The 54,603-nt window shown below is 68.2% G+C and carries 57 protein-coding genes (1 of these 57 running past the window's edge); 27 read left to right on the forward strand and 30 right to left on the reverse strand.

The genetic code is table 11. The features are described from left to right. Window positions 1-208: the end of a hypothetical protein gene (locus tag ACP7AU_RS05015; RefSeq protein WP_426050709.1), read on the forward strand. Its footprint begins 524 nt before the window's first position; 208 of the gene's 732 nt are visible here — the last part of the coding sequence; its start codon lies beyond the left edge, outside the window; its stop codon occupies window positions 206-208. Window positions 209-256: 48 nt separating this feature from the next. On the opposite strand, the gene ACP7AU_RS05020 is transcribed toward ACP7AU_RS05015, so the two are convergent. The 3 genes from ACP7AU_RS05020 to lspA form a co-directional block, all read right to left on the reverse strand. Then, window positions 257-706 carry a PaaI family thioesterase gene (locus tag ACP7AU_RS05020; protein ID WP_426050710.1) on the reverse strand — a complete coding sequence of 150 codons (450 nt, stop codon included), beginning with the start codon at window positions 704-706 and terminating at the stop codon, window positions 257-259. Window positions 707-934: 228 nt separating this feature from the next. Continuing rightward, window positions 935-1,501, reverse strand: a complete 567-nt coding sequence (locus ACP7AU_RS05025) for a DUF3035 domain-containing protein (RefSeq protein ID WP_426039241.1) — start codon at window positions 1,499-1,501, stop codon at window positions 935-937. Between the two features lie 58 nt (window positions 1,502-1,559). After that, complete coding sequence (lspA, locus tag ACP7AU_RS05030; protein ID WP_426039240.1) at window positions 1,560-2,087, reverse strand: signal peptidase II; 528 nt, start codon at window positions 2,085-2,087, stop codon at window positions 1,560-1,562. A gap of 79 nt (window positions 2,088-2,166) precedes the next feature. Here lspA and ACP7AU_RS05035 point away from each other — a divergent pair, with 79 nt between their 5' ends. The 3 genes from ACP7AU_RS05035 to ribF are packed head-to-tail and all read left to right on the forward strand — an operon-like array spanning window position 2,167 to window position 4,524. Continuing rightward, the gene (locus ACP7AU_RS05035; protein WP_426050711.1) at window positions 2,167-3,036 is read left to right on the forward strand and encodes a TIGR01459 family HAD-type hydrolase; all 870 of its coding nucleotides are present in this window, start codon (window positions 2,167-2,169) and stop codon (window positions 3,034-3,036) included. 41 nt (window positions 3,037-3,077) lie between these two features. After that, window positions 3,078-3,530: a MaoC family dehydratase gene (locus tag ACP7AU_RS05040; RefSeq protein WP_426050793.1), complete on the forward strand. Its 453-nt coding sequence runs from the start codon at window positions 3,078-3,080 to the stop codon at window positions 3,528-3,530. A 13-nt stretch (window positions 3,531-3,543) separates the two neighbouring features. Continuing rightward, entirely contained in the window at window positions 3,544-4,524 is a 981-nt protein-coding gene (gene ribF, locus ACP7AU_RS05045) for a riboflavin biosynthesis protein RibF (RefSeq protein ID WP_426039238.1), read from the forward strand. On the opposite strand, the gene ACP7AU_RS05050 is transcribed toward ribF, so the two are convergent. The 3 genes from ACP7AU_RS05050 to ACP7AU_RS05060 are packed head-to-tail and all read right to left on the reverse strand — an operon-like array spanning window position 4,521 to window position 6,117. Beyond that, window positions 4,521-4,994 carry a hypothetical protein gene (locus ACP7AU_RS05050; protein WP_426050712.1) on the reverse strand — a complete coding sequence of 158 codons (474 nt, stop codon included), beginning with the start codon at window positions 4,992-4,994 and terminating at the stop codon, window positions 4,521-4,523. The two genes, ribF and ACP7AU_RS05050, sit on opposite strands and share 4 nt — an antisense overlap. Window positions 4,995-4,996: 2 nt before the next feature. After that, window positions 4,997-5,560 (reverse strand): DUF3828 domain-containing protein, encoded by a 564-nt coding sequence (locus ACP7AU_RS05055; RefSeq protein WP_426039236.1) that lies wholly within the window; start codon window positions 5,558-5,560, stop codon window positions 4,997-4,999. Between the two features lie 14 nt (window positions 5,561-5,574). Continuing rightward, the gene (locus ACP7AU_RS05060) at window positions 5,575-6,117 is read right to left on the reverse strand and encodes a DUF3828 domain-containing protein (RefSeq protein WP_426050713.1); all 543 of its coding nucleotides are present in this window, start codon (window positions 6,115-6,117) and stop codon (window positions 5,575-5,577) included. 238 nt (window positions 6,118-6,355) lie between these two features. Between ACP7AU_RS05060 and ileS the strand changes: the two genes are divergently transcribed. Beyond that, complete coding sequence (gene ileS, locus ACP7AU_RS05065) at window positions 6,356-9,283, forward strand: isoleucine--tRNA ligase (protein WP_426050714.1); 2,928 nt, start codon at window positions 6,356-6,358, stop codon at window positions 9,281-9,283. 366 nt (window positions 9,284-9,649) lie between these two features. On the opposite strand, the gene ACP7AU_RS05070 is transcribed toward ileS, so the two are convergent. After that, complete coding sequence (locus ACP7AU_RS05070; protein ID WP_426050715.1) at window positions 9,650-10,576, reverse strand: hypothetical protein; 927 nt, start codon at window positions 10,574-10,576, stop codon at window positions 9,650-9,652. A gap of 99 nt (window positions 10,577-10,675) precedes the next feature. On the opposite strand from ACP7AU_RS05070, the gene ACP7AU_RS05075 reads away from it, so the two are divergent. From ACP7AU_RS05075 to ACP7AU_RS05085, 3 genes are read left to right on the forward strand one after another with little or no spacing between them, the layout of a single operon-like run. Further along, window positions 10,676-11,134, forward strand: a complete 459-nt coding sequence (locus ACP7AU_RS05075) for a RidA family protein (RefSeq protein ID WP_426039232.1) — start codon at window positions 10,676-10,678, stop codon at window positions 11,132-11,134. After that, window positions 11,131-12,288: a GNAT family N-acetyltransferase gene (locus ACP7AU_RS05080; RefSeq protein WP_426039231.1), complete on the forward strand. Its 1,158-nt coding sequence runs from the start codon at window positions 11,131-11,133 to the stop codon at window positions 12,286-12,288. Before ACP7AU_RS05075 ends, ACP7AU_RS05080 begins: the two co-directional genes overlap by 4 nt. Before the next feature lie 60 nt (window positions 12,289-12,348). Then, window positions 12,349-13,968, forward strand: a complete 1,620-nt coding sequence (locus tag ACP7AU_RS05085; protein WP_426050716.1) for a M20/M25/M40 family metallo-hydrolase — start codon at window positions 12,349-12,351, stop codon at window positions 13,966-13,968. 32 nt (window positions 13,969-14,000) lie between these two features. Here the strand turns inward: ACP7AU_RS05085 and ACP7AU_RS05090 are convergent, their stop codons facing one another. The 3 genes from ACP7AU_RS05090 to ACP7AU_RS05100 all read right to left on the reverse strand — a co-directional run bounded on the left by ACP7AU_RS05090 (window position 14,001) and on the right by ACP7AU_RS05100 (window position 15,636). Beyond that, entirely contained in the window at window positions 14,001-14,609 is a 609-nt protein-coding gene (locus ACP7AU_RS05090) for an ankyrin repeat domain-containing protein (RefSeq protein WP_426050717.1), read from the reverse strand. A 32-nt stretch (window positions 14,610-14,641) separates the two neighbouring features. Further along, complete coding sequence (locus ACP7AU_RS05095) at window positions 14,642-15,223, reverse strand: DUF4287 domain-containing protein (protein WP_426050718.1); 582 nt, start codon at window positions 15,221-15,223, stop codon at window positions 14,642-14,644. Window positions 15,224-15,285: 62 nt separating this feature from the next. After that, entirely contained in the window at window positions 15,286-15,636 is a 351-nt protein-coding gene (locus tag ACP7AU_RS05100; protein ID WP_426039226.1) for a hypothetical protein, read from the reverse strand. 120 nt (window positions 15,637-15,756) lie between these two features. Between ACP7AU_RS05100 and mutL the strand changes: the two genes are divergently transcribed. Next, the gene (gene mutL / locus ACP7AU_RS05105) at window positions 15,757-17,598 is read left to right on the forward strand and encodes a DNA mismatch repair endonuclease MutL (protein WP_426050719.1); all 1,842 of its coding nucleotides are present in this window, start codon (window positions 15,757-15,759) and stop codon (window positions 17,596-17,598) included. Window positions 17,599-17,870: 272 nt separating this feature from the next. Here mutL and ACP7AU_RS05110 read toward each other — a convergent pair whose 3' ends face one another. Next, a complete protein-coding gene (locus ACP7AU_RS05110; RefSeq protein ID WP_426050720.1) occupies window positions 17,871-18,662 on the reverse strand; it encodes a MerR family transcriptional regulator in 792 nt (263 codons plus the stop codon). 34 nt (window positions 18,663-18,696) lie between these two features. Beyond that, the gene (gene rsmD / locus ACP7AU_RS05115; RefSeq protein ID WP_426039223.1) at window positions 18,697-19,263 is read right to left on the reverse strand and encodes a 16S rRNA (guanine(966)-N(2))-methyltransferase RsmD; all 567 of its coding nucleotides are present in this window, start codon (window positions 19,261-19,263) and stop codon (window positions 18,697-18,699) included. Between the two features lie 45 nt (window positions 19,264-19,308). On the opposite strand from rsmD, the gene ACP7AU_RS05120 reads away from it, so the two are divergent. Further along, window positions 19,309-20,253, forward strand: coding sequence for a CPBP family intramembrane glutamic endopeptidase (locus ACP7AU_RS05120; protein ID WP_426050721.1), 945 nt, complete (start codon window positions 19,309-19,311; stop codon window positions 20,251-20,253). Here ACP7AU_RS05120 and ACP7AU_RS05125 read toward each other — a convergent pair. Continuing rightward, on the reverse strand, window positions 20,230-21,750 hold the full coding sequence (locus ACP7AU_RS05125; RefSeq protein WP_426039221.1) for a pseudouridine synthase: 1,521 nt from the start codon (window positions 21,748-21,750) through the stop codon (window positions 20,230-20,232). The genes ACP7AU_RS05120 and ACP7AU_RS05125 overlap by 24 nt on opposite strands. 12 nt (window positions 21,751-21,762) lie before the next feature. Between ACP7AU_RS05125 and ACP7AU_RS05130 the strand changes: the two genes are divergently transcribed. Both ACP7AU_RS05130 and ACP7AU_RS05135 read left to right on the forward strand, forming a co-directional pair. Then, window positions 21,763-22,221 (forward strand): nucleoside deaminase, encoded by a 459-nt coding sequence (locus ACP7AU_RS05130; protein ID WP_426050722.1) that lies wholly within the window; start codon window positions 21,763-21,765, stop codon window positions 22,219-22,221. A gap of 21 nt (window positions 22,222-22,242) precedes the next feature. Then, on the forward strand, window positions 22,243-22,647 hold the full coding sequence (locus ACP7AU_RS05135; protein ID WP_426050723.1) for an MliC family protein: 405 nt from the start codon (window positions 22,243-22,245) through the stop codon (window positions 22,645-22,647). Here the strand turns inward: ACP7AU_RS05135 and ACP7AU_RS05140 are convergent. From ACP7AU_RS05140 to ACP7AU_RS05150, 3 genes are read right to left on the reverse strand one after another with little or no spacing between them, the layout of a single operon-like run. Next, window positions 22,644-23,228 carry a GNAT family N-acetyltransferase gene (locus tag ACP7AU_RS05140; RefSeq protein WP_426050724.1) on the reverse strand — a complete coding sequence of 195 codons (585 nt, stop codon included), beginning with the start codon at window positions 23,226-23,228 and terminating at the stop codon, window positions 22,644-22,646. The two genes, ACP7AU_RS05135 and ACP7AU_RS05140, sit on opposite strands and share 4 nt — an antisense overlap. Beyond that, window positions 23,225-24,328 (reverse strand): 3-dehydroquinate synthase, encoded by a 1,104-nt coding sequence (gene aroB, locus ACP7AU_RS05145; protein ID WP_426050725.1) that lies wholly within the window; start codon window positions 24,326-24,328, stop codon window positions 23,225-23,227. The genes ACP7AU_RS05140 and aroB overlap by 4 nt, the downstream gene beginning before the upstream one ends. After that, window positions 24,325-24,894 carry a shikimate kinase gene (locus ACP7AU_RS05150; RefSeq protein WP_426039216.1) on the reverse strand — a complete coding sequence of 190 codons (570 nt, stop codon included), beginning with the start codon at window positions 24,892-24,894 and terminating at the stop codon, window positions 24,325-24,327. Before ACP7AU_RS05150 ends, aroB begins: the two co-directional genes overlap by 4 nt. A gap of 98 nt (window positions 24,895-24,992) precedes the next feature. Here ACP7AU_RS05150 and ACP7AU_RS05155 point away from each other — a divergent pair, with 98 nt between their 5' ends. The 7 genes from ACP7AU_RS05155 to ACP7AU_RS05185 all read left to right on the forward strand — a co-directional run bounded on the left by ACP7AU_RS05155 (window position 24,993) and on the right by ACP7AU_RS05185 (window position 30,464). After that, the gene (locus tag ACP7AU_RS05155) at window positions 24,993-25,895 is read left to right on the forward strand and encodes a tyrosine recombinase (RefSeq protein WP_426050726.1); all 903 of its coding nucleotides are present in this window, start codon (window positions 24,993-24,995) and stop codon (window positions 25,893-25,895) included. An 18-nt stretch (window positions 25,896-25,913) separates the two neighbouring features. Further along, entirely contained in the window at window positions 25,914-26,138 is a 225-nt protein-coding gene (locus tag ACP7AU_RS05160; RefSeq protein WP_426039214.1) for a DUF1902 domain-containing protein, read from the forward strand. Between the two features lie 81 nt (window positions 26,139-26,219). Further along, complete coding sequence (locus tag ACP7AU_RS05165; protein ID WP_426050727.1) at window positions 26,220-26,414, forward strand: type II toxin-antitoxin system HicA family toxin; 195 nt, start codon at window positions 26,220-26,222, stop codon at window positions 26,412-26,414. 123 nt (window positions 26,415-26,537) lie between these two features. Continuing rightward, window positions 26,538-28,148 carry an ABC-F family ATP-binding cassette domain-containing protein gene (locus ACP7AU_RS05170; RefSeq protein WP_426050728.1) on the forward strand — a complete coding sequence of 537 codons (1,611 nt, stop codon included), beginning with the start codon at window positions 26,538-26,540 and terminating at the stop codon, window positions 28,146-28,148. 60 nt (window positions 28,149-28,208) lie between these two features. Then, window positions 28,209-29,159, forward strand: a complete 951-nt coding sequence (locus tag ACP7AU_RS05175; RefSeq protein ID WP_426050729.1) for an acetyl-CoA carboxylase carboxyltransferase subunit alpha — start codon at window positions 28,209-28,211, stop codon at window positions 29,157-29,159. 238 nt (window positions 29,160-29,397) lie between these two features. Then, the gene (locus ACP7AU_RS05180) at window positions 29,398-29,982 is read left to right on the forward strand and encodes a response regulator (RefSeq protein ID WP_426050730.1); all 585 of its coding nucleotides are present in this window, start codon (window positions 29,398-29,400) and stop codon (window positions 29,980-29,982) included. Continuing rightward, on the forward strand, window positions 29,979-30,464 hold the full coding sequence (locus tag ACP7AU_RS05185) for a chemotaxis protein CheE (protein ID WP_426050731.1): 486 nt from the start codon (window positions 29,979-29,981) through the stop codon (window positions 30,462-30,464). The genes ACP7AU_RS05180 and ACP7AU_RS05185 overlap by 4 nt, the downstream gene beginning before the upstream one ends. Here ACP7AU_RS05185 and ACP7AU_RS05190 read toward each other — a convergent pair. The 7 genes from ACP7AU_RS05190 to ACP7AU_RS05220 form a co-directional block, all read right to left on the reverse strand. Next, on the reverse strand, window positions 30,449-32,359 hold the full coding sequence (locus ACP7AU_RS05190; protein WP_426050732.1) for an ABCB family ABC transporter ATP-binding protein/permease: 1,911 nt from the start codon (window positions 32,357-32,359) through the stop codon (window positions 30,449-30,451). The genes ACP7AU_RS05185 and ACP7AU_RS05190 overlap by 16 nt on opposite strands. A 27-nt stretch (window positions 32,360-32,386) precedes the next feature. Beyond that, the gene (locus ACP7AU_RS05195; RefSeq protein WP_426039206.1) at window positions 32,387-33,403 is read right to left on the reverse strand and encodes a threonine aldolase family protein; all 1,017 of its coding nucleotides are present in this window, start codon (window positions 33,401-33,403) and stop codon (window positions 32,387-32,389) included. A gap of 6 nt (window positions 33,404-33,409) precedes the next feature. Next, window positions 33,410-34,399: a mechanosensitive ion channel family protein gene (locus tag ACP7AU_RS05200; RefSeq protein ID WP_426050733.1), complete on the reverse strand. Its 990-nt coding sequence runs from the start codon at window positions 34,397-34,399 to the stop codon at window positions 33,410-33,412. 43 nt (window positions 34,400-34,442) lie between these two features. Further along, window positions 34,443-36,137, reverse strand: a complete 1,695-nt coding sequence (locus tag ACP7AU_RS05205; protein WP_426050734.1) for a cisplatin damage response ATP-dependent DNA ligase — start codon at window positions 36,135-36,137, stop codon at window positions 34,443-34,445. A gap of 231 nt (window positions 36,138-36,368) precedes the next feature. Further along, complete coding sequence (locus ACP7AU_RS05210) at window positions 36,369-36,872, reverse strand: RcnB family protein (protein WP_426050735.1); 504 nt, start codon at window positions 36,870-36,872, stop codon at window positions 36,369-36,371. A gap of 95 nt (window positions 36,873-36,967) precedes the next feature. Continuing rightward, entirely contained in the window at window positions 36,968-38,803 is a 1,836-nt protein-coding gene (locus tag ACP7AU_RS05215; protein WP_426050736.1) for an ATP-binding protein, read from the reverse strand. A 78-nt stretch (window positions 38,804-38,881) separates the two neighbouring features. Beyond that, on the reverse strand, window positions 38,882-39,181 hold the full coding sequence (locus tag ACP7AU_RS05220; protein WP_426039256.1) for a BolA family protein: 300 nt from the start codon (window positions 39,179-39,181) through the stop codon (window positions 38,882-38,884). A 45-nt stretch (window positions 39,182-39,226) separates the two neighbouring features. Between ACP7AU_RS05220 and ACP7AU_RS05225 the strand changes: the two genes are divergently transcribed. The 3 genes from ACP7AU_RS05225 to cobS all read left to right on the forward strand — a co-directional run bounded on the left by ACP7AU_RS05225 (window position 39,227) and on the right by cobS (window position 41,563). Then, on the forward strand, window positions 39,227-39,901 hold the full coding sequence (locus tag ACP7AU_RS05225; RefSeq protein ID WP_426039201.1) for a J domain-containing protein: 675 nt from the start codon (window positions 39,227-39,229) through the stop codon (window positions 39,899-39,901). Window positions 39,902-40,070: 169 nt separating this feature from the next. Then, complete coding sequence (locus tag ACP7AU_RS05230) at window positions 40,071-40,499, forward strand: organic hydroperoxide resistance protein (protein WP_426050737.1); 429 nt, start codon at window positions 40,071-40,073, stop codon at window positions 40,497-40,499. Between the two features lie 53 nt (window positions 40,500-40,552). Beyond that, window positions 40,553-41,563, forward strand: a complete 1,011-nt coding sequence (gene cobS / locus ACP7AU_RS05235; protein ID WP_426039255.1) for a cobaltochelatase subunit CobS — start codon at window positions 40,553-40,555, stop codon at window positions 41,561-41,563. Window positions 41,564-41,914: 351 nt separating this feature from the next. On the opposite strand, the gene ACP7AU_RS05240 is transcribed toward cobS, so the two are convergent. Next, window positions 41,915-42,469 (reverse strand): DUF2239 family protein, encoded by a 555-nt coding sequence (locus ACP7AU_RS05240; RefSeq protein ID WP_426050738.1) that lies wholly within the window; start codon window positions 42,467-42,469, stop codon window positions 41,915-41,917. A 156-nt stretch (window positions 42,470-42,625) separates the two neighbouring features. On the opposite strand from ACP7AU_RS05240, the gene ACP7AU_RS05245 reads away from it, so the two are divergent. Then, the gene (locus ACP7AU_RS05245; RefSeq protein WP_426050739.1) at window positions 42,626-44,389 is read left to right on the forward strand and encodes a hybrid sensor histidine kinase/response regulator; all 1,764 of its coding nucleotides are present in this window, start codon (window positions 42,626-42,628) and stop codon (window positions 44,387-44,389) included. Here the strand turns inward: ACP7AU_RS05245 and ACP7AU_RS05250 are convergent. Next, window positions 44,386-44,748 carry a phage holin family protein gene (locus ACP7AU_RS05250; RefSeq protein ID WP_426039197.1) on the reverse strand — a complete coding sequence of 121 codons (363 nt, stop codon included), beginning with the start codon at window positions 44,746-44,748 and terminating at the stop codon, window positions 44,386-44,388. The two genes, ACP7AU_RS05245 and ACP7AU_RS05250, sit on opposite strands and share 4 nt — an antisense overlap. A gap of 152 nt (window positions 44,749-44,900) precedes the next feature. Between ACP7AU_RS05250 and ACP7AU_RS05255 the strand changes: the two genes are divergently transcribed. Continuing rightward, window positions 44,901-45,209 (forward strand): CsbD family protein, encoded by a 309-nt coding sequence (locus ACP7AU_RS05255; RefSeq protein ID WP_426039196.1) that lies wholly within the window; start codon window positions 44,901-44,903, stop codon window positions 45,207-45,209. 217 nt (window positions 45,210-45,426) lie between these two features. Here ACP7AU_RS05255 and clpA read toward each other — a convergent pair whose 3' ends face one another. From clpA to ACP7AU_RS05275, 4 genes are all read right to left on the reverse strand, one after another. Then, complete coding sequence (gene clpA, locus ACP7AU_RS05260; protein ID WP_426050740.1) at window positions 45,427-47,739, reverse strand: ATP-dependent Clp protease ATP-binding subunit ClpA; 2,313 nt, start codon at window positions 47,737-47,739, stop codon at window positions 45,427-45,429. A gap of 12 nt (window positions 47,740-47,751) precedes the next feature. Continuing rightward, complete coding sequence (clpS, locus tag ACP7AU_RS05265; protein WP_303694323.1) at window positions 47,752-48,084, reverse strand: ATP-dependent Clp protease adapter ClpS; 333 nt, start codon at window positions 48,082-48,084, stop codon at window positions 47,752-47,754. 71 nt (window positions 48,085-48,155) lie between these two features. Next, on the reverse strand, window positions 48,156-48,905 hold the full coding sequence (locus ACP7AU_RS05270) for a hypothetical protein (RefSeq protein WP_426050741.1): 750 nt from the start codon (window positions 48,903-48,905) through the stop codon (window positions 48,156-48,158). Next, complete coding sequence (locus tag ACP7AU_RS05275; protein WP_426050742.1) at window positions 48,902-49,381, reverse strand: RNA polymerase sigma factor; 480 nt, start codon at window positions 49,379-49,381, stop codon at window positions 48,902-48,904. Before ACP7AU_RS05275 ends, ACP7AU_RS05270 begins: the two co-directional genes overlap by 4 nt. Window positions 49,382-49,511: 130 nt before the next feature. Between ACP7AU_RS05275 and ACP7AU_RS05280 the strand changes: the two genes are divergently transcribed. After that, on the forward strand, window positions 49,512-50,810 hold the full coding sequence (locus ACP7AU_RS05280; protein WP_426050743.1) for a S8 family serine peptidase: 1,299 nt from the start codon (window positions 49,512-49,514) through the stop codon (window positions 50,808-50,810). Between the two features lie 91 nt (window positions 50,811-50,901). Further along, complete coding sequence (locus tag ACP7AU_RS05285; protein WP_426050744.1) at window positions 50,902-51,588, forward strand: hypothetical protein; 687 nt, start codon at window positions 50,902-50,904, stop codon at window positions 51,586-51,588. Between the two features lie 218 nt (window positions 51,589-51,806). Here the strand turns inward: ACP7AU_RS05285 and ACP7AU_RS05290 are convergent, their stop codons facing one another. Next, the gene (locus tag ACP7AU_RS05290) at window positions 51,807-52,298 is read right to left on the reverse strand and encodes a phasin family protein (RefSeq protein ID WP_303694318.1); all 492 of its coding nucleotides are present in this window, start codon (window positions 52,296-52,298) and stop codon (window positions 51,807-51,809) included. A 294-nt stretch (window positions 52,299-52,592) separates the two neighbouring features. On the opposite strand from ACP7AU_RS05290, the gene ACP7AU_RS05295 reads away from it, so the two are divergent. Then, window positions 52,593-54,101: a D-alanyl-D-alanine carboxypeptidase gene (locus ACP7AU_RS05295; protein WP_426050794.1), complete on the forward strand. Its 1,509-nt coding sequence runs from the start codon at window positions 52,593-52,595 to the stop codon at window positions 54,099-54,101. Window positions 54,102-54,603: the final 502 nt, after the last annotated feature.

Here is a 54,603-nt window from a genome sequence, read left to right on the forward strand (position 1 = left end):
TTCGTCCGGCGGCCGCACGCTGACCATCGCTTATGAAGGCGGTACGGCGAACGTCACCATTCCCGAGGGGACGCCGATCGTGCGGTTCGAACCCACCGAACGCGTGTCATTGGCGGTCGGACAGAAGGTCTATGCCGTCATACCCGCGGGTGCGACCACGGCCGGGTTCCTGGCGATGGGCAAGGACGGCGTCGTTCCGCCGATGTAGCCCGCCAGCGGCGCTGTTCGGGTCGGCGGCGACCGCGATCCAGGCTGGCTACTTCGTCTCCATGACCAGACAGGTGGAGGTCGCGGTCGCATAGAGTTTGCCGTCCACGCCCTTCAGGTCCGCCTCGGCGAAGCCCGCACGCCGTCCGATCTGCACGATCCGCCCCTCGGCCTTCACCGTCACGCCCTCGGTCAGGGCGCGATGGAAGACCGTCTTGATCTCCAGTGTTGTGTAGACCTGTCCCGGCCTCAGCATCGAATGCACCGCGCAGGCGCAGGCCGAGTCCAGCAGAGTCGCCATCCAGCCGCCGTGCACCGTGCCGATGGGATTATACACCGCCCGCGTCGGCGTCCCCTCGAATACCACCCGGCCTTCCTCGACCTCGGTCAGCCGATAGTCGAGGGTCTTCGCGATCGGAGCCGCCTTGTCGTCGGCCTGGAACCCGAGCCGCAGTTGTTCGACCCCGGACAGGTGGCTCAGTGAGCGAAGATCAGTCATGCGAAGGGTCCCTGGGAGAAGTCCGTCTGCAATAAGGACTGTCCTGTGGTCTGTGCAAGCTAGTCCTCCCCCATCGGGGGTCGATGCCGACGGAGCGGAGCTGCGGCAAGGAGGGGACCACGACATGGTGGAGGGGGCCGGCCGCGATTACGGAGTGTGGGTCTGGCCCCCTCCGTCACGTCGCGAAGGCGCGCCGCGCCACCTCCCCCAACGGGGGAGGATTGATCCCTACAGACCCGGCAGCTTGAAACCGCCCGAGCGGCGCGGCGCGATCACGATCGAGTTCTGCGTGCCCGTCAGCGCCTGCAGGCGTGCGTTCTCGCTGGCGGCGTCGATGGTCACCGCCCCCTGGGCTGTCTGGGTCTGGGTCGGGGCCTGAGAGGCCGAGTCGTCGCGGCGCCAGAACAGGATGCGGTTTGCGAAGCTCTCTTCCTTGTGCGCCAGGTCGCCGAACTCGTCGTCGATGACATAGCGGGCCAGGGGGTCGGCGCGGTCGGCGCCGGCGGCGACCACCAGGGCCTGTTCGCCCGGGGTGCGCGTGATCGCCTGACGCTGGCCCAGCAGGATCTGGCGGGCGGCGCTTTCGGGGGCCAGTTCCTGCGGGCGCGGCTGGCCCGGCGCAGGCGGACGCAGCCCGTATTCCGGCGGCACGGTCAGCGGGGCCGAGGCCACGGTCAGGAACTCGTCCGGCACGACCTTGGTCAGGCCGATGGACTGGCGCAGGCCGCCACAGGCGGTCAGGGCAACGGCCGAGACGGCGATGGCGGACACGGTCAGGATACGGGCAGTTCGCATGGGTCGGTTCGGCTCCGGCGCAAAACCTGCGCTCTGGACAGCAGGAAAGAGCGGGTGATTACGCCTTTTCGTGGGCCGCGCCAACGGCCTGCTTCCGCTCCGACACCACACTGTCGATAATCAGCAGCAGAACGCCGATGGTGATGGCGCTGTCGGCGATGTTGAAAACCCACGGAAACACGCCGGTCCCCGAGAAATCGATGAAGTCCACGACATAGCCGTACTGGATCCGGTCGATGGCATTGCCGATGGCCCCGCCAATGACCAGGCCGATGGCTGCGACCAGGGTGCGGCGCTCCGCCTTCAGCGCCCACCACGCCAGCGCGGCCGCCACGAGGATCGAGAAGACGCTCAACGCCCAGCGCGCTTCACCGCCTCCGAACAGGCCGAAGCTCACACCGGTGTTGCGGACCATTGTGATGTTCAGGATGCCCGGGATCACCTCGGCGAACAGATAGCCGGAGGGGATCATGGCCGGGTCCGACACATCGGCGGATCCGAGAACCCACGCCTTGGTCAACTGGTCCATCACGATGACGAACAGGGCGAAGCCATAGGCGGCCCAGGCGATGCGAGGGATTTTCATGCGCGTCCGGTTAGCAGGACATGGTCGCGCCGCCAAACCCTCGCTTCACCCTTTCGACCTGACGCGTTAGTCACGCGCCATGACCCAGCCCCACGCCCTCCCCAGCCTCAGCGCCGTTGCCGCCGACTACGACATCCTGCTGTGCGACGTCTGGGGCGTGATCCACAACGGCCGCGAAAGCTGGCCCGAGGCCTGCGAGGCCCTGACGAAGTTCAATGAACACGGTGGCCACGTCGTGCTGATCTCCAACTCGCCGCGGCCGGCCTCCGACGTCATCGCCCAGCTCGACGACCTTGGCGTGCCCCGCGACAGCTGGAAGGCCTTCGTCACCTCGGGCGACGCCACCCGGATGGAGCTGGCCCGCCGCGCGCCCGGCCCGGCCCTGATCATCGGTCCGGCCCGCGACGATATCCTCTACGAAGGCCTGGACCTGCAGCGCGCGACCAGCGTCGCGGACGCCGCCTTCCTGTCGGTCACCGGCATGATCGACGACGAGACCGAGACGCCCCAGCACTATTTCGAACAGCTGTCCGAGGCCGCCGCCCGCGATCTGGAGCTGATCTGCGCCAACCCCGACCGCATCGTCCAGCGGGGCGACAGGATCATCTACTGCGGCGGCACCCTCGCCGATGTCTACGAATCGCTCGGCGGCCGGGTCACCATGGCCGGCAAGCCCTACGGCCCGATCTACGCCCTGTCCCTCGCCGAGGCGGAAAGCCTCATGGGTCGCCCGGTCGACCGCTCCCGCGTCCTCTGTATCGGCGACGGCGTCATCACCGACGTCCTCGGCGCCAACCAGCAGGCGCTCGACTGCCTGTTCATCGCCCAGGGCATCCACGGCGACGCCGCGCGCGGCGACGACGGCCTGATCGACCCGGTCCGCGCTCAGGGCCTGCTGACCGCCGAAACCGCCTACGCGCGCTACGCCGCCCTGGGCCTGAAGTGGTAGTTCTCGCCAAATCGGCGAAGCGCGTCTAACACCGCCACATGATTACCGGACCTCACCCCTCGGGCGGCTACATCTTCGAAGAACTCGAGCCCGGGATGGTGGCGGTCAAGGACGTGACCATCACAGAGGACCGTATCCAGCAGTTCGCCGAGGCCTCGGACGATTTCAACCCGGTCCACATGGACGAGGCGTTCGCGTCGAGGACGGCCTATCGCGGGCGGATCGCCCACGGCCTGCTCTCGGCCTCGTTCGGTTCGGCCGTCGTCGGCACCATTCTGCCCGGGGCCGGCGCCATCTACCTCAGCCAGTCTCTCGCCTTCCACAAGCCGGTCCGCATCGGCGACGTGGTGACCGCGAAGATCACCGTGGCCTCCGTCGATTCCGAATCGGCCCGCGTCATCCTGCGCACCGAAGGCTATGTCGGCGGCGAGATGATCATGGAGGGCGAGGCCACCGTGCGCGTTCCCCGCCGCCGCCGTCCCGCCAAGGCCTGATCGAGGCCAGGCCGTGCCCATCGACATCATCCGCGACTGGCGCGACCTGCCCGCTTCGCAGAGAGGCGCCGCCGCCGCGCTCGGCGCCTTCGATGGCGTCCATAGGGGCCATCAGGCCGTTATCGCCTCGGCCCGCATCGCGGCCGACCGCCTCGGCGCCCCCCTGGCCGTCGTCAGCTTCGACCCGCATCCGCGCCGCTGGTTCCAGCCGGACGCCGCCCCCTTCCGCCTGATGACGCCCGGCCAGATGGCCCGTGCGCTGGAGCCTCTGGGGGTGAGCCGCCTCTACCTCCTGCCCTTTGATGCCGGCATGGCCGCCATGTCAGACGAGGCCTTCGCCATCGACGTGCTCGCCGGCCTGCCTCAGGCAGCGCAAGGCGCCGCAGGCCGCAAGGATGGCCTGGGCCTGGCCCACGCCTCGGTCGGCTTCGACTTCACCTACGGCAAGGGCCGCACCGGTTCGCCCGATGCCCTGGCCCGCATCGGCCGCCAGTTGGGCTTCTCGGTCGCGGTCACCGAACGGATCGACGACATCGGCGGCCTGAAACTGTCGTCCAGCGCCGTACGCGAGGCCCTGAACGCCGGCGACATGGCCCGCGCCGCCGCGATCCTGAGCAGGCCCTTCGCCATCGAGGGCGAGGTCGTCCACGGCGACAAGCGCGGCCGCACCATCGGCGTCCCCACCGCCAACGTCCGCCTCGGCGACTACATGCGCCCTGCCTACGGGGTCTATGCCACCCGCACCCGCCTGCCCGACGGCCGCGTCATCGACGGCGTCGCCAACCTGGGCGTCCGCCCCATGTTCGAGATCGCCGAGCCCCTGCTCGAGGTCTGGCTGTTCGACTTCGCGGAGGACCTCTACGGCGAGACGGTCGAGACCGAACTCGTCGCCCTGATGCGCGGCGAAATGAATTTCGACGGCCTCGACGCTCTCAAGACCCAGATCGACGCGGATGCTGCGGCGGCGCGGACGGTGCTCGCCGCCAAGGCCTAGCGCGGGGCGTAGATCTCGCCGGTCCACACCTGTTGCGCGCCAGTCAGTTCATCTGCCGACACCGGATCACCGTAAACTGCAACAATTGGCCATCCGCGTGATGCCCGCTCCGTGGTCGCCATCAAGGCGTAGCCTTCGGCCCGAAGTATCGGATCGACGCGAGACGTATCGCCATCGAAAAGGGTCAGAACTGATCCCCGGCCGAAGACGTAGAGGGTGGTCAGCCTCTCCTGCCGCCCGTCGCCGTTCAGATCAATCCGACCGGAGCATTCCCTGTCGTCCGTTGTCGGTCTGGTTCCGGTCCCAGGCTTGAGGATGCAACCACCCGGGTCGAGCCGAACCCAGCCCGCCTGTTGCGCGGATACCGCCACGTCACGGACCAATCCCAGGCGCGAATGTGAAGCTCCGGTCGTTGCGCAGGCCTGCAGTGCGGCGGCGAAGATCAGGACGCTGCCCGGCGCCCTGCCCATCCTCACCCCGCCGCCTCGGCGACCGCCATCAACGTGTCGTGCAGCGAGTCCGTGCCGTCGATGATGTCGTCGACCTTCCAGTTCGGCCCTTCGCGGACCAGCTTGAGCTTGAGGGTCTTCTGTTCGCCCATGTTGGTGAAGGCGACATTGGCTTCGGCGGTGTTGGCGTCCGCCTGGGCGACCGCCGTGGCCGTGACAACGAAATCGCCCTGGTCCTGACAGGCGCAGAAGGGGTCGTAGTTCAGGGTCGGGACCTCGCCGTTCGCGGCCCGGAAATCGGCGCCGATCAGGGCGTTCATCGTGCGCGAGAACATCGGGTCCTGCCCCGGCGCCGGCTGCTCGCCTTGCGGCCCGCCGTTGACGTACTGGGCATAGATCGTCCGCACGAAGGCCTCGGGCCCCTCGCCCGCCGCTGCATAGACCTGGTCGCGCGACACCGGTCCAGTCGCAGCCGTTGCACCGGCCGTTGCGGAGGCCGACGCCGTCTCCGGCGCCATGGCCTCCTTGTCTTGAGAACAAGCCGCCAACGCCACGGCGGCGGCCGAAAGCATCATCACACTGCGCATCGTCAGTCTCCGTCTCATGCCGGCGGTTGCGTCCTGGCCTCGGCGATCCAGGCGTTCAGTTGCTGAACCAGCGGCTCACGCTCGAACTCATCGCCCATGTCCTGGTAGGTGATGTCGTCGATCCGCCACTGGCCGTCCTCCAGCACCAGCTTATAGGTCTTGTGATGCACGGCGTTGCCCGGCTCGGCGAAACCCTGGACCGAGACCACGTCGGCGGTGGTCGGACCGGTCGAGGTCGCCGTGGCCGACTGCAGCACCGGTGTCCCGTCCTGGCAGTCGCAGATCGGCTGGGCGTCGAAGAAACCCTGATCGCCTTCCTGCGTCAGTCGAACCGTTTCCGCCAGCAGCGCCCGCGTCCGCGCCGACCACATCGGGCTCTCTTCCACCATCTCCGCATTGTCCTCGGAGGCTTCGTACAGGCTGCGGATAAACACCTCTGGCGTCGTGGCGGCCTGAGTCGTCGCGACCATCGCGGGCGCGGCTTCCGCCTTCTCCGTCGGCTGGGTGCAGGCGGCCAGCGCCAGGCTGGCGGCGGTCAGCATCAGGATGGTGCGCATCGTGTTTCCTCCCCTTCGGCGCGTCATCGCGCCGTTCGAAAGCGACGTTACCGCAACCCCGCGCTTTTCCCAGCCCCCGCGCCCTGATAGGACGATGGCCCATGGACGCGCGCCGGATCATTCCGATCGAGATTAGCCGCCCGGCGTAGCGCCGACGGGGCCTCATCGCCCTCGCTTACGCCGGGACCTCCAGCCGAACTCACCCCGACGCCCAAAAGAATTGCTTGAGACCGACCTCATGGCCGACGACGCCCAGACTCCCAAATCCACCACCCGCGACTACCGCGAGACCGTCTTCCTGCCCGAGACGCCCTTCCCCATGCGCGGCGGCCTGCCCCAGAAGGAACCGCTGATCCTGGAACAGTGGGGCGACCTCTATTCGACCCTGCGCGCCCGGCGTCAGTCCGAAAACGCCCCGCTGTACGTGCTTCACGACGGCCCGCCCTACGCCAACGGCGACATCCACATCGGCCACGCCCTGAACAAGACGCTGAAGGACTTCGTGGTCCGTTCGCGCTTCCTGCTCGGCTACGACGTCGACTTCGTGCCCGGCTGGGACTGCCACGGCCTGCCGATCGAGTGGAAAATCGAGGAACAGTACCGCGCCAAGGGCCGCCGCAAGGACGAGGTCTCCAAGGCCGAGTTCCGCGCCGCCTGTCGCACCTACGCCGCCGGCTGGATCGAGGTTCAGAAGGCCCAGTTCCTGCGCCTCGGCATCACCGGCGACTTCGAGAACCGCTACGCCACGATGGACTATTCGGCCGAGGCCGCCATCGTGAAGGAATTCCACAAGTTCAAGAACTCGGGCCAACTCTATCGCGGCTCCAAGCCCGTCATGTGGTCGCCGGTCGAGCGCACGGCCCTGGCCGACGCCGAGATCGAATACCACGACCACGTCTCGCCCACGATCTGGGTCAAGTTCCCGGTCATCGCCGCGACCGACGACCACCCCGACGACCTGCTGGCCTTCCGCCACCAGACGCCGTCGATCGTCATCTGGACCACCACGCCCTGGACCATCCCGGCCAACCGGGCGATCAGCTACGGCCCCGAGATCGCCTATGGCCTGTATGAGGTCCAGTCGATGGAGACGGGCCTGGAGTTCGAGCCCTGGGCCAAGCCGGGCGACCGTCTGATCCTGGCCGACAAGCTGGCCGAAGAGGTCTTCAAGGCCGCGAAGATCGCGACCTGGACGCGTCTGGACGACATCAACCCGTCCGGCCTCGTCTGCGCCCACCCGCTGGCGGAGCTCGACGACGGCTACCGGTTCAACGTGCCACTGCTCGACGGCGACCACGTCACCGACGACGCGGGCACCGGCTTCGTCCATACGGCGCCCGGCCACGGCGCCGACGACTTCGAGGTCTGGAAGGCCCACGGCCATCACGAAGTGCCCGACACCGTCGATCCCGACGGCGCCTACTACCCGTCCGTCCCCCTGTTCGCGGGCCTCAAGGTGCTCGAGACCGAGGGCAAGAAGACCGGCAAGTTCGGCAGCGCCAACCCCGCCGTCATGGACAGGCTGATCGAGGCCGGAACCCTGCTGGCGCGCGGCCGTCTCGAACACTCCTACCCCCACTCCTGGCGCTCCAAGGCCCCGGTCATCTTCCGCAACACGCCCCAGTGGTTCATCCGCATGGACCAGGCGCTGGACCACGCCGACGGGGCGACCCTGCGCGAGACGGCGCTCGCCTCCATCGACCAGACCGACTTCCACCCGGCCGCCGGCAAGAACCGCATCCGCTCGATGGTCGAGGGTCGCCCCGACTGGCTGGTCAGCCGCCAGCGCGCCTGGGGCACGCCTCTGGCCATGTTCGTCGACAAGCACACGGGCAAGCCCCTGCATGATCCCGAGGTCGACGCCCGCATCGTCGCCGCGATCGAGGAAGGCGGCGCCGATGCCTGGTACACCCGCCCCGATAGCGACTTCCTCGGCCTGCACGACCCGGCCAACTACGAGAAGATCGAGGACATCCTCGACGTCTGGTTCGATTCCGGCTGCACCCATGCCTTCGCGCTGGAGACCCGCGACCCGGCCCACGGCTACGTCGGCGACCGCCCCAGCCACTGGCCGGCTAACCTCTATCTCGAGGGCTCGGACCAGCATCGCGGCTGGTTCCAGTCCAACCTGCTCGAAGGCTCCGGCACCCGCGGCCGCGCCCCCTATGACGCCGTGCTCACCCACGGCTTCACCCAGGACGAGAACGGGGAGAAGATGTCCAAGTCCAGGGGCAACACCACCGACCCCGCTGTCATCATCAAGGAATCCGGCGCCGACATCCTGCGCCTGTGGGTCGCCCTGGTGGACTATGCCGAGGACCAGCGGATCGGGAAGCAGATCCTCCAGACCACGGTCGACGCCTATCGCAAGCTCAGGAACACGGTCCGCTACCTGCTGGGCGCCCTGGCCGATTTCGACGAGGCCGAGCGCGTCGACTACGCCGACATGCCGCCCCTGGAACGGTTCGTCCTGCACCGGCTGTGGGAGCTCGACCTCCAGGTGCGCGGCGCCTACGAGACCTACCGTTTCCAGGACGTCGTCCGTCCGGTGCTGGAGTTCTGCGCCGGCGACCTCTCGGCCCTGTATTTCGACATCCGCAAGGACAGCCTCTACTGCGACCGCCCCGACGCGATCCGTCGTCGCGCGGCGCGCACGGTGATGCACGAGGTCTTCGTGCGCCTGACTGCATGGCTCGCCCCGCTGACCCCCTTCACCATGGAAGAGGCCTGGACCACGCTTTATCCGGACGCGGGGACGAACTGCGCCCGCGTGATCCCGCAGACGCCGGATCAGTGGCGGAACCCGGAAGAAGCGGCGCGCTGGGCTTCGGTGCAGTCGGTGCTGGAGGTCGTCAATGACGCTCTCGAGGGCGCTCGTCGCGAGAAGACGATCGGCGGGGCGCTCGATGCCTGGCCGACAGTCACCGGGCCGGCCGGCGCCTTTGCGGCCTTTGCGGACCTGGACGCCGCCGAGGTGTTCCGCACCTCAGGCGCCGAATTGGCGGAAGGCGGCGACACCATCACCGTCTTCATCGCGCTGGCCGACTACCCCAAATGCGCCCGCTCCTGGCGCCGCGTCCCCGACGTCGGCTCCGACCCGCAATACCCCGACATCTCCGCCCGTGACGCCGACGCGGTGCGGTGGTGGGACAGCAATCACGGCTGACGCTTCCCTCTTCCGGCGGGAGAGGGATTGAGCACACGGCGGCGCAAGCCGTCGTCCTTGTGCGAAAGGGTGAGGGGTTGGCGCCAACCGGTGAGGGCACGCCCCTCATCTTTTCGGCTGACGCATCGCTGCGCTCTGCGAGCCTCAAGCCCTCTCCCACCGGGAAAGGGATCGGCGTCCCATACCGATCAACGGACGCCCGAATTCGCCGAACGAATTCAACGCCCGGCTCTAACGAAAGGCCTTTTACCCATCACGGTCTGAAACGGCCGTAAACTGTCTCGCTCATTCAAGGAGGCGCACAGCAAAATCCACCCCGCGCGACTCTGTCGACTCTGTCGAGTCTATTCTGGAGTCGCGCAGCCTTCAGGCCGCCTCGGCCATCTCCATCGCGGCCTTGCGCTGTTCCGCCCACGGAATCAGCGTCGATTTCGGCCAGGCCACCAGCCACGAGCTCGGCGTGTATTCGCCGCTCTCGATCAGCGCCTTGCGCGTCGGCGAGGACGCGCTGGCCCGTTCCGAATGGATCGGCGCCGGGCCCTGGTGGATGATGAAGGCCCCGCCCTTGAGGGGGTTCAGCCTCAGATAGGCCAGTCGCGGGCTGATGGTCTCCAGCGGCGGATCGTAGAACCAGCTGGACCCGATCATCCCGGCCAGCTCGGGCCGTGTCTTGCAGATCGCCGCGGCCGTCGCCCACGCCCGGTCCCAGCCGGCCTCGTTGAAATCGGCCAGCTGGCGGCTTTCGGTGTGGACCTCCAGCCAGGGCTTCTTCCAGCCCTGGGCCCGCACATAGGAAACCAGCTGCGACCAGCCATGGCCCTCGCGCCCGTTTCGCACCACCTGCCCCGGCCCCATGGGCGACGACAGGTCGATGGTCTGGGTCAGGGCCCCGGGCACGCTCAGGACCAGGGCCATGCGCACGTCCTTGGCCCAGTGGTCCGGGTCATAGGCCGCATTCGTATCGGCGGCCGCCGTGAGGAACTGGGCCATCTTGTCCATCCAGTAGGGATAGAGCTCCATGACCTCGCCCGGCAGCGCCGCCTGTTTCGCCCGCCCCGGCAGTTCCAGCGCCCAGGTCGCGACCAGGGCCCGGCGCATCGCGTCCGTGGCGCCTTCGCCCAGGGCCTTGTCGGCGGCATGTGCCGGCAGGTCGAAATTCCAGTGGGGCGCGGCGGTGACCGCCGGGTCCACGGCTTCGACCGAGGCGATATCGACCCGCGTCCGCTCTTCGGCGGTCAGTCGGGCCCGGATGGCCTTGAAGGCCTCGATCAGGGTTTGGGTCAGCGTTTCCATCACCCGATACTGGCACACGCCGGTTGGCGAAGACTTAAAGGCTGGCGAGGCGTCGCACCGCCGCGCTAAACCCCGCGCAACACCTATATGGAGCCCAAGATGTCCATCAACGCCCGCCTCGCCGAACTCGGTATCGCCCTGCCTCAGCCCGCTGCGGCGGTGGCCAACTACGTCCCGTTCGTGCGGACCGGAAATCTGGTCCATATCTCGGGCCAGTTGTCGAACGACGCCTCGGGCGGACTCAAGGGCACGGTGGGCGAGGACGTCACCCCGGACCAGGCCAACGCCGGCGCCCGCCTCTGCGGCATCAACCTTCTGGCCCAGCTGAACGCCGCGCTCGACGGCGACCTCGACCGCGTCGTCCGCGTCGTCAAGCTCGGCGGCTTCGTTCAGGCCGGCCCCGGTTTCACCGCCATCCCGGCCGTCATCAACGGCTGCTCGGACCTGATGGTCGAGGTGTTCGGCGACGCCGGCCGTCACGCCCGCTCAGCCGTCGGCGTCTACCAGCTGCCCCTCGGCTTCGCCGTCGAGGTGGACGCCATCGTCGAGGTGCGGTGAGCCCGCAGCCCGAGTTCACGCTCCAGGTCCATGACAGCCTCGCGGCCATCGGTCGCGAGGCGTGGGACGCCTGCGCCGCCCCGACCGGCGATCCCTTCGTCTCGTTCGACTTTCTGAACGCCTGCGAAGCCTCCGGCAGCGCCGTCGCCAGTCAAGGCTGGGGCCCGCGTCACCTGACCCTGATGGGGCCCGATGACACTGTCCTCGGCTGTATGCCCCTCTATCTGAAAGGCCACAGCCAGGGCGAATACGTCTTCGACCACGCCTGGGCCGACGCCTACCAGCGCGCCGGCGGCCGCTACTATCCCAAGCTGCTGGGAGCGGTGCCGTTCACCCCCGCCACCGGCCCCCGCTTCCTGCACGCTCCGGGTACGGACGAGGCGACTGTCCGCGCCGCCCTGATCCAGGGCGCCCTGACCCTGACCGAGCGGCTGGGCGTCTCGTCCCTGCATGTGAACTTCCCGACACAGCCCGAATGGTCGGCCATGGGCGAGGCCGGGATGCTGCGTCGCCAGGACATGCAGTTCATCTGGAGGAACGAGGGCTACCAGACCTTCGACGACTTCCTCGCCGCCCTGTCCTCCAACCGCCGCAAGACCATCCGCCGCGAGCGCCGCGACGCCCGGGCCGGCCTCGACATCCGCGTCCTGACCGGCGCCGACCTCACGGAGGCCCACTGGGACGCCTTCTTCGACTTCTACCAGGACACGGGCGAGCGTAAATGGGGCCGCCCCTATCTGACGCGCGCCTTCTTCTCGATGATCGGGGAAACGATGGCCGAGCGCATCGCCCTGGTCATGGCCTTCCGCGACGGCGCGCCCATCGCCGGCGCCCTGAACTTCATCGGCCGCGACGCCCTGTACGGCCGCCAGTGGGGGGCGCTGGAAGAGGTCCCCTTCCTGCATTTCGAGCTCTGCTACTATCAGGCCATCGAGTTCGCGATCGCCCACGGCCTCTCCCGCGTCGAGGCGGGCGCCCAGGGCGAGCACAAGATGGCGCGCGGCTACCTGCCCTCCCCCGTCTATTCCGCCCACTATATCGCCGACCCTGCCCTGCGCGGTCCCGTGGCCCAGTATCTCGTGCAGGAAAGCGCGGGGGTGGAGGCCGAGATCGCGGCGATGACGGCGGAATACTCGCCCTATCGGACGGCCTGATTGCCACGGGTCGCCTTGGCTGCTCATATTCCCGAAACCTCGATTTCTCCCGGAGCGCCCATGTCCCGTCTGCTGATCCTCTTGGCCTCGGCCGCCCTCGCTACTCCGCTCGCCGCCGCTCCGGCCTCGGCCCAGTCCGTCGATCGCGTCGCCGTCAACGGCATCCTCGACCAGGGGCTGAATCACTCGCAGGTCATGCAGACCGCCGCCCATCTGACCGACAACATCGGCGGCCGCCTGACCAACTCGCCGGCCATGCGCGAGGCCGAGACCTGGACCCAGCAGCAGTTCCGCGACTGGGGCCTGTCCAACGTCCGCACCGAGGGCTTCGAGTTCGGCCGCGGCTGGTCGATCGTGCGCTCCAGCGCCCGGATGACCGAGCCGCGCGTCATCGACCTGCGCGCCATCCCCATCGCCTGGACGCCCGGCACCAATGGAACGATCAGCGCCGGTGTCGTCGTCGCCCCGATGACCAGGGTCGCCGACTTCGAGCGCTTCCGGGGTCAGCTGCGCGGCAAGATCGTCATGGTCACCCAGCCCAACACCGGTTCGGAGCCCGCCGAGGCGCCCTTCCGCCGCCTGACCGACGAACAGCTCCGCAGCGGCAACGTCTATGTCCAGCCCCAGTATTCCCCTGCCGCCATCGAACGTCAGCTGGACGCCCCGAACTTCGCCGTCGCCCTGGACGACTTCCTCGCCGGGGAAGGCGCCCTCGCCCTGGTCCGCATGTCCGCCCGCGACGGCGGTCTGCTGCACGGGACCGGCTCGGGCTTCCGCGTCGGCCAGACGCCCAGGGTTCCCGGCATGGAACTGGCCGCCGAGGACTATCGCCGCCTCGCCCGCCTCGCCCGGACCGACACCCCGCCGACGCTGGAGCTGATGAGCGAGGTCGAGTTCCACGATGAGGACGTCAACGCCTACAACGTCCTGGCCGATATTCCGGGTACGGACCGCTCCGGTGAATACGTCATGGCGGGCGCCCACCTCGACAGCTGGGTCGCCTCCGACGGCGCCAGCGACAACGCCGCCGGCAGCGCCGTGGTCATGGAGGCCGCCCGGATCCTGATGCAGCTCGGCGTCCGTCCGAAACGCACCATCCGCTTCGCCCTGTGGAACGGAGAGGAGCAGGGCCTGTGGGGCTCTCTGGCCTATGTCGATCAGCATCTGGCGACGCGCGCCCCCTCAACCGACCCAAGGCTGGCCGGTCAACCGAACAACCGCACCTGGCGCAACCGTTGGCCGATCCAGCCGCGCGAGGGCCATGGCGACCTGACCGCCTATTTCAACATCGACAACGGATCGGGACGGATCCGCGGCATCAATGCCGAGGGTAATGTCGCCGCCGCGCCCATCTTCCAGGAATGGCTGGCCCCGTTTGCCAGCCTGGGCGCCTCCACCGTCTCCCTGCGCACCTCGGGCGGCACCGACCACGTCTACATGCAGAGCGTCGGCATCCCGGGCTACCAATTCATCCAGGACCCGCTCGACTACGACAGCCGCATCCACCACACCTCGGTCGACAGCTACGACCACCTGAAGCCGGACGACCTGCGTCAGGCGGCGGTCATCCTGGCCAGCTTCCTCCTGAACGCCGCCAACCGCGACCAGCCCCTGCCCCGGATGCCGGTCCCTACCCAGCCGACGCCGAGCGATCCGTTCGAATACCTGCCGGCGGAGTGATCTTCAGCGAGGCGGAGGCTCCGGCTTCCGCCTCAGCCCAGCATCCGAATGATCTCGGCCTGTTGCGCCTTCATGACCGGCGCGCCGCTCCCGCCCCGACCTGTGGCCTTGATCGCCAGCATCATAGGCGTCGAGCCCTTCCCGTTCCGGCGCAGGGGGTCAGCTCCCATCGCCAACAGCGCCTCGACGGCTGCGGCGCAGCGCTTCCTGACAGCCCGGTGCAGCGGCGTGACCCCGGACTTGTCGATCGCGTCGGGATCGGCCCCTGAGGACACCAGGCTGGCGATCACCGCTGCCTGCGCCGCCGGGTTCCAGCTATCCGACCCGGGCATTCCGTCCGCCGCATAGTGCAGGGGTTGCGCGCCACGCCGGTTGGCGGCCGCGACGTCGGCGCCGAACCCGATCAGCTGGCGCACGATCCCTACCTGATACGCCGCTGCCGCGATGTGGAACGCCATATCCCCGGCATAAACATGGTGCTGGATTTCCGGCAGAAAGACATCCGCCTCCCCTCGCGACGCGCCCTTAGTCACCACCGCTCGCGAGATCGCGGGACAGGCGGCGAGGATCTCGTCCACCGTCATCGTGTCCGCCGCGACGATCGCCTTCAGCAGGCCCCAGAGTGGCTCGTCTTCAGTCATGTCCGGATCGGTCCCGCCTGCCTGCGCCCAAGCTAGCCCCGCTCGGCCGCAGCCGCGAACAGTCGTGCAATCTCGCCGTCCACCGCTGCGGGATCGTCCAGCTCGACCGTGGCGCTCAGCCGTTCGGACCAGCTTTCCTTGCGCGCCGCGGGCGACAGCCGCGCCGAGGCTTCCGGTTCCAGCTTCAACCCTAGCACGGCCTGCCCGCCCTTCAGCGGTCGCACGGCCGCGAACTGTACGGCGCGACTGAACGCGGTGTAGCCCTTCCGTTGGCCGGAAATGACGCCCTGAACTCCGGAGGCGACAGCCTCGACGGCCTCGAGGATGGCCAGAGACCCGGCCTCCTTCCACAGGGCCGCACGCAGTTCCGCCGGCTCATCCCAGCCCGGCTGCGCGGCGGGATTGAAGGCGTCCAGGATGTATGAGGCGTGGTTCTGGCCCACGCCGTATTCGGCTTTCAGCCAGGCCTGCCGGGCCTTGGGCGCGGTCTCCGGGCAGGTCTTCATGATCTCGACCCAGGCCTCCAGCGACCGGCCGCTCCGGGTCTCGAAATTCGCCTTCACCGTGGCGAACCATTTCGCCTGACGCTCGGTCAGCTGGGGTCCGGGCTTCATCCGCTCATCCCGCAATTGGAAACGGCCGGGACTTTCGCCCCGGCCGCCGCCGAAAGTCAGTTTCAGCCGCCGTCGTTGAGGTTCAGCGACTCACCGTTGATGGCGCAGAAGTCGACGCCCATGACGATCAGATCGGGGGTGTCGTCATCGAACACGACTTTGATGTCGTATTCGCAGTCTTCAAGGCCGTCATCGATGGTGACCTGTACGCTGTCGCCGCTGCCGACGACCTGGTCGCCCAGGATGTCTTCTTCCCAGTCGTTGGTCGACGGGATGGAGATGAACAGTTGGACGACGACTTCGCTGGTGCCGTTGTTCAGGGTGAAGTCCAGCGGGCCGGTCTGGGCCGAGGCGCTGGAGGCGACGAAGGTGAAGGCAAGCGCAGCGGCCGCCGACAGGAGTTTGATGGTCATGAACAGGTCTCCCCAGGCCCGACGCGGACCCTGGCGCCTATGGCTACACCGGTTTTCGCAGCGAGCAAGCCACGCAATCTGACGACCTCGCGCGCATTCGGCGCTAGGATCGCGAATCCCATGCCCATCCGCCGCCTCCCGCCCGAGACCGTCAATCGCATCGCCGCCGGCGAGGTGGTCGAACGGCCGTCCAGCGCCATCAAGGAGCTGGTCGAGAACGCCCTCGACGCCGGGGCGACCCGGATCGAGATCCAGGCCGACGGCGGCGGCCTGTCGCGCATCCTGATCGCCGACGACGGCCATGGCATGGCCCCGGGCCAGCTGGCCCTCGCCGTCGAACGCCATGCGACGTCGAAGCTGGAGCCTGACGACGCGGGCGACGTCGACCTGTTGCGTATCTCGACCCTGGGCTTCCGGGGCGAGGCCCTGCCGTCGATCGGCTCGGTCGCCCGCCTGACCATCACCAGCCGCGCGAAAGACGGCGACGCCCACCAGATCACGGTCGAGGGCGGCGACCAGCGTCCGGTCGCCCCCGCCGGCTTCCCCGGCCCCCACGGCGCCCGGGTCGAGGTCCGCGACCTGTTCTACGCCACCCCGGCCCGGCTGAAGTTCATGAAGTCCGAGCGGTCGGAGGCCATGGCCATCTTTGAGGAGATCAAGCGCCAGGCCATGGCGCATGAGACCGTCGCTTTCACCCTCGACCTCGACGGCCGGACCACGCTGAGGCTGCCCGCCGAACACCCCGGTGACGAAGGCCGGCTGAAACGTCTCGCCGCCCTGCTGGGCCGTGACTTCGAGGCCAATGCCCTGCTGATCGACCAGTCGCGCGAGGGCATACGGCTGTCGGGCTATGCCGGCCTGCCGACCTATTCGCGCGGCAACGGCGGGCACCAGTATCTGTTCGTCAACGGCCGCCCGGTGCGCGACCGGCTGCTGCAGGGGGCCTTGCGGGGCGCCTATGCCGACTTCCTCGCCCGCGACCGACATCCGGCGGCGGTGCTGTTCCTCGAGATCGACCCGCTGTTCGTCGATGTGAACGTCCACCCGGCCAAGGCCGAGGTCCGGTTTCGCGACCCGGCCATGGTGCGCGGCCTGATCGTCGGCGCCTTGCGTCACGCCCTGCATGCCGCCGGCCACCGCGCCTCGACGACCGTCGCCGACAATGTGCTGGCCGGGTTCACGGCGCACACGGGCCCGGCCTGGAGTCCCTCGTCTCCAACCGCCCGGGGCTTCAGCGGCTGGACCGGCTGGGATCGGCCCGTGGCCGCCAATCAGGACATCCCGGGCCTGTCGGAGATGACCGTCCGCGTCGAGGCCCCGCCCGCCGACTTCCAGCACTGGCCCGAACAGTCCGGCGCGCCCAACCCCGCCGACCCGATCGACCAGCCGCTGGGGGCCGCCCGGGCCCAGGTCCATGGGACCTATATCGTCGCCCAGACCCGCGACGGCATCGTCGTGGTCGACCAGCACGCGGCCCACGAACGGCTCGTCTACGAACGGATGAAGACCCAGATGGCCGAGGGCTCGGTCATCCGCCAGGCCCTGCTGACGCCCGAGGTTGTGGAGCTGGACCCCGCCGAGGCCGACCGCGTCATCGCCCGCGCCGACGAACTGGCCCAGCTCGGCCTGATCGTCGAACCCTTCGGCGGCGGGGCGGTGCTGGTGCGCGAGACCCCGGCCCTGCTCGGCGACACAGACGTCCAGGGCCTGATCCGCGACATCGCCGACGACCTGGCCGAACACGGCGCGGCCCTGGCTCTGTCGGAACGGCTCGGCGAGGTCTGCGGGACCATGGCCTGCCACGGTTCGGTGCGCGCCGGCCGCGTCCTGTCGGCGCCCGAGATGAACGCCCTGCTCCGCCAGATGGAGGCCACGCCCCACTCCGGTCAGTGCAACCACGGCCGCCCGACCTATGTGGAGCTGAAGCTCAACGACCTTGAGAAGTTGTTCGGAAGACGTTGAAAACGCTTGTACGGCCCTCGGCGGCCGGGGAACTGGACTCTAAAAAACACCGTCCAAAGAGTCCAATGAGTCCATTCGCCCCGGCGACTCTGTCTGCGTGGGAGTTCTCGATCCTTTACGGGCTGCAGTTCACGACACACCGGTATGGGGGCGTTTCTGAGGGTGGTTGATAAAAGGCCTCTCGTTAGAGCCGGGCCTTGATTTCAAGGGTGAATTCGGACGATCCGTTGATGGGTATGGGGCACTGACCCTCTCCCCTTGCGGGAGAGGGACTAGACCAGATTGCGCTTCCCGTAGCCCGCCATCGCCTCGGCCATCCATTCCGCGAGGCCCGGTCGAGCCGCATCATACAACGCCTTGAACTCCGCGTTCTCGACATACAGCCGCCCCAGACCGGCATAGGCCTCCGCCGTCGGCGACGTCTTCCAGCTCTTGGTTACCCAGGCATGATGCCGGGCCAGCAGCGGATCCAGCGCCGGATCGTCGGCCGCCGTCCCCTGCCCCATCGCCAGGGCGAAATCGTCCCGTAACGCCATCGACTCGGCCCGCCAGTCCTCACGCTGGTCCGCCGACATGGCCGCCATCGCTTCGCGACCCATCTCGATCCGTTCGCGCGCCGGTTCGCCGTATTTCTCGATCAGCCAGGCCTCGTATTCGGCCTGTTTCTGCGGGCTGAAGCCCTCGTACAGTTGCTTGTCCATGATCGTCGTTCGTCCTTCCAGTTCGGCGATCGTGCGGTCGATCGTCCGGGCCAGACGGCGATAGCGGTCCGCTTCCTGTTCCAGCCGCGACCGCTGCTCGCGCAGCGCCGTCAGCCGGTCGGGGTCCTCGGCGTCCAGCAGGGCCGGAATGTCGCTGAGCGCGACCCCGAACTCCCGATGGATCAGGATCTGCTGCAGGCGCAGCAGTTCCGTTCGCCCATAGTAGCGGTATCCGTTCTCGCCGACCGTCGCGGGCTTCAGCAATCCGATGTCGTCATAGTGGTGCAGCGTCCGGACCGAGGTCCCGGACAGCTTCGCCAGCTGGCTGACGGTATGGATCGTGTGGCGCGCGTCGTTCCGCATGGACAGACCTATGGGGCCTCACGCGGCGTGAGGGTCAAGCGCTCCGTCTGAGAAACAGCACCCGCGCGGCGCCGTAGTCGCGCGCGTCCAGCCTGTCGTAGCCGGGCGTGTCGATGTCCGGCTCGTCCGAGCCGCGCTCGAACACCACGATGGCGCCGGGTTTCAGCCAGTCGCCGTCCAACAGCCGTTGCAGCGACTGCTCGCCCAGCCCCTTGCCGTAGGGCGGGTCGAGGAAGGCGAAGTCGAAGGCCTCGCCGTCCGATCCCGGCCGCACGCCCATCTCGACGGCGCTGCGCCGATGCACGCGCGTCGCGCCCATGATGCCGTAGGCGTCGGCGTTCTCGCGGATGGCCCCGCGCGCCTCGTCGTCGATCTCCACGAAGACGCAGAAGCCCGCGCCCCGGCTCATCGCCTCGAAGCCCAAGGCCCCCGATCCGGCAAACAGGTCCATGACCCGCGCACCCTGCAGCGGCTCGGCCCATGATGCATGCTCCAGGACGTTGAACACGGCCTGACGCGCGCGATCGGAGGTCGGGCGCGTGCCCTGTCCCTCAGGCGCCACGATGGCGCGACCTTTGAGCTTTCCGGCGACGATCCTCATGGCCTCCCTCTGGACCGAAACCGCGACGCAATGCAACGGTAAGTCATGTCCCCGTATGAAGCGCTCGTCCGTGCCGTTCCCCTCGCGCGCCGGTCGCCGATGATCACCGGCTTCGAACCGCAACGGCCCTGGCTCAAGCTGGGCGGCCTCATCGCCCTGGCGATGCTGCTGATGGTCGTCGTCACGATCGTCCTGGCCATCATCGTCCGCATCATTCCCGGGGCGACCGATCAACTAGGCCTGTCCGGGCCCCTGCCGGAGACGCCCCTCCGGCTGATCGGCGAGAGCGTGAGCACCCTGCTGCTGGCGGCGATACTGGGCAGTCTGGCCGTGGCCATTCTCGCCGCGGCGTCCATGATCTACCTGCGTCCACTGGCGGACTTCCTGTGGCCCGGCCGCAGGTTCAATGCCGGGGATCTCGGCGTCGGCTTCCTGGCGATGGCCTGTGTCAGCGTGATCCTGTTCCCCTTCTATCTGGTGATGGGCGCACAATGGACCCCGCCGCTTCTCAGCCCGACCTATGCCGACTGGACACGGCCGGTCTTCGTCGTAGCCAGCATCGTCGGCCTGCTCGGCGCGGCGGCGGCGGAGGAGGTCGTCTGTCGCGGCGTCCTGCTGCGTCTCACGACCCAGCTGACGCGGCATCCCGTCGTCCTGTGCCTGATCAACGGCCTGCTGTTCTCGGCCCTGCATCTCGACCCCGATCCCGTGGCCTATGTCGCGCGGGCCTTGTCCGGCGCGATCTGGACCTGGGCCGCGATTCGGCTGGGCGGGCTGGAATTCGCCATCGGCGCCCACCTGGCCAACAACCTGATGATCTGCCTGTTCTGGCAGCCCCTCTCCGCGAGCGAGGTGGGACGCGATTCGGACTGGATCGAGCTGGCGCCGGAGGTCTTCGTGGCCATCGTCATGCTGGTCGTCATAGAGCGGTTGGCCGACGGACCTCGCGACTGGCGACTGGCGCGATTAGCCCCGCGAGGGGCCGCGTGATCCGCCGGGCTTGCCGCCCGTAGGACGAGGACCACCCGGGCCAGAGCGAGGCCCGCTGGAACGCGGCGCGCCGGCGCCGTCGCGCGGCTTGAAGTCGCGTTTGGGCTTATCCCCGTCGCGAGCCCAGGTCGCCGATTTCGGACCGATGATCTTGTCCTCGCGCGGCTTGAACACCCGGGCGGGCCGTTCGCCGCCCGCAGCGCCCTCTTCGCGAGGCTGCCACGGCTTCTTGATCGAGGGACCGCGCGGATTGGGCGCGCCGGCCTTGGCCCAGCCGGCCTTCTTCGGCGGCCGGTTGGCGCGTTCGACGCCTTGGACATGGGCGGTCTCGGCGGCGCGCACGCGGCTGGGCTTGCGCGACGGGTCCGACATGGCCGAGCCCGAGACGCCCGCCACCTTCGGCGTGCTCGTGCGGCGACCCGGCACGGGCGCGGGCGTGGCGACGGTGTTGCCCTCGGGCAGATTGTCGGGGCGGATGTGTTCGCCCAGCAGTTCGCGGATCACGCGGGGGCCGATCTCCTCGACCGAGCCGGTCGCCAGCGTCCCCAGCTGGAAGGGCCCATAAGCCAGCCGGATCAGCCGGTTGACGGTCAGGCCGACCGATTCCAGCACCTTGCGGACTTCGCGGTTCTTGCCCTCGGCGATCTGGACGCTGATCCACAGGTTGGCGGCCTGCGAGCCGTCCTCCTTGGTCGTGGCCTTGTCGATGGTCGCCTCGACCGGGCCGTAGCGGACGCCGTCGACGGTGACCCCGTCCTTCAGCCTGTCGAGCTCGGCCTGGGTGATCCGACCCCGCGCCCGCGCCCGGTACTGACGCACCAGCGCCGTCTCCGGCAGCTCCAGGGCGCGCGACAGCTCGCCGTCGTTCGTCAGCAGCAGCAGGCCTTCGGTGTTGATGTCCAGACGCCCGACCGAGATCACCCGCGGCAGGCCGCTGGGCAGGGCGTCGAACACCGTCGGCCGCCCTTGCGGATCGTTGTGCGAGGTCAGCAGGCCGACCGGCTTGTTGTAGCGCCAGACCCGCGTGGCCTGGGCCGCCGCGATCGGCTTGCCGTCCACGGTGATGACGTCGTCGCGCGTCACCAGGGTCGCCGGAGTGTCAAGGATGCGGCCGTTGACCGCTACCTTGCCCAGGCCGATCAGCCGCTCGACCTCGCGGCGCGAGGCGATGCCGGCGCGCGCCATGGCCTTGGCGATCCGCTCGCTGCGTTTCGGCTCGACCGGCGCGGTATCCTTGCCTGGCTTGCCGCCCGGCTTGCCACCGGCGCGCGGGCCCTTCGGCTTCGGTTCCGGGCGTGCGCCCTTGTCCGGCGCATAGGCGCGTCCGCTGCCCGAGCTCCGTCCGCCTTCAGGGGCCTTGGTGCTGGACTGGAACAGGGCGGCGGAGGCCGAGCCGGGGCGCGCGGAGCCGCTTTTCGGGCGGTCGCCGGGCTTATGCGCCCTCGGGGCTTGACTGGGCCGGGGCTTCTTGTCGTTGTCGTCTGTATGGCGGGCCATGATGAGCGGTTCATGCGCATGGCATTGGACCTGGCGCAAGCGGCGGCGGACGCCGGAGAGGTGCCAGTGGGCGCCGTCGTGGTCGATGAAGCGACCGGATCCGTCATTTCCGTCGGCGCCAACGGCCCCATCGGAGGCCTTGATCCCACCGCTCACGCAGAGATCGAGGCCATTCGCGCGGCGGCCCTGGCGACCGGAAACTATCGTCTCACGGGCCTGACTCTTTATGTGACGCTGGAGCCCTGCGCCATGTGCGCCGGGGCCATCAGCCATGCCCGAATCGGCCGCGTCGTCTGGGCGGCGGACGATCCGAAGGGCGGCGCCGTCATCCACGGCCCCCGCCTGTTCGAACAGCCGACCCTGCATTCGCGCCCGACGACCGAGGGCGGCCTGTTGGGGGAAGAAGCAGCGGCGCTGCTGCGCAGCTTCTTCCGGGAACGGCGGTCCGTCCGGCCCGTTAGCCAAGCCTGACCGTAACGCCTAGAGAGACTGATGCGTCACCTGATCCTGATTGCGGCCGCGACTTCGGCCCTCTGCGGCTGCGGCCCCAAGCCCGCCAAGGCCCCGACTGACGGCGAGGCCGTGCGCCAGCGTGCGATCGACGCCCAGACTGCGCGTCGTCGCACGGGCGCCGAGCTTCAGGATCGCGCGGTCAACCGCGTCATCCGAACCGTCTATCTGTGCGACAACGGTGAACGCCTGTCGGTCGATTTCGACAACCCCCGCGCCATGGCGACAGTCCGTAACTCGAACGGCGAGGCCGTTGATCTGTATCAGGAAAGAGCCGCCGACGGCATCTGGTACAAGGCCAGCGCCTATGAACTGCGCGGCAAAGGCATCCTCGCCACCTGGTCCGCCGACGGCCGCCAGCCGACGGAGTGCCGGGCGATCGACTAGGCTGACGCCGCCAGCCGAAGGTCGAGGCGGCTCCGGACATCCGGCCAATCCCGGTCCAGAACGGCGTAGAGCGCCGTATCCCGCACCCGGCCGGTCCAGGTGGTCTTGTGATTCCCGAGCACGCCCTCGAACCGCGCGCCCAGCTTGGTAATCGCCGCACGGCTGCGGGCATTGATTGCGTCAGTCAGGATTTCGACCCGCACGATGCCCGAGGTGAACGCATGCTCCAGCATCAGCCGCTTGCAGGCCGGGTTGACCAGGCTGCCTCGCGCGTCCGGCCGATAGAAGGTCGCCCCGATCTCGCAGCGCCGATGCTCAGGCCGGATCTCATAAAGGCTGGAGGTGCCGACCACCACGCCGTCCGATAACCGCCGCACAGCGTAGGCCACCTTGGTCCCGGGCTGCATGTCCCGCAGCGCCGAGGTCCAGAACGGGTCGAAATGCTCGCCGTGCGCCGTCCCGACCATGACGGCCCAGCTGTCGGGATCGACGTTCAGCGCCGCCCGCACCTCCTCCTCTAGCCCGGCCGCATAGGGCTCCAGCCGCACGCAGGCGTTTTCCAGCGGAACGATCGGGATCACGCCGCGCCTTCACTCTTCAGGAAGTCGAGGATCGGCGCGGTGTGGTCATATCGCTGCACAAGGACGTCGCCGATCCGACGCGCGAGGATCAGGGTCACGCCCCCGGCCTCCGCCTTCTTGTCCCCCGCCATACGCGCCAGCAACGCCTCGGCCGAAAATTGACTCGCCTGCGTCAGCCGGGTCGGCAGGCCGGCCGCCGCGATCACCGTCTCCACCCGTTCGGCCTCCGCCGCCGTGCACAGGCCCTGGGAAACCGAGAACCGGAACGCCATACAGCAGCCGAGCGCCACGGCCTCGCCATGGGCCAGCGCCGCCTCCTCGAAGCCCAGTTCCGCCTCGATGGCGTGGCCGAAGGTGTGGCCGAGGTTCAGTAGGGCCCTACGGCCCGCCTCCTTCTCGTCCTCGCCGACGATGGCCGACTTAATCTCGACCGAGCGAATCACCGCCCGCTCCAGTGCCGCCGGATCGCCCCTGGCCCCCGCTGCCCCGTCTCCCGCCAGCCAGTCGAAGAAGTCCGCATCGCAGATCAGCCCGTGCTTCACCACCTCGGCCCAACCCGACCGCAGTTGCACATCCGGGAGGGTCGCCAGCACGTCGATATCGGCCAGCACCAGCCGCGGCTGGTGAAAGGCCCCGACCAGGTTCTTGCCCCGGGGCGTATCGATCGCCGTCTTCCCGCCGACGGAGGAGTCGACCTGGGCCAGCAGGGTCGTTGGAACCTGCACGAAATCGATGCCGCGCATGTAGAGGGCCGCCGCCAGACCGGCCAGGTCGCCGACGACCCCCCCGCCTAGGGCCACCACGACGTCCTTGCGATCCAGCCCCGCCGCCAGCAGCCGGTCCATCAGCCGTTCCAACTCGGCGAAGGACTTGGACGCCTCGCCCACCGGCACGGCCACGATCTCCGACCGCACGCCCGCTGCGGCCAGCGACGCCTGCAGCGCCGGCCCGTGGAGCGCCGCCACGGTCTCGTCCGAGACGATCACCGTCCGACCGCGCGCAAGCGGCGCGATCCGCGCGCCCGCCTCGGCCATCAGCCCGCGCCCGACCACCACGTCATAGGCGGCGAACGATCCGCCGGAGACCGCAATCACCGTCATGCCGAGGCTCCGTTCGCCCAGTAGTGGTTCAGGGCCGCGACGATCGCGTCCACCGCCTGGGCATGAGCGCCTGCGCCGACGTCCACAGTCAGATCGGCCGTCGCCTCGTAGACGGGGTAACGCACCTCGGCCATCGCCTTCAGCGCCACGAGCGGGTCCTTGCCGCGCAGCAGGGGCCGGGTGTCACGCCGTTGCACCCGCTGGGCCACGATCTTCAGATCGGCTCTCAGCCAGACCGAGGTCGCATGGGCCTTCATCAGCTCCCGCGTGTCGGGATTCAGCACCGCCCCGCCGCCGGTGGCGAGCACGATCGGCGGCCCCTCCAGCAGGCGGCGCATCACCCGCGCCTCTCCGGCCCGGAACTCGGCCTCACCCATCCGGGCGAAGATGTCGGACACGGTCATCTGGGCCGCCGCCTCGATGGCCTCGTCGCCATCGACAAAGGCCAGGCCCAGCCGGTTGGCGAGGCGACGCCCGACCGTCGATTTGCCCACACCCATCAGCCCCACCAGCGCTATGGTGCGGGTCGGCGCGGGAATCGCGGCGGCCGAGGCGCGTGCGCTCACGGTCGGTCTCGGCGGGAGGAGTTACGGCAAGGCATGGTCGCTCCAGTCTCTACACCAAGCGCCGCCGCTCGCCAGCGCCCGTCTGACGGCGCCCGACAATGACCACGCCCCAGGTCGAAGCCTTCCTGGAGATGATGGCTGTGGAGCGGGACGCCTCGCCGAACACGCTGTCGGCCTACGCCCGTGATCTCGCGGATGCGGAGGCGGCCCTCGGTGCGCTGGGCCTGATGGCCGCGGACGAGACCGCGATCGAGGCCTGGTTCGCCGGGCTCTCGCTTCGGGGCCTGTCCGCCGCCACGGCCGCGCGCCGTCGCTCGGCCGTGCGCCAGTTCTACCGCTTCGCCATGGCCGAGGGCTGGCGCGCCGATGACCCCTCCCGGCGCCTCGACGCCCCGAAACAGGGCCGCTCCCTGCCCCGCACCCTGAGCCGCGAAGAGGTCGTGCGGCTGCTGACCGCCTCCGCCGCCCGCGACGGCGCCTCGGGCGTGCGCATGATCGCCCTGGTCGAACTGGCCTATGCCTCGGGGATGCGGGTGTCGGAACTGCTGGCCCTGCGGGTCGAGGCCGTGCGCCGCGATCCCGCCTACCTCATCGTGCGCGGCAAGGGCGGCAAGGAGCGGCTGGCGCCATTGAACGCCTCGGCGCGGGAAGCGGTGAAGGCCTGGCTGATCGTGCGCGACGCCGCTCGTCCGGAAAAGGCCCCCGACAGCCCATGGCTGTTCCCGTCAGGCACGACCGCCAACCATCTGACCCCCCGTCGCTTCGCCCAGATGCTGGATCAGGCGGCTCTGGACGCGAACATCGACCCCGCCCGCGTTAGCCCCCACGTCCTGCGTCACGCCTTCGCCACCCATCTGCTCGAAGGCGGCGCCGACCTGCGCGTCGTCCAGACCCTGCTCGGCCACGCCGACATCGCCACGACCCAGATCTACACACACCTGGCGACCGACCGCCTGACCCAGGTGGTCAACCGGCACCATCCCTTGGCGCGGGACGACTAGGCGCGCATACTCAAGCTCATGAGCCAGTCCTTCTACGTCAAGGCGATCTGGGACCCCGAGGCCGAGGTCTGGACCAGTGAGTCCAATATTCAGGGTCTGGTGCTCGAAACGGCAACGCTCGGCGAGTTTGAAAACCTGGCGCGTCATTTCGCACCTGAGCTTCTTGCGGAAAATCTGGGCGTTCATGGTCAGGTTCCGATCCGGTTTGAGGCCGTCGGCGGCTTCGACGTCATCGCAGCCTGATGACGCTATCGATCCCGCCCGTGCGTTGAACGGCCCCGGTGGTTGGCTTCATCGATAGCGAACACCATTGGACGCCACTCGATGCCACATGACTTTTACGCTGAATTGACGGGTCTGCTCTCCGCTGCGGGTTGGCGTCGCGCGGAAAGCGCCAAGGGTAGCCACGAGAAGTGGCGGCATCCCGACAAGGCCCATGCGATCATCGTGCCTCGCTCAAAAAGCCGACACACCGCCAATGAAGTTCTGAAACAGGCCGGGTTATACAAGGCTTTCTGATCGCCTTGATCCCGCCGACGCCCTCCCCTAGCCTCTGACGCTCACCCCGAACGAAGGCCCGCGCCGACCATGTGATCCCCTCCCGACCGCAACCGCCCCTCAAAGCCTTGCATCGGGAAAGCCATGTCCGCCTCCATCGTTCTGCACGACCTCGCCTGGGCCCCGCCCGGCAGATCGCCTCTATTCTCCGACCTCAACCTCGCCTTCGGGCCTGAGCGCACCGGGCTCGTCGGTCGCAACGGCGTCGGCAAGACCACCCTGCTGCGCCTCATCGAGGGCCGCCTGACGCCACAAGGCGGGACCGTGACCGTCAAAGGCCGCGTCGCTGTTCTGCGCCAGACCGTTCAGGTCGATGGGAGCGAAACCATAGCCGACCTGTTCGACGCAAAGCACGCCCTCGCCCTCCTCGCCCGCGCCGAGGCGGGGCTGGCCGACGCCGACGACCTGGGCCGCGCCGACTGGACGCTAGAGGCGCGTATAACCTCGGCGCTCGGGCGGCTGAGCCTCGACGCCACCCCGGACACCCGTGTCGCGAGCCTATCCGGCGGCCAGCGCACCCGGGCCGGCCTCGCCGCCCTGCTGTTCGAAGAGCCGGACTGGCTGATCCTCGACGAGCCCACCAACAACCTCGACCGCGAAGGGCGAGAGGCGGTGATCGACCTGCTGGCCGAGTGGCGCTCCGGAGCCATCGTGGTCAGCCACGACCGGGAACTGCTGGAGATGATGGACGCCATCGTCGAGCTGGCCACTCTCGGCGCGACCCGCTACGGCGGCGGCTGGAGCGCCTGGCGCGCCCGCAAGACGCTGGAGCTTGAGGCTGCCCGGCGCGACCTCGCCGACGCCGACAAACGCCTGACCGGCCTCGCCCGCACGGCCCAGCGGAACGCCGAACGCAAGGCCCGCTCCGACAGCGCCGGTCGCGCCTCGGCCGCCGGCGGCGATCAGCCCAAGATCCTGCTCGGCGCCAGGAAGGACCGCGCCGAGGACACCGGCGGCGAGCAATCCCGTCTCGCCGAGCGCCGCCGGGACCAGGCGGAAGGGGCGGCGAGGACAGCCCGCGAACGGATCGAGGTGCTCCAGCCGCTGACCGTGACCCTGCCCCCGACCGGCCTGCCCATCGGTCGAGAAATCCTGGCCCTCGAGAGGGTGTCCGCCGGCTATGTCCCCAGACACCCCGTCCTGACCGGCCTGTCCCTGCGCATCGCGGGTCCCGAACGTGTCGCGATCACCGGTCCAAACGGCTCCGGCAAGACCACCCTGCTCGCCCTGATCACCGGCGCGCTGGCCCCGACGTCGGGCAGGGTGCGGCTCTCGACGCCTGCGGCCATGCTGGACCAGCAGGTCGCCGTCCTCGATCCTGCCCTGTCGATCCGCGACAATTTCCGCCGCCTGCACCCCGAGGTCGACGAGAACGCCTGCCGCGCCGCCCTGGCCCGCTTCATGTTCCGCGCCGACGCCGCGCTCCAGATCGTCGGCGATCTATCGGGCGGTCAGCGACTCCACGCCGGCCTGGCCTGCGTGCTCGCCGGCCCGGCGCCTCCGCCCTTCCTCATTCTCGATGAGCCGACCAACCATCTCGACATCGACTCCATCGAGGCGTTGGAGGCAGGGCTGCGGGCCTATGACGGAGCCCTTCTGGTGGTCAGCCACGACGAGGCCTTCCTCGACGCGATCGGGATAACGCGCCGTATCGACCTCTGTTCTCCCGAACCCCCGCTTGCCCCCCTGCGTTGACCTCTCTAGGTTCCGGCACCTTGCGACAGGGCCGTTTCGCCCGCCCCTTCCGGACGCCTCATGGCCACCCACTATCTCGAATTCGAAAAGCCGATCGCCGATCTGGAGGCCAAGATCGAGGAACTCGGTCTGCTTTCGGCCACCTCCGGCTCGTTTGAGACCGAGATCGACGGCCTGCGCCGCAAGGCCGAGCAACTTCGCAAGAAGACCTATGCCGAGCTGGACCCGTGGAAGAAGACCCAGGTCGCCCGCCACCCCCAGCGTCCGCACTTCATCGACTATCTGGACGCCCTTTTCACCGACTATGTCGAGCTGCGCGGCGACCGGCAGTTCGGCGACGATCAGGCCATCCTGGGCGGTCTCGCCCGCTTCCGCGGCCAGGCCGTGGTCGTCATGGGCCATGAGAAGGGCCACGACACCGCCACCCGCCTAACCCACAATTTCGGCATGGCGCGGCCCGAGGGCTATCGCAAGGCCGTGCGCCTGATGGACATGGCCGACCGCTTCGGCCTGCCGGTCCTGACCTTCGTTGACACCGCCGGCGCCTATCCGGGCCTGGGCGCCGAGGAGCGCGGCCAAGCCGAGGCCATCGCCCGCTCGACGGAGCGCGGCCTGATCCTGGGAACACCGATGATCGCCACGGTCACGGGCGAAGGTGGATCGGGCGGCGCCATCGCCCTGGCCGCAGCCAACCGCGTGCTGATTCTGGAACACTCGATCTATTCGGTGATCTCGCCGGAGGGCGCCGCCGGCATTCTGTGGCGCGACGGCGCGCGGGCCAGGGACGCGGCCAACGCCATGAAGATCACCGGTCCGGACCTGCTGGCGATGAAGATCGTCGATCGGATCATCCCCGAACCGCTCGGCGGCGCGCACGCGAACCGCGAGGCCGCCATGCAGTCCGTCGGTGACGCCGTCTGGGACGAACTGCAGCAGCTCAGGCCCCTGACCGCAGTCGAGTTACGCAAGCAGCGCTCGGACCGGTTCTACGCCATCGGTCGTCAGGCCTAGAGGCTGATCGATTGACACGGAAGCGCTTCGCGACTCTGTCGAAAGCGTGAACCAGCCTCTTTCTAAGATCTGATGCCGATCCTGCTCCAGGACAATCTGGCGGCGGCGCTTTGCCACGTTCCATTTTGGGAACCGGACTCTAGCGTTAACGCGTCGTAGAGAAGAAATTTTCATTTTCGGCCCTCCGCGACCAAGGCCACTCCATGTCCCCTTTGATTGCCCGGACCCAGCGTCGTCCATGAGCGCTGCCGACGAGCCACTGCGCGAAAGCGCGGTCTTCAATCTGACCGAGGCGGTCACGATGGTCGTCGACGATTCGCCGTTCAGCATGGAGGTGACCATCCAGGCGCTCCAAGGCTTCGGCATTCGCACGCATCACGCGCCACGCAGCACGGCCCAGGCGATGGAGTTGCTGAAGTTCCACTCCATCGATCTCCTGTTCATCGACTGCGAAATGGAAGGCTCCGACGGTCACGGCCTTGTCCGCTGGCTCCGCCGCTCCGGCCTGGAGCCGAACGCCTTCGTCCCAGTGATCATGACCGCCAGCCATGTACGACGCTCAAAGGTGGCGGACGTGCGCGACTGCGGCGCCAACTTCCTCGTCACCAAGCCTTTCAGCCCCGCCGTGGTTCTGGAACGCATTATCTGGGTCGCGCGTGACAACCGGCCGTTCCTGGAGGCCGGGGACTTTTCCGGCCCGGACCGCCGCTTTGCCCCCGCGGCGCCGCGTGACGAAGGCGAACGGCGCGCCGATATGATCCGCCTGATCTCTCACCTGGCCGACAGTGCGGCCGCCGCTTCCGCCGAGGCGCTGTCATCATGACCGCCGTGATGTGGAAGCCGCGCACTTCGCGCCTGTCGACCATCATCGATCAGCCCGGCGGCCTCAGCGTCGGCGTCGCCATGGCCCAGGCCCGCGCCAATCTCGACAACCTGAAGGCCGAAAGCCAGTCCATCGTCGCCGAACGGATCGCACGGCTCTCCGCCCTTCAGGCCCCGCCCACAGATCAGGACCCGGTTCTGCGGTTGAACGAGGCCTATGAGATCGGCAGCGCGATCATTGACGCGGCCGGCCCGTTCGATCGCGACGACCTGTGCAAGGCCGCCGCCGGCCTGTGCGACCTGATCGACGCGGCCCTCCCCGGCGCGCCTTTCGACTGGCGTATCATCACCGTCCACGCCCAGGCGCTTCAACTGATCCTCGGCCTGCCTGAGGATGCGGAGGAGACCCGCACCGAGATCCTGGCCAATCTGCACCAGATGGTGGCGCGCAAGATTCCGGCGGCAGATCAACCCGCCGACTGACGGTCCGCGTCGAGGCCTATCCGCGCGCCGCGCGTCTGCTTCTTCCACAGAGCCGCGTATTCGCCGCCAACCCGGGCCACCAACTCATGGTGCGCGCCGCGCTCGACGATCCGGCCGGCCCTCAGCACCAGGATCTGCTCCGCATCGGCGATGGTCGACAGCCGGTGAGCCACCACCAGGGTCGTCCGACCCGCCTTGGCCTTGCGCAGGGTCTTCTGGATCGCGGCCTCGGTGCGGCTGTCCAGCGCGCTGGTCGCCTCGTCCAGGATCAGGATACAGGGATCGGCCAGCAGGGCCCGGGCGATGCCGACCCGCTGACGCTCGCCGCCGGACAGCTTCAGACCCCGCTCGCCGACACGCGTCTCCATCCCGTCGGGCAAGCTGCGGATAAACTCCGCCAGTTCCGCCGCCTCCGCCGCCGCCCAGACAGCCGCCTCGTCCGCCTCGGGGCGGGCGAAGGCGATGTTGACCGCCAGTGTGTCGTTGAACAGAGCCACGTCCTGCGGCACCAGGGCAACCGCGCGGCGCAGCGAGGCCTGGGTCACATCGCGCACGTCTGCCCCGTCGATCACCACGCGTCCAACCTGCGGGTCCAGCAGCCGCAGCGCCAGTTTGACGATCGTCGACTTGCCCGATCCCGAAGGCCCGACCAGGGCCGTCGTCGTGCCCGGCTGGACGGTGAAGGACACATCCTCCAGCCCGTTTGCGCGCGCGTCGTGACGGAAGGACACGTCCTCGAAGGCCAGCGCCCCACCACTCTGCCCCTCGGGCCGGACGAGATCCGCGGCGCCCGGCGCATCGGCCACCTGCGGCGTCTGGCGCGTAACCTTCAGCATCTCCTCCATGTCGATGAAGGACTGGCGGATTTCCCGATAGGCGAAGCCCAGGATGTTGAGGGGCGCATACAACGAGATCAGGATCAGCACCGCCGCCGTCACGTCGCCCGGCCCCATCCGCCCGGCCGCCGCCTCAAACCCGGCCATGACAGCCATGACGCCAAGACCGATATTCATGATCAGGGCCTGCACCGCGTTCAACAGCGCCAGCGAACTGTTGGCCTTCAGCGCGGCGTCGTTATAGGCGCCAAGGGCCCGGTCGTAGCCCAGCGCCGCCCGCGTCTCGGCGCCGAACGACTTCACGGTCTCATAGTTGATCAGGGCGTCGACGACCTGGCCTGCCGCCTCGGTATCGGCCGTGTTCATCGTCCGCCGATGCTCGATCCGCCAGTTGGAGATCGAGAAGGTCAGGATCGAGTAGACGACCACTACGACCACCGCGACGGCCGCGAACCGCCAGTCGTATTTCCCGCCCAGGACCGCCGCCGCCAGGATCAGCTCCAGCCCGGTCGGCGCGAGGTTGAACGCGAGAATCCTCAACAGGAAGTCGACCGAGCGCGACCCGCGGTCGACCGTCCGCGACAAGGAGCCAGACCGCTTTGTCTGGTGGAAATCGAGCGACAGGCTCAGGGCGTGGGCGAAGGTCTCGGTCGCCGCTGTCCGCTGCGCCGCCGCCCGTACCGGCGCGAAGACCACGTCCGAAAGCTGCGGCGCGCTCGACGACAGGAACCGCACGATCGCCCAGCCGACCGCGAAGCCCGCGAAGCCCAGTCCGACCGAAACGCCCGCCGGCTGATCCGCCGCCAGATGGTTGACCGCCGCGCCCAGCACCAGCGGCGCCAGCACCCCCAGCCCCTTGCCCGCGATCGTCAGCAGGATGGACACGGTCAGACGCAGCTTCAGCTGCGGTGCGCCGGATCGGGCCACCAGCCGGATCAGATCCATCAGAGCGGGGATGGTTTTGGGATCGACGGGCGCCTCGGCCGCGGCGCCGGCGTTCTGCGCCTTGGCCTCTATGCCGCCCCCACCCCGCTGTCCCGATCGTTCACCACGCGCCATGCGACCGATATGGACTGCGCCGGGGTCTCACGAAAGGCCCGCGATCGCCTCGATGATTTCATCCACCGCCGCCTCTTCGGTGGCCCATGAGCAGACAAACCGCACAGAGCCGTCGTCGAAGCGGTAGCAGGCCCAGCCCACCTCGTTGAGACGCGCATGCGCCTTTACGGGCATGCGCACGAAGACCGCGTTGGCATCCACCGGATGGGCCAGGACAAAGGGAGAGCGCGTCGCGATGCCCTCTGCCAGGCGTGACGCCATCCGATTGGCGTGGGCGGCGCCGTCCTCCCAGGCGTTGGACTCCAGCATCCCCAGAAAGGGCGCGGCCAGGAAACGCGCCTTGGACGCGGTCTGCCCCGCCTGCTTCAGCCGGTTGTCCACCCTGCGGGCCAGGGTCCTGTCGAACATCACGATGGCTTCGGTGCAGAGGCCGCCGGCCTTGGCTCCGCCGAACACCAGGACATCGACGCCTAGCCGCGCGATCTGGGTCAGGTCGAACCCCGCCGCCGCCGCGTTGGCGAGCCGCGCGCCGTCAAGATGAACGCCATAACCCCTGGCCTTCACCGGCTCGATCAGGTGGCGCAGTTCCTCCTCGGTATAGACCGTGCCGTATTCGGTCGACTGGGTCAGCGACAGGGCGGCCGGCGGCTGGCGGTGTCCGACCTCCGGCTCCTCCAGCGCGGCTTCCAGCGCCTTCTGATCGATCTTGCCCGACGGGCCCGGCAGGCCGATCAGGCCCAGGCCCTGGCCGAAGAATCCCGGCGCGCCGGTTTCGTCCGTGCAGATGTGAGCCGCGTTGTGCGCCAGCACCGCCTCGTGCGGATAGGCCAGCATGGACAGGGCGATGGCATTGGCGGCCGTGCCGGAAAAGACGAACCGGATCTCGGCGTCCGCATCCAGCCTCGCCCGGATCTGCTCGGCCGCGCGCGCGGTGACATCATCCGCCCCATAGGCCCGGGCGAACCCGGCATTGGCGTCGATCAGCCCCTGCAGGGCGGCGGGGGCCATACCGGCCGTGTTGTCCGATCCAAAGTCGTAGCGCATCGCGGATCAGGCCTCGTTCTGGTCGTCGTCGGGACGGGTGTCGAGCCCCGCGCTGCGGGGATTCGTCCGGCCGCGCAAACCCTGGACGCCCTCCGTCGCCAGAGGCAACGGCGCATAGTCGTCGCCATAGGGCACGGCGACCTGGTGCGGGAACGGGATCTCGATACCCGCCGCATCCAGCGCCTCCTTCGCCGCCTGGAAGACATCGGCCCGGGCCTGCCAGTAGTCATCGGACGTGGTCCACGCGGTCAGGGTCATCTCCACCGAACTGTCCAGCAGGTCGGTCACCCCGGCCCAGGGCGCAGGATCGGGCAGGACCGCATCAATACCGCTCGCCGCACCGACCAGCGCCTCCTTGGCGATGTTCAGGTTGTCGCCGTAGCCGACCCCGAGCTTCAGCTCCATCCGCCGGTTCTTCTGGCCCGAGAGGTTCAGGATGATGTCGCCGAACACCTTCCCGTTCGGGGCCATGATCTTCACATTGTTGGCGTCCGACAGCTGGGTGAAGAACAGGTCCAGCCTCTGCACCTTGCCGACGTTGCCGCCGATATTGACCAGATCGCCGACACGATAGGGCCTCAGCACCAGCAGCATCACCCCGGCCGCCACGTTCGAAAGCGTCCCCTGCAGCGCCAGGCCGACGGCCAGGGAGGCCGCGCCCAGCACGGCGATGATCGAGGTCGTCTGCACACCCAGCCGCTGCAGCACGGCGATGAAGCCGATCAGATAGACGAGCACGCGCACAACCTGCACGGCGAAACTCAGCACCGTCGGGTCGTGGCGGAATCCGCGCACGCGACCCAGGGCCTTGCGAGTCGCAGACGAGGCCCAGCGCGCGGCAAACACCGTGGCGACCAGGATGATCAGGGCGACCGACAGATTGACGGCGAAGTCGCCCGCGATCTGGGTCAGCCTGGCCAGCATCACCGCATCGACGGCGACCGCCTGCTGTCCCGTGGCGAGGAGTGTGTCGAAAGTATCGAGTGTCGAAGACATGAGCGGGGTCTAACGCCTTGGTCCCGATTTGGAACCCCGCCTGTCAGGAACTCTGTTTCGCCACCCGTCCACCGCCGCTCTCCAGCGAGTCCAGCAGGTCCATCACGTCGTCCAGCGTATTGGCCTCCCGCGCCGGCTTGTCCCAGCGGATGCGGCTGACGCGGGGGAACCGCATCGCCACCCCTGACTTGTGCCGCGGCGACCGCTGCAGGCCCTCGAACGCGATCTCCAGCACCAGGCCGAAGTCCCGCTCGGCCCGGACCGATCGCACCGGTCCGAACCGCTCGACCGTGTGGTCGCGCACGAACTTGTCGAGCTGTTTCAGCTCCTCGTCGGTGAAGCCAAAATAGGCCTTGCCCACCGGGGTGAGCGTCCCCTCGGACGTCCAGACGCCGAAGGTGTAGTCGGAATAGAAGCTCGATCGCTTCCCGTGCCCGCGCTGGGCGTACATCATCACGCAGTCGACCGTGTGCGGATCGCGCTTCCACTTGAACCACGGCCCCTTGGGACGCCCGGCGACATAGGGACTGTCCCAGCGCTTGAGCATCAGCCCCTCGGCGGCCGCCCCCACTGGCGGATCCGCCCGCAAAACGCCGAGCCCCTGCCAGCTGTCGAACGCCACCACCGGCGAGAGGTGCAGCCGCTCGCCGGTGTGGCCCGACACCACCGCCTCGAGCCGCGCGCGGCGTTGGAGCAGCGGCAGACCGCGCAAATCTTCCCCCGCCTCTCCCAGCAGGTCGTAGGCATAGAGCGACGCCGGATAGGCGGCCATCAGCTTCGCATCCACGGTCTTGCGGTTCAGGCGCTGTTGCAGGTCCCCGAACGGCGCGACGACGCCGTCGCGCATGACCAGCAGCTCCCCGTCGATCGCGCCCTCGAAGGTCAGGGCGCTCATCAGGTCGGGGAAGGCGGCGGTCACCTCATCCCCATGTCGGGAGTAAAGCCGCGCCACACCATTTTCGCGCACGGCCTGGACCCGGATGCCGTCCCACTTCCATTCGGCGGCATAGTCGGCGGGGTCGAGCTTGTTGAAATCCACGGCCTCGTCGATGGCTACGGCCAGCATGACCTGCCGGAATCGCCCGGGCGCCTCGGTGTCCGGCCGTTCCTGCCGACCCTCGACCCAGGCGAACAGTTCGGCATAGGGCGGTTCGACGGCATGCCACACCTCGACGATGTCGGCGGCGGTCAGCGGCTCAAGGGCTTGCGTCGCCTCCCCGCCCCCCGGCTCCGGCGCCCCGGTGACCGTCCCGGGCCGCATCATCGCCACCGCCGTTCGCGCCAGCTGCGCCGACAGTCCGACCCGCATCCCGCCCGTGACCAGCTTCAGCAGCGCCCACCGCCCCTTGGGGGCCAGAGCGTCCAGCCAGCCCTCGATCAGCCCCTGCACCTCGCCGCGCTTCGCCAGGGCCAGGGCATCGACCACCTCGCCCAGCTCCGGCTCCCGGTTCGGCCGATGGTCGGGGCTCCCCGGCCAGATCAGGGCCACCGTCTCCGCCAGGTCGCCGACATAGTCGTAGGACCAGCCGAAAAGCACCGGATCGACCCGAGCCTCCACAGCCTTGCGGATCATCGCCGGCTTCGCGGCATTGAAGGTCAACTCACCGGTCAGGGCCGCCAGGGCCCAGCCCCTGTCGGGTTCGGACGTGGCGCGCAGATAGTCTCTCAGCAACACCAGCTTGGCGTTCCGCGACCCGGTCAGCGCTAGGCGGTCGAGCAATTCGGCGAAGGCGCGCATTGTTCTCCACGGGAAGAAGCCTGAGACCACTCACCACTCCGTGCACCGCAGCGAAGGCCGGGGTCTAGATGCAAACTCCGAAGATGCCGATTGGTCTCCGGAATGCCTACTCACGACGAACATCGAATCCGCGATCTGGACCCCGGCCGTTGTGGGGGTGCACGGTGATTGATCGTGCGAAAACGTCCCGGAAGTTTCCCTCCGGGGCGCAATCATCAAGCGGGGATCAAACTAGTTGAACAGACCCGCAATCACGGCGGTGATCAGACCTCCGGCGACGGCGGCCAGCACCACGTCATTGCCCGAGCGGACGTATTGGTATCCACGTGGGGGCGCGCGCAGGCCGTAACGGTTGTAGTCGTTCACGACATAGCCGCGCGAATAGTAGCTCGGCATCCGCTGGCCATAGCTCCACTGGCGGACCTGATAGCCGCGCGGCGGGGCATAGCGACCGGCGTTGTAACGACGCTCCGACCGCTGCCAACGGTCATAGGCCCGGACGTCCTGACGGTACTCGCGACGGTCCTCGCGGTTGTCCTGGCGCCATTCCCGACGGTCGTCACGACGATCTGAGCGATCATCGTGTCGGTCGTCACGACGATCATCGTGACGGTCCTGACGGTGTTCCTGACGATCCTGACGGTCGTGGCGCGACTGGGCGTCGGCGGCCGAGGCGACACCCATGCTGCCCGCCGCGATCAGGGCGGCCAGTGCGACGGTGGTGAACTTCTTCACGGCGAACTCTCCTAATGGTCGGGGACTTCCGACTTCCCCCCCACATTATGATCCCACGATTGAGCCGGGCCTGAACGACGCCGCTCACCTCAGGTTCAGGCGGCCGCCGCCGTTTCGCCCAATTCGGCCACCTCAGCCGCCGCGCGCACGCCGGTCCGGCCGCCGTGCACCTTTTGCATCAGCCGGGCCAGGGCGGCGAAGTCGATCGGCTTGTTCAGATAGGCGTCGGCGCCCGCTTCGAGGCCCGCCTGATGGTCCTCGTTTCGCGCCGAGGCGGACAGGACTGCGATCGGCGTCTCCGCGTTCGGCCCCTTGGTGCGGATCAGGCGCGTGGCGCTCAGACCGTCCATGACCGGCATGTTGACGTCCATGATGATCAGGTCGAACCGCTGCTGGCCAGCCATTTCGACGGCGATCTGACCGTTCTCGGCGGTGACGGTCGCATGGCCCGCCGAACCCAGCCAGGCTTCGAGGATCATGCGGTTGACCGGGTGATCCTCGACCACAAGGATGTTCAGGCTTTCCCCGTCGCCGACCTCGGCATCGATGGCCTCGGCCTCGGTCACGGCCTGCCATTCGACAACGTCCGCCTCGACCACGAGGGTGAAGGTCGAGCCCTGCCCGACCGTGGAGGTCACGGTAATGTCGCCGCCCATGATGTTGGCCATGCGCCGCGCGATGGTCAGTCCCAGGCCCGTGCCGCCGAACCGGCGGGTCGACGAGGCGTCGGCCTGGGTAAAGGGCTGGAACAGACGTTCGAGATCGGCCTCGGCAATGCCCGAACCGCTGTCGGTCACCGAGAAGGTGAAGGCCACGCGGCGGTCGTAGATGCGGGTTGATTCGGTGCGGAATTCGATCACGCCGGCGTCGGTGAACTTCACCGCATTCGACAGCAGGTTCTGGAGCACCTGGCACACGCGCAAGGGATCGCCCTTCACCACGGCCGGGGTTTCGCCGACGAAGGTAGAGCGGAACTCCAGCCCCTTGGCCTCGGCCTGGGCGACGAACGGGCCCGTCACGCGGCGATGCAGATCCTCGAGCGAGACGTCGATCATCTCGAAGGTCATCTTGCCGGCCTCGATCTTGGTCATGTCGAGGATGTCGTTCAGCAGGCTCAGCAGGTTGTCGCCCGAGTTGCGGATGATCGACAGATATTCCCTCTGCGTCGTCTCCAGCCGCGTCGCGCCCAGTAACTGGGCCGCGCCCAGGACGCCGTTCATCGGGGTGCGCAGTTCGTGCGAAATGACGCCGAGGAAGTTCGACTTGGCCTGGTTGGCGGCGTCGGCCTTGTCGCGGGCGCCCTGCAGTTCCTCGATCAGGTGGGCCTGATGCTCCTGGAAGGCGCGAATCCGCTCCTCGCGCAGCATGGTCATGGTCACCAGAACGAACATCCCGGCCGAGGTGAAGGGCAGGATGGCCAGGAACGGCCAAAACAGCGGCCCGCCCCACAGGCTGGCCGCGATGATAAGCGCCGCCACCGTATAGGGCGACGAGATCACGATCGCCTGTTTCGGCGAGCTTCTCAGCTGGGCAAAGACGAGCACATAGCCGCTGACCAGCAGGGCCACGGCCAGCGGATGTCCGAACGGATGAGGCGAGAACCACGCCATCAGGGGCGCGGAGGCCCAGGCGGCGGTGGTCACGGTGGCGACAGCGGGGAACAGCAGGCCCCAGCCCGCATCAACCCGACCCGCCATGCCCTTTTCGACCTTGCCGCGGATCGCGCCGGCGCCGATCGTACCGATGAACCAGATGATGGCCTCGACCCAGCCGACCGTGCCCAGCAGGCCGATCGCCCAGCTGCCGATGATGATGTAGCGCAGATACTGGGTTTGCAGGATCGCCGTCAGGGCCTGCGCAGCCTCGCTGGCGCTGACGCCCGCCGAGCGACCCGAGTCGAGGCTTTTGCCGATATCCTCGGATCCAACCATACGTTCGCGCCATCCCTGTAAGTCCCGAGAGCGACGCTATGACGAACCTTCTAAGACGAAGTGAACGCTGGTTTCTTCTCAACCCCCGGCTTCATCAGGGGTGAGGGCCTTGATCGACAGGGCATGGACCGGCCCCGCCAGCTCATCGGCCAGCACGGCGTTCACCGCCCGCTGACGCTGCACCCGCCCAAGGCCCGCGAAAGCCTCCGACACGATAGTCAGGTTGAAGTGGCTCTCGCCGCCCGGCGTGGCGTCCATTCCGCCTTCGTGATGGTGTCCGGCGTGCCTGGCGCTGTCATCTTCAAGCTCCAGCCGTGTCGGCAGGAGCGCGGATATGAGTTTTTCCCGCATAATCGACGCGATAGGGCCTTCCAGCATGTCGGTTTCCTTGATGGTGACCAATTCGACCCTACACTGGGATCAATGCCAGCGTCATTCGAGTACAAACCCCGTTTCAAAGACATGCGGATCAAACCGCCCAAGGCCGGCGAAGCCGAAGCCGCGGCCGATGTCCTGCACCTGAAGCCCGGCGAGAAGCCGTGCGACTGGCCCGATTGTCTCAAAGCCGCGACGGCGAGGGCGCCGAAGTCGCGCGAGCGGCTGAACGATTTCTATGATTTCTGCCAGCCGCACGCCGCCGAGTACAACAAGAGCTGGAACTTCTACGCCGGCATGAACGAGGCCCAGGTTCGCGCGGCCAAGGAAAACGAGGCCATGACCGGCGGCCGTCCCACCTGGGAAATGAAGGCCGGCAAGAATTCGCGCGAAGCCGCCGCCTTCGCCTCGAAGATGGGTACGACCCGGGCGGAAGGCGCCGCCGGCTCGTGGCAGGACAGTTTCGGCCTGTTCGGTCGCCGCGTCCGCGAACAGGCGGTCAATGAGGAAGACACCCTGCGAATCGGCAAGCTGGAGCGTCAGGCCCTGGCGGACCTCGATCTGGACCTCCGTACCGACAAGGCGGGCATCAAGGCGCGCTATCATGAGCTGCTGAAACGCTTTCACCCCGACCTCAACCAGGGCGACCGCGGCGCCGAAGCCAAGCTCCAGCGCGTCATCAAGGCCTACAAGACACTGAAGAAGGCCGGTCTGGCCGGCTGAAACCCCGTCTCCTGCCTGCCACACACCAGTGGGGACGCGGCAGCGAGCCCTTGTGAGCTGACGGAAGGGGTGTTGCCGTCGCAAAGAACCCCTCCGTCTCCACCACCCCATCGCTGGCGCGACAGGGAGGAGACACTACGTAAGCGGTCCCCACACCCAGGAGCGCTCCATGAACATCCTCTACAAGGCTCACGCCACCTCGACCGGCGGCGGCCGCGACGAAGGCCGCTCGGCCACCGACGACGGCAAGATCGACGTCCTGCTGTCCCTCCCCGCCGAGATGGGCGGCAAGGGCGGCGCGGGCACCAACCCCGAACAGTTGTTCGCTGCCGGCTATGCCGCCTGCTACATGGGCGCCCTGCGTCTGGTCTCGGGCAAGGCGGGCACGCCGGTCGGCCCCGACACGAAGATTCACACCACGGTCGGCATCGGCCCGAACACGCGCGGCGAAGGTTTCAACCTCGACATCGCCATCAAGGTCACCGACCACGGCCTCGACAAGGCGACCATCGACGCCCTGATCGAGGCCGCGCATAAGGTCTGCCCCTACTCCAACGCCACCCGCGGCAACGTCGAGGTGGAGCTGTCGGCGGAATAACTGACGCACCGGGCCGCGCGCGTGTTGAGCCGCGCGCGCGGCGCCTCTAGATGATGCCCATGGCTCCTCTCCTCGACGCGACCCCCGATCCGCTGCTGACGTTCGAACCCCACCGCAAGGTCTCCGTGCGCGAGGTCTTCGGCATCGATTCCGACATGATGGTGCCCAGGTTCGACACGGTCGACAGCCATGTCCCCGAGACCGATCCGGCCTACAAGTTTGACCCCCAGACGACCCTGGCCATCTGCGCCGGCTTCGCCTTCGACCGTCGCGTCATGGTCCAGGGCTATCACGGCACCGGCAAGTCGACCCATATCGAACAGGTCGCCGCCAAGCTGAACTGGCCGACCATCCGCGTGAACCTGGACAGCCACGTCAGCCGTATCGACCTGGTTGGCAAGGACGCCATCGTCCTGAAGGACGGCAAGCAGATCACCGAGTTCCGCGAGGGCATGCTGCCCTGGGCCCTGCAACGCCCGATCGCCCTGTGTTTCGACGAATACGACGCCGGCCGCCCCGACGTAATGTTCGTCATCCAGCGCGTGCTGGAGGCCCAGGGCCGCCTGACCCTGCTGGACCAGAACCGCGTCATCCGCCCCAACAAATGGTTCCGGCTGTTCGCCACCACCAACACCATCGGCCTGGGCGACACCTCGGGCCTGTATCACGGCACCCAGCAGATCAATCAGGGCCAGATGGACCGCTGGAACATCGTCACCACCCTGAACTACCTCGACCACGACGTTGAGGCCGAGATCGTCGTCGCCAAGGCGCCCGAGTGGAACACCGCCGACGGCAAGCGCGCCATCGCCGCCATGGTCCGCGTCGCCGACATGACGAGGAACGCCTTCATGAACGGCGACATCTCGACGGTCATGAGCCCACGCACGGTCATCACCTGGGCCCAGAACGCGACCATCTTCGGTGGCGACCTCGGGTTGAGCTTCCGGCTGACGTTCCTCAACAAGTGCGACGAGCTGGAACGGCCGACCATCGCGGAGTTCTACCAGCGGGCGTTCGGGGAGGATCTCCCCGAGGCGGCGACGCGGGTGAAGGTGGGGTGACAACTGCCGAACTGAAGACGTGGGGCAACGTCAGTGGACGCAGGACGCCGCCAAGCTTCTTTCCAGAGATTGGGACCTGGGCGACGACCAGGAAGAACCCGACTTCGTTGTTATTTGATGATTTTCCAGAGAGGCCTTGTGAGCGAAATCTCGCCTAAGCCGCTCTCGGCGTAGTCATCGCCAAAGCCGGCCCGATCTCGAGGCCCCCCCCCTCACCGTGCACCCCGGCGAAGGCCGGGGTCCAGATCAAGGACACAGGCCGCCGGGATGGGCCACCTGACTGTTATTCAGAGCCAAATGTCTGCTCCATCTGGACCCCGGCCTTCGCCAGGGTGAACGGAGAAGTGTGGGTCAGGCGACGACCAAACCCGCCGCATAATCCCGGACCCCCTCAGGCCACCCCGCCACCGCCGCCTCGAACCCCGCAGCGTCCCCCGCGAACAGCCTCCGCGTCGCCTCCTCATACCCCGGCAGATCTCCCGCCACGGCGGTCATGAAGCGGTAGGCCGCCTCCCGGCCCTTGCGCACCCGATCCGGCCCCTCCGCCTCGCGCAGGGTGCCTTCGACCAGTTTCCTCAGCGCCACGGACGCCCCGCCGGGCTGAGACGCCAGCCAGTCCCAGTGGCGCGGCAACAGGGTGACCTCGCGCGCCGTCACCCCCAGCCTCGGCCGCCCCGGCCCCCGCTTCTCCTTCTCGACCGGCAGCGCGAGACGTGCCAGTACGGCCTCAAGGTCGCCGCGCAGGTCGAACTCGACCGGTCGCGCGTCGGCGTCGTCGAAGACCAGCACGCTCTCGCCCGCCTCGAACGCCGCCTTAACCGCCCCCGCGATATCGCGCGGCCCGCCCGAGGCTATCAACCGGTGGCCGGCGAAGGCGGTGCAGGACTGAGCTGTGGCGGCGGACATCGGTGTCTCCCAAACGAGGCGATAGATTTACCCGGACGAAACGTCCGCGTCAATATAATCCGGACTAAATTATGGAAAGGTGATTCCCGCGTGTTGATCCCTCCTTAAACTGCGACGGTTAAGCGCGACCTTGGTCAAGCGTCACAGTGAGCGATCATGGTCCGAAACAGTGATTACGTGCGCGCTTATGCCGGACGCTACCGGGCCATATTCCCGGTGCGCATCGCGTTCATCGTGGCCTTCTGCATCCTGGCCGTCTGGATCCTGGACTGGACCTGGGCCGCCAATTTCGCCGTCTGCCAGCTCGGCCTCTACGCCCTGCTGTGGTCGGTGGTCGAACGGGCGCGCCTGCATCCGGAAACGCCGGGCGCCTTCGTCGCATTGAAGCGGTGGACCGAGACCGTCGCCCTGACGCTCGCCCTGCACACCAGCGGCTACATCCTGATGCTGCTGACGCACCACCCCCAGTACCTGAGGCACGCGCTGCTGCTGATCATAGGCAACCTGATGGTGGGCGCCCTTCAGGTTCACATCAGCCGCCGGAGCTTCGCCGCCGCCGCCGTCCCGCCCATCATCGCCTTCGCCTTCATCGTCTGGAACCGGGTGCATTGGGACCCTGCTTTGCTGGCCAGCATCGTCATATTCGTCGCCGGCGTCATCGGCGCGGGCTGGCGGCAGCTGGAAAGCGACCGCCAGACAGTCGAGCTGCAGGTCGACCTGATCCAGCGGTCACGGGCCCTCGAGACCGCCCTGACCGAAGCCGAGGCCGACCGCGCCCGGGCCTACCGCGCCAACATGGCCAAGTCCCGCTTCCTGGCCATGATCAGCCACGATGTGCGCACGCCCCTGAGCATCATCATGGGCGTCGTTGAGATGCTGAAGCGCAAGAAGCGGGCCAGGGCCGAGACCGAGCTGGTCGCCGACATGAGCGACGCCGGCGCCATTCTGCTGCGTCTGCTGAACGGCGCCCTGGACCTGTCCAGGATCGAATCCGGCCAGGTCGACGTCCGCCTCGCCCCCGTCGACGTGCGGGAGGGCATCGAGGGCATAGGCCGCGTCTGGCGGCACCGCGCGGGGGAACTGAACCTGGATCTGCAGGTCGATTGCGAGGGCGACCCCGCCGACTTCCGCGTCCTGGCCGACGCCGGCCGGATCGAACAGGTGGTCATCAACCTGCTGTCCAACGCCCTGAAGATGACGCCGAAGGGCACGGTGCGCTTGCACGCCCGCGCGCGTGCGGCCAACGACGACGCGACTGTCCTGGACATCGAGGTCGAGGACCAGGGTCCCGGCGTGCCGGAAGATCAGCACGCCCGCATCTTCGAACCATTCGAACAACTGGACGATGGCCGCGCCGCCGGCGGCGCCGGTCTCGGTCTCGCGATCTGTCGCTCCAGCGTGGAGGCCATGGGCGGAACCCTCGGGGTCCGCACGGCCGAGGGCGGCGGCGCCGTCTTCTGGTTCCAGATCACCGCCCAACGCGCGGACCCGGTCGTCCAGACCGTCGCGCCGGCCTATGCGCCCTCCAACGGCCGCCTGTCAGTCCTGGCCGCCGATGATCACCCCGCCAACCGCAAATTGCTGGCCCTTTTTCTGGGCCAACCGGAGGTCGAGACCACCCTGGTCGAGAACGGCGCCGAGGCCGTCAAGGCGGCGGCCGCCCACAGCTACGACCTGATCCTGATGGACGTGATGATGCCCGTGATGGACGGCGTCGCGGCCCTGCAGGCAATCCGTGCGACGGGCGCCTCCGTGCCGATCCACATGCTGACCGCCAACGTGTTCGAGGAGGACGTGGCCCGCTACATGGCCGCCGGCGCCGACGGGGTGCTCAGGAAGCCCATCGAGATACCGGCCCTGCACGCGGTCCTGGCCCAGGTCAGCGAGGCGAACGCCCCGCCGCTGCTGATGGCGAGCTAGATCTCTCGAACGCGGCTCTCGTCCGGGATCACCGAGCCGGCGATCCAGCTGACCACGCCGGTGACGATCGCCGCGCCCACGCCCGCCCACAGACCCTCGACCACGAATCCGCCGAGGAACATGGCCACCAGGCCGATGGTCGCGGCATTCACGACGAGCAGGAACAGTCCAAAGGTGATCACCGTAAGCGGGAAGGTCACGAAGACCAGGATCGGTCGCACGATGGCGTTGACCAGCCCCAGCAGCACCGCCGCCGCGATCAGCGACCCGGTCGACAGGAACGCCACCCCCGGCACAAGATACGCCGCCAGCCACAGCCCCAGCCCCGTCACCACCGCCTGCAGGATGAATCTCAGCATCGTGGTCTTGCTCCCGGTTTCGCCATTATTTTCACGCTTGATATCGTCCTGCATAACCGCCCTCGCAACCATCCATGTGCGAGGAACCCGGGCGGTTCGCGCGCGCTAAACGGACACGCCTCCCCGGCACACACCCTGAAAGGATTTTTCGCATGACTGACCAACGTATCGACGGCGCCGCCAACGGCGTCAGCGGCAAGATCAAGTCCGGCCTCGGCAATCTCACGGGCGACACGAAGCTGCAGCTCGAAGGCAGGTTCGACGAGGTGAAGGGCAAGGCGCTCGACTACTACGGCCGCGCCATCGACCAGCTGGAAACCCTGTCCGACCGCGCCCCGGAAGACCTGCGCGGCCCGGTCAAGACCGGCCTCGACTTCGCCCGTCGCAAGCCCCTGCTGACCACCGGCATCCTCGCCGGCATCGCCTTCCTGATGGCCGGCTCGGGCCGCCGCCGCTACTAGGCTTCGACCGCCAGAACACGAAAGGCCCGGGATCGCTCCCGGGCCTTTTTGCAATTCAATCCTCCCTGTTCGCCGCTTGGCGAATGGGGAGGTGGCGGCGAGCTCTTCGCGAGCTGACGGAGGGGTTCTTGGCGCACGCGGAAAGAACCCCTCCGTCTCTCCGCTTCGCTCCGAGCCACCTCCCCATCGCTACGCGACAGGAAGGAGACATCGGTCCCTATACCGTCTCGCCATCGACCGTTTCCTTCACCGGACCGCCCGAGGCGGCCTTGATGTCGAAGACGATCTTGCCGTCCTTCAGCTCGACCTTCACATGGCCGCCGCGCGTCAGGCGTCCGAACAGGATGTCGTCGGCCAGCGGCTTCTTGATGTTCTCCTGGATGACCCGGCCCAGGGGGCGGGCGCCATACAGTTCGTCGAAGCCGTTCTTGGCCAGCCAGTCGGCCGCGTCGTCGGACAGTTCGATGGTGATGTTGCGGTCCGCCAGCTGGGCTTCCAGCTGCAGGACGAACTTGGTCACCACCTGACGAATGACCTCGGGCTGCAGGGCCTTGAACGAGACCACCGCGTCCAGACGGTTGCGGAACTCCGGCGCAAACAGGCGCTGGATGGCCTTCTCGTCCTCGCCCTCGACCTTGCCGCGGCCAAAGCCGATCGAGGCCCGGGCGTTGTCGGCCGCGCCCGCATTGGTGGTCATGATCAGAACCACGTTGCGGAAATCGACCTTCTTGCCGACGGCGTCCGTCAGCATCCCGTTGTCCATGACCTGGAGCAGGATGTTGTAGACGTCCGGGTGGGCCTTCTCGATCTCGTCCAGCAGGACCACGGCGTGCGGATGCTGGTCGACGGCGTCGGTCAGAAGCCCGCCCTGGTCATGCCCGACATAGCCCGGAGGGGCGCCGATCAGGCGGCTCACCGTATGCCGCTCCATGTATTCCGACATGTCGAAGCGCAGCAGCTCGATGCCCAGGGTGGCGGCGAGTTGCTTGGCCACCTCGGTCTTGCCCACGCCGGTCGGGCCGGCGAACAGGAAGGAGCCGATCGGCTTCTGGGGATCGCGCAGGCCGGCGCGGGCCAGCTTCATGGCCGAGGCCACCTGTTCGATCGCCGAGTCCTGACCGAAGACGGCCCGGTTCAGGTCCTTCTCCAGTTCGCGCAAGCCTTCGGTGTCGGACTTCGACACCGACTTCGGCGGGATGCGCGCCATCTTGGCGACGACGGCCTCGACCTCCTTCTGGCCGATGACCTTCTTGCGCTTGTTCTCGGGCAGCAGCATCTGCGACGCCCCCGCCTCGTCGATCACGTCGATCGCCTTGTCGGGCAGTTTGCGGTCGGTCATGTAGCGAGCCGACAGCTCCACGGCCGAGCGGATCGCCGCATCGGTGTAGCGCAGCTTGTGGTGGCTCTCGTAGGCGGTCTTCAGCCCCTTGAGGATCTTCACCGTGTCCTCGACCGTCGGCTCGTTGACGTCGATCTTCTGGAAGCGACGCACCAGGGCGCGGTCCTTCTCGAAGTGCTGGCGATACTCCTTGTAGGTCGTCGACCCCATGCAGCGCAGGGTGCCGGACGCCAGGGCGGGCTTCAGCAGGTTGGACGCATCCATCGCCCCGCCCGAGGTCGCGCCCGCGCCGATCACCGTATGGATCTCGTCGATGAACAGGATCGCGTTCTCGTGGTTCTCCAGCTCCTTGACGACCTGCTTCAGCCTCTCCTCGAAGTCGCCGCGATAGCGGGTGCCGGCCAGCAGCGCGCCCATGTCTAGGCTGTAGATGGTCGCGCCTTCCAGCACGGCCGGGACCTCGTGGTTGACGATCTTGAGCGCCAGGCCTTCGGCGATGGCGGTCTTGCCCACGCCGGGTTCGCCGACCAACAGCGGATTGTTCTTGGTCCGGCGGCACAGGATCTGGATCGCCCGGTCCACCTCGGCATGACGGCCGATCAGCGGGTCGATCTTGCCCTTGCGCGACTTCTCGTTGAGGTCGACGCAATAGGCTTCCAGAGCCTCGCCGCCCGATTTCACGGCGGCGGCGTCCTCGGCCTCCTCCGGCGACTGGCCGGCAGTCTTGGCCGGACGTTGCTCGCTCATGCCCGCCTTCTTGGCGATGCCGTGGGCGATGTAGTTGACGGCGTCGTAGCGCGTCATGTCCTGCTCCTGCAGGAAATAGGCGGCGTGGCTTTCGCGCTCGCTGAAGATGGCGACCAGCACGTTCGCGCCGGACACTTCCTCGCGGCCCGAGGACTGCACGTGGATCACCGCGCGCTGGATCACGCGCTGGAAGCCGGCGGTGGGCTTGGCGTCCTCACCGTCCGAGGTGGCGAGCGCAGCCAGGTCAGTGTCGACATAGAGCGTCAGCGCCGTCTTCAGCGCGACCAGATCGACATTGCAGGCCTTCATCACCCCGCTGGCGTCATTATCATCGATGAGGGCCAGCAGCAGGTGTTCGAGCGTCGCATACTCGTGGCGGCGTTCGTTGGCGTAGGAGACCGCGCGATGCAGGGTATCTTCAAGAAAACGTGAAAATGAGGGCATGGGGAGATCCTCTCAGTCTTTTTCCATAGTGCATTGCAGCGGGTGCTGGTGACGGCGCGCCGTCTCGACCACCTGGGCGACCTTGGTTTCGGCCACTTCGTAGGTGAAGACGCCGCACACACCGACGCCATGCTGATGCACATGCAGCATGATGCGGGTCGCGTCCTCGCGGCTCTTCTGGAAGAACCGCTCCAGCACATAGACGACGAATTCCATCGGCGTGTAGTCGTCGTTCAGGATCAGCACCCGATACAGCGAGGGCTTCTGAAGCTTCGGTTTCGTTTCGGTGATGGTGCCAGCGCCGAAGCCCTGATCCTGTCCTTCACCTGGCCTTTTGGTTGGCATCGTCGTCCGTCATTTCGGGGGAGTCGAAACGCTATGTAGGAAGTGTCAGCCGGTTTTGGAGTCGCGTCCAGTCACGGCTGTCGTGAAACGCCCGCGGAGCGCTGGCGCCATCCGCCGTTTCGCGCCTGCGCTTCATCAGCCGCGCCGAGAGCTTCGCCCACGATCGTCGCATCGACGAGGTCCAGCACAGCCTCGGGCGTATCGCTCCCAGCCATCCGGATATCGCCCGACGAGGGCGCCAACGGCGCCAGCACCTGCATGGCCCAGCCGTCGTCGCGCCGACAAGCCAGGCCCGCCACTCCGGCCTCAGCCGCCTGGAAGGTCCGGCACCAGCGCCCCTCCCCATCCCTGAACGTCAGCCCCACGGATCGGCCCGCTCCGTCAGCTCCGTCGGCGTTCAGTCGCGTGTCCAGCACCCGGACCAGCCCTGGGTCGGCCAGCGCCCCGCCTTCGACGCGGAGCCCCTCGGAACGACCGTCCAGCAGCGGCCCCAGCGCCAGCCCGCCGACGAAGGCCGCCGTCGCCAGTCCGCCCCAGATGACCGCCCGGCGCGGCGCCAACGCCTCCGCCAGAGCCCTGCCGATCCCTTCGAACGGCGACGGCCGCCTCGATGCCGCGATCAGCCGCGCCAGATCCCTGTCGCGCGCATCTGTCGCGGCCGGGAAGGCCCCCACCGCCGCCGTCCGCGTCCTCCGCAGCGCCGCAATCCGGGAGGCGATCGTCGGGTCCGCCTCTGCCGCCGCATCCACGGCCGCCGCCTCCGTCGGGCCCAGTTCGCCGTCGACCCGGCGCATCAGGATTTCGTCGTCCAGCCGGGTCATCCGGTCACTCCTTGTTCGGCCAGGGTCTGGATCAGGCTCTGCCTGCCCCGGACCAACCGGCTCGTCAGCGTCCCAGCGGGCACGCCCAGCACCTTGGCCGCCTCGGCGTAGGAAAGCCCTTCGACCAGCACCAGGGCGACGGCGTGCCTCTGATCGTCCGGAAGGGCATGTATGGCGTCGCGCGCCGCCAGGGCGTCCGCACGCAGGCTTTCGTCGGCCTGGCTCAGGTCCGCCACCCGGACGGTGGCGTCGTCCTCTGCCGCCACCACCCTGCCCCAGCGCAGGATCGATCGGCCTTCGTCTATCGCGATCCGTCTCATGATTGTGAAGGTCCAGCTGTCGAGCCGCGTGCCGTCCCTGAATTTCGACCGCGACGCCAGCGCCCGCTCGACGGTCTGCTGGACCAGATCCTGCGCATCCGCATCGTGGGGCCGCAGAACACGTGCAAAGCGGCGCAGGCGCGGAAGCAGCTCCACAAGCCCCGTCTGAAATTCGTCCAAACCCCTACCTCGTCCATGTCGGATGAAACGACCGGCCCCGTTCGTTTCATCCATGGCATAGGACGAATGTAAGGCCGTGCCGCGCACGACGGATGAAAGGAAGACGATGGCTCTGGCCAGACGGATCACAGCCAAGGGGATCGCGGGATGCCTGGCGCTGGCGGCCCTCGCGGTCGCCACCCCGTCATGGGCGCAGCTGGGCGGCCTGCCCGGCCCCCCCCTGCCGACCCTGCCGTCCGCCATCATGGATCGACTGCCACGCGGGGGCGATGATCTGATCGATCGCACTCTGGACCGCGCGCTTCAGGCGCCGGCCCGGCTGGACGGCCTGATCCGCAGCTCGCGTGGCGCGCTCCAGGCCGATCCGCTCGGCTGGCCGGTCGCCGCCGGAGAGATCGTCGCCATCGACCTGGCGCCCGACGCCCGGGCCCTAGCCCTGGCAGCGGGGTATTCCGTCCTCCGCGAGGAGCCGCTGGAGGCGCTCGGCCTCTCCGCCACCGTGCTCTCGCCGCCGCGACGGACGTCGCTCAAGCGCGCCGTGGACCGCCTGCGCCGGATCGCGCCCGACACGGACGTCGCCTTCAACCATGTCCACGTTCCGGCGAGCATGGAGGGCCCGGGCGCGACCGGCGGCCTCGCCGCGACAGGTGCCCAGGCGACGAACGCCCGACTGGGTCTGATCGACACCGGCATCGACGTTACCCACCCGGCCTTCACCGGGTCCGGCGTCACCCAGCGCGGCTTCGCCGGTCCCGCCCGGATCGGCGCCCACGGCACGGCCGTCGCCTCCCTGATGATCGGCCGCAGCGGCGCCTTCGCGGGCGGGTCGCCCGGCGCCGACATCATGGTGGCCGACATCTACGGCGGACAGGCGGCGGGCGGCACCGCCACCGGCCTCGCCCAGGCCCTGGCCTGGATGGTCGAACAGCGCGCCACGGTCGTGAACGTCAGCCTCGTCGGCCCCCGCAACGCCCTGCTGGAACGCGCCGTCGCGGGGGCCCAGGCGCGCGGCGTCACCCTGGTCGCCGCCGTCGGCAACGACGGCCCCGCCGCCCCGCCCCTCTACCCCGCCTCCTATGACGATGTGGTCGGGGTGACCGCGGTCTCCGCGCGCGACCGGGCCCTGCCCGAGGCCGCGCGCGGGCCGCAGGTCGATTTCGCCGCCCCGGGCGCCGACATGGCCGCCGCCGGCTCGGCCGGAAGCTGGACGACCGTGCGCGGTTCCTCCTTCGCCGCCCCCATCGTGGCGGGTCTTCTGGCCCGGGAGACCGTCTCGGCCCTCGCGGAGACAGCCGTCGACCTCGGCGAACGCGGCCGGGATCCGGTTTATGGCGCGGGTCTGGTCGGCGCCCGGTCGCGCGTCGCTCCGGACGCCATGGGCGCCCGGGGCCGGTTGTCGCGCTGAAAAATCGTCGCCCGCCCGGGATGAAACCGGGACGGCCGGTCGTTGGACCCTGTGCGGGCGTCACGCCCCAAGAGCCACAGGAGATCCTGACATGAACAAGACACTCACCCTGGCGACCGTCGCCTTCGGCCTGGCCCTGGCCGGCGGCGCCCAGGCCCAAATCCTCGGCGGATCGGGCGGACTGACCGGCGGCCTCGGCGGCGGTGTCGGCGGCGGACTAGGCGGCGGCCTCGGAGGGCTGGGCGGAGCCGGTTCCTTCGGCGGGACCGGATCCCTGACCGGCGGTCTCGACGCGTCGCGGCTGCGGGATCGGGCCACGGACGGTCTGACCCGTGCCGAACGCCGCACCCAGGCCGCACAGGCGCGCGCCGCCGCTGCGGCCTCCCGCGCCGGCGACCGGACCGGAACCGCGGCCGCCAACGGCCAGGGCGCCCTTGGCGGAACGCTCAATCGCGCCGGGTCGCTGCAGGGCGAGGGTTCCGGCGTCCTGAACGGCGCGGCCGCCTTCACCGATGGCGCGCTCTCGGGCTCAGCCTCTGGCAACGGCCAGGGCGGCCTCGTCTCGGCCCCCGCTGTCGAGCAAGACGCCGCCAGCCCGGTGTCCGAGGACCAGGCGGCAGCCCCCGCAGCCGATCCGCAGCCCGTGGCCAATGATCCCCCGGCCCGTACACGCGCCCTCAACGGCGCTGGCGGCTTCAACGGCGCGACCGCGGCAAACCGCAACGGCGCATCGGTCTCGGCTGGCGCGACCGCTTCCGGCTCTGCACGTCGCGACTGATCCCCACGGCGACGCGCATGAAGAAGGCCCCCCGGATCGCTCCGGGGGGCCTTTTCGTTACGCGACGGGAAGGTCGGGTCGCCTTAGAGCAGGATCGGCTGAGGAGGAATCGCTTCGCGATTCCGCTGATGCCGTGAATCCTGCTGCAGATATAAGCGAGAGTCTGATTCACGCTTTCGACAGAAGCGCGCAGCGCTTCCATCTCAAGCGATCAGGCTCTAGCGGGCGGCCTGGAACTTCTCGACCGAGGCGGTGACGCGCTCGTTGATGGGCTTGAAGCTGTCCTTGACCGAACCGGTCAGGGTCTCGGTCATCTTGGTGACTTCCGAAAGATAGGTTTCCATCGCCGATTTGGCGAAGTTGGTCTGCAGTTCGATCAGCTCCTGGATCGAACGGGCTTGCGAGATGGTCTGGGCGGCGGCGACGCCATTTTCCCAGCTCGTCTTGCTGTAGGAAACGACCTGGGCCGACAGGGCCTCGGCGCCCTTCTGGGCGGCGGTGGCCGAGGCGGTCAGGGCTTCCAGGTTCTGCTTCGACTGAGCCGACAGTTCAGCCATCGTGGCCGAGGTCTTCTCGACGCCTTCGCGCAGGGCTTGCGTGCCCTTGGCCTGGAGCTGTTCGGCCTGGGCCTTGAACTGCTCGCCCTGGACCTTGGCGGTCGCGGTGGCCTGTTCGATGGTCTTCTTCACGGTTTCGGTGCTGTCAGCCATGGTGGTCTCCTGAACCTGATGTGGCGGTTGCCCCGCCTGAATGGTGCTCTCGCCGGGAGAGTCCCGGATCGACGAGGCTTTTATGGTGCAGTTGCGAACAAGGGTCAAGGATTTTTTGTGCAGCGCACCATATTATCGCTGTTCACCTGTTCGCCTGTCAGGACTGGTTCGTTCAAATCCGCGTTGATACCTGCTTAACCACCGTGAAACCTGCGGTCCTCATGCTAGGTTCTTCACTTGCGTCGCGCCGGGGGGCCGTCGCCGCGTCACGGATGTAAGAGGCTTCGCTTGGCGATGATGCGTACCGGATCGACCCCACTCCGTCGCCCCACCCTGCACAGGGTCGTCGCAGGCCTGTGTGCACTCAGCCTTCTGGTCGGCCTGGCCGGCCTCGGCTTCAACCGGGTTCAGGCCCAGTCGGGCGAGAACAGCCGCTACGCCGCCATCGTCGTCGACGCCAGCACCGGAGAGGTCCTGTTCGCCCGCCACGCCGACAGCCGTCGCTATCCGGCCTCCATCACCAAGATGATGACCCTGTATCTGGTATTCGAGGCGCTCGAAAAGGGTACGGCGACGCTTGACGACATCATCACCGTCTCGCCGCTCGCTGCCTCCCAACCGCCATCCAAGCTGGGCCTCGCCGCCGGCCAGACGATTCGTATGGACGACGCCATGCGCGCCACGGCCGTCCGCTCGGCCAATGACATGGCCATGGCCCTCGCCGAAGAGATCGGGGGCTCCCAGGCCCGCTTCGCTTCGATGATGACGCTGAAGGCCGAGGAGCTGGGCATGACCCAGACCCGCTACGTCAATCCGAACGGCCTGCCCGACAGTCGACAGCTGACCTCGGCCCGCGACCTCGCCATCCTCGCCCGCGCCATCATGCGCGATTACCCCCAATATTACAGCTACTTCGGCCTGCATGACTGGAACTATCAGGGCCGCGAGTACCGCAACACCAACGGCCTGCTGCTGAGCGGCGCCGGCTATGACGGCATCAAGACCGGCTTCACCAACGCCTCGGGCTACAATCTTGCGGCCTCGGCGGTCCGCAACGGCAAGCGGGTCATCACCATCGTGCTCGGCGGCCGGTCCAGCCCGACGCGCAACGCCCATGTCGCCTCCCTGATGGACACCGGCTTCGAGGTGGAGAACCGCCGCGCCGCCGGTGAGCGCATCCAGGTGGCCCAGGCCTTCTTCGAGGCACGCGGCTTCGGCATCGGCGGCCCAGATACAGGCGGCGCCGTCGCCTATGCGGCCCTCAACGGTGCCCCGGCCGAGGTCGAGGAAGGCCAGGGCTCCAGCGGCATCGCCTACGCCTCCTTGCCCCTGCCTGCATCCCAACCGGTGGCTCCGACCGCCTCGCCGCCGGGTTATACCCGCGCGACGCCAGTCCCGCCCGCCGCAACGCCGCCAGTTCGCCGCGCCGAGGCGATCCCGGCTCCCAGAACCGGCAACCTGACCGCCAGCCTCAACGGCGGCGTCGCCCCGCCCCCCGGCGCAACCTCAAGCTTGAACCGCGGCGCCGTCGCCAATCCGCCTCGGCCAGCCGCGACGCCGCCCGCCGGCCGCTGGTCCGTCCAGGTCGGCGCCTTCCGCGACGAAACCGTGGCCCGCAACTGGCTGACCGAAGTCAATCGCCGCTTCCGCACCCAGTTCACGGCCGCGGAACGGAGCGTCGCCAGCGCCGCCGGCTGGCATCGCTCACGCTTCACCGGCATGACCGAGGCCGCCGCACAGTCCGCCTGCGAAGCCCTCGCCCAACGTCGCGTCACCTGCATGGTCGTCCGCCCCGGCGGCTGACACCGGCGCCTCGCATCCTGCGGAAGGGCCCCATACCCATCAACGGATCGTCCGAATCCGCCTTTGAAATCAATACCCGGCTTTATTTAGAGCCTTTATCGCAGGCGCCCTCCGAACCGGGCGTACACTTCTCCCGTCCCGTCGCGAGGGGAAGGCGTCCTGGGCCCAGGACCCGGACGTGCGAGGGGGCGCGATCGAGCGGGAAACTGCATCGCTGCGCGCGGCCGAGGACCCTGATCCGGCGAGGACCTGGATCCGTGGAGGCACGAACCGGCGCGGATGCAGGACTGTCTGCGGGGTGACAAACCGTGGAGCCCGGAGGGACCTGACACCCTCCGCCCGTCGTGGGCTTAGGTCGGACTGGGTTTAAGCGGCGCAAAGGTCCGGGGGTCGAACAGACACCACCCCGGCAGGCTGCACGAAGCCCGTCACCGGCCGCTCGCGTGAACCGGTCGCGACGGAGCCCCGGCGCGAGCGGAAAATTCTCATCCGGTCCCCGTAA

The organism is Brevundimonas sp. SL161 (assembly GCF_049896985.1).
In the GTDB taxonomy this organism is placed as follows: Bacteria; Pseudomonadota; Alphaproteobacteria; order Caulobacterales; family Caulobacteraceae; genus Brevundimonas.

Coding starts and splice junctions, on each gene's coding strand:
- ACP7AU_RS05020 (WP_426050710.1), bottom strand. CDS start 706: ATGACTGATCTTCGCTCACTGAGCCACCTGTCCGGGGTCGAACAACTG.
- ACP7AU_RS05025 (WP_426039241.1), bottom strand. CDS start 1,501: ATGCGAACTGCCCGTATCCTGACCGTGTCCGCCATCGCCGTCTCGGCC.
- lspA (WP_426039240.1), bottom strand. CDS start 2,087: ATGAAAATCCCTCGCATCGCCTGGGCCGCCTATGGCTTCGCCCTGTTC.
- ACP7AU_RS05035 (WP_426050711.1), top strand. CDS start 2,167: ATGACCCAGCCCCACGCCCTCCCCAGCCTCAGCGCCGTTGCCGCCGAC.
- ACP7AU_RS05050 (WP_426050712.1), bottom strand. CDS start 4,994: ATGGGCAGGGCGCCGGGCAGCGTCCTGATCTTCGCCGCCGCACTGCAG.
- ACP7AU_RS05055 (WP_426039236.1), bottom strand. CDS start 5,560: ATGCGCAGTGTGATGATGCTTTCGGCCGCCGCCGTGGCGTTGGCGGCT.
- ACP7AU_RS05060 (WP_426050713.1), bottom strand. CDS start 6,117: ATGCGCACCATCCTGATGCTGACCGCCGCCAGCCTGGCGCTGGCCGCC.
- ileS (WP_426050714.1), top strand. CDS start 6,356: ATGGCCGACGACGCCCAGACTCCCAAATCCACCACCCGCGACTACCGC.
- ACP7AU_RS05070 (WP_426050715.1), bottom strand. CDS start 10,576: ATGGAAACGCTGACCCAAACCCTGATCGAGGCCTTCAAGGCCATCCGG.
- ACP7AU_RS05075 (WP_426039232.1), top strand. CDS start 10,676: ATGTCCATCAACGCCCGCCTCGCCGAACTCGGTATCGCCCTGCCTCAG.
- ACP7AU_RS05085 (WP_426050716.1), top strand. CDS start 12,349: ATGTCCCGTCTGCTGATCCTCTTGGCCTCGGCCGCCCTCGCTACTCCG.
- ACP7AU_RS05090 (WP_426050717.1), bottom strand. CDS start 14,609: ATGACTGAAGACGAGCCACTCTGGGGCCTGCTGAAGGCGATCGTCGCG.
- ACP7AU_RS05095 (WP_426050718.1), bottom strand. CDS start 15,223: ATGAAGCCCGGACCCCAGCTGACCGAGCGTCAGGCGAAATGGTTCGCC.
- ACP7AU_RS05100 (WP_426039226.1), bottom strand. CDS start 15,636: ATGACCATCAAACTCCTGTCGGCGGCCGCTGCGCTTGCCTTCACCTTC.
- mutL (WP_426050719.1), top strand. CDS start 15,757: ATGCCCATCCGCCGCCTCCCGCCCGAGACCGTCAATCGCATCGCCGCC.
- ACP7AU_RS05110 (WP_426050720.1), bottom strand. CDS start 18,662: ATGCGGAACGACGCGCGCCACACGATCCATACCGTCAGCCAGCTGGCG.
- rsmD (WP_426039223.1), bottom strand. CDS start 19,263: ATGAGGATCGTCGCCGGAAAGCTCAAAGGTCGCGCCATCGTGGCGCCT.
- ACP7AU_RS05120 (WP_426050721.1), top strand. CDS start 19,309: ATGTCCCCGTATGAAGCGCTCGTCCGTGCCGTTCCCCTCGCGCGCCGG.
- ACP7AU_RS05125 (WP_426039221.1), bottom strand. CDS start 21,750: ATGGCCCGCCATACAGACGACAACGACAAGAAGCCCCGGCCCAGTCAA.
- ACP7AU_RS05130 (WP_426050722.1), top strand. CDS start 21,763: ATGCGCATGGCATTGGACCTGGCGCAAGCGGCGGCGGACGCCGGAGAG.
- ACP7AU_RS05135 (WP_426050723.1), top strand. CDS start 22,243: ATGCGTCACCTGATCCTGATTGCGGCCGCGACTTCGGCCCTCTGCGGC.
- aroB (WP_426050725.1), bottom strand. CDS start 24,328: ATGACGGTGATTGCGGTCTCCGGCGGATCGTTCGCCGCCTATGACGTG.
- ACP7AU_RS05155 (WP_426050726.1), top strand. CDS start 24,993: ATGACCACGCCCCAGGTCGAAGCCTTCCTGGAGATGATGGCTGTGGAG.
- ACP7AU_RS05160 (WP_426039214.1), top strand. CDS start 25,914: ATGAGCCAGTCCTTCTACGTCAAGGCGATCTGGGACCCCGAGGCCGAG.
- ACP7AU_RS05165 (WP_426050727.1), top strand. CDS start 26,220: ATGCCACATGACTTTTACGCTGAATTGACGGGTCTGCTCTCCGCTGCG.
- ACP7AU_RS05170 (WP_426050728.1), top strand. CDS start 26,538: ATGTCCGCCTCCATCGTTCTGCACGACCTCGCCTGGGCCCCGCCCGGC.
- ACP7AU_RS05175 (WP_426050729.1), top strand. CDS start 28,209: ATGGCCACCCACTATCTCGAATTCGAAAAGCCGATCGCCGATCTGGAG.
- ACP7AU_RS05180 (WP_426050730.1), top strand. CDS start 29,398: ATGAGCGCTGCCGACGAGCCACTGCGCGAAAGCGCGGTCTTCAATCTG.
- ACP7AU_RS05185 (WP_426050731.1), top strand. CDS start 29,979: ATGACCGCCGTGATGTGGAAGCCGCGCACTTCGCGCCTGTCGACCATC.
- ACP7AU_RS05190 (WP_426050732.1), bottom strand. CDS start 32,359: ATGGCGCGTGGTGAACGATCGGGACAGCGGGGTGGGGGCGGCATAGAG.
- ACP7AU_RS05195 (WP_426039206.1), bottom strand. CDS start 33,403: ATGCGCTACGACTTTGGATCGGACAACACGGCCGGTATGGCCCCCGCC.
- ACP7AU_RS05200 (WP_426050733.1), bottom strand. CDS start 34,399: ATGTCTTCGACACTCGATACTTTCGACACACTCCTCGCCACGGGACAG.
- ACP7AU_RS05205 (WP_426050734.1), bottom strand. CDS start 36,137: ATGCGCGCCTTCGCCGAATTGCTCGACCGCCTAGCGCTGACCGGGTCG.
- ACP7AU_RS05215 (WP_426050736.1), bottom strand. CDS start 38,803: ATGGTTGGATCCGAGGATATCGGCAAAAGCCTCGACTCGGGTCGCTCG.
- ACP7AU_RS05220 (WP_426039256.1), bottom strand. CDS start 39,181: ATGCTGGAAGGCCCTATCGCGTCGATTATGCGGGAAAAACTCATATCC.
- ACP7AU_RS05225 (WP_426039201.1), top strand. CDS start 39,227: ATGCCAGCGTCATTCGAGTACAAACCCCGTTTCAAAGACATGCGGATC.
- ACP7AU_RS05230 (WP_426050737.1), top strand. CDS start 40,071: ATGAACATCCTCTACAAGGCTCACGCCACCTCGACCGGCGGCGGCCGC.
- cobS (WP_426039255.1), top strand. CDS start 40,553: ATGCCCATGGCTCCTCTCCTCGACGCGACCCCCGATCCGCTGCTGACG.
- ACP7AU_RS05240 (WP_426050738.1), bottom strand. CDS start 42,469: ATGTCCGCCGCCACAGCTCAGTCCTGCACCGCCTTCGCCGGCCACCGG.
- ACP7AU_RS05245 (WP_426050739.1), top strand. CDS start 42,626: ATGGTCCGAAACAGTGATTACGTGCGCGCTTATGCCGGACGCTACCGG.
- ACP7AU_RS05250 (WP_426039197.1), bottom strand. CDS start 44,748: ATGCTGAGATTCATCCTGCAGGCGGTGGTGACGGGGCTGGGGCTGTGG.
- ACP7AU_RS05255 (WP_426039196.1), top strand. CDS start 44,901: ATGACTGACCAACGTATCGACGGCGCCGCCAACGGCGTCAGCGGCAAG.
- clpA (WP_426050740.1), bottom strand. CDS start 47,739: ATGCCCTCATTTTCACGTTTTCTTGAAGATACCCTGCATCGCGCGGTC.
- clpS (WP_303694323.1), bottom strand. CDS start 48,084: ATGCCAACCAAAAGGCCAGGTGAAGGACAGGATCAGGGCTTCGGCGCT.
- ACP7AU_RS05270 (WP_426050741.1), bottom strand. CDS start 48,905: ATGACCCGGCTGGACGACGAAATCCTGATGCGCCGGGTCGACGGCGAA.
- ACP7AU_RS05280 (WP_426050743.1), top strand. CDS start 49,512: ATGGCTCTGGCCAGACGGATCACAGCCAAGGGGATCGCGGGATGCCTG.
- ACP7AU_RS05285 (WP_426050744.1), top strand. CDS start 50,902: ATGAACAAGACACTCACCCTGGCGACCGTCGCCTTCGGCCTGGCCCTG.
- ACP7AU_RS05290 (WP_303694318.1), bottom strand. CDS start 52,298: ATGGCTGACAGCACCGAAACCGTGAAGAAGACCATCGAACAGGCCACC.
- ACP7AU_RS05295 (WP_426050794.1), top strand. CDS start 52,593: ATGATGCGTACCGGATCGACCCCACTCCGTCGCCCCACCCTGCACAGG.